The following is a 57230-nucleotide window of genomic DNA, read 5'->3' on the forward strand; positions in this document are numbered from 1 at the left end:
CCGCACATAGGTGCCAATATCATAGAAAGCCGCGGTGGGCCCGGCTTCCCCACCTTCCCTCAGCAGCACAACCACGAAGCCCCGGTCCTCCTTCAGGCAGCGGGTGAGCATATCGATGTAGCGCGGCTCGAACAGCTGCAGGGGAATCCTTCCCCTGGGCAGGACAATGGAATTCAGGGGGAACAGAGGTACATTCATAAGTGCAACAGTCACTGGAAAGCGGACTCCACAGTTTACACAGCCCGGACAATTATCGGATGGACAGCAATTGCTGAACCTCGTCTACCCGGGCCCTGGCCTCCGTCAGAAGCTGTAAACTGCGTGAGGCGTTGAGTTCAAGCTCGCCCAGACGGCGGTAAGCCGGCACCTGGTCGAACGGAGGTAACTCGGCATTCTGGCTGGAACCAATCATCGAATGCAATTGCGCCACGATAACCACATCCACCAGTTGCGGAGCCGATTCACGGCATTCATAACCCCAATCCTCGGCATGCCGAACCGCTTCGATAAACGCTGGCGGGAATGACCAGTTCTCAAGAACCGCCGTGCCAACGTCCGCTCTTAGCTCTTTAATAGCATGATTCAGGTTGGCCTCATCAGCAAAGAGATTCACGTGGTGCTCCGCCTGCACCAATACAGGTACCACTCCGATGTCGTGAAGCAGGCCCGCCAGCAGTGCCTCCTCAGGGTTGAGCCGAGTGGCATGGTCCGCCAGGACCCAGCACAGGGCCGCCACTTCCCGTGAATGGCGCCAGAGCTTTTCCATTTCTTTCTGCAGCGCGGCCTGGCGGGTCTTGAACACTTCCCGCATGGAGAACACCGTCACCAGCTGCCGGGTGGTACGCATTCCCAACCGGACCACGGCCTCTCGAACATTCCGGACGTCGCTGAAACCGCGATACAGTGGGCTGTTACAGGCGCGGACCAGTTTTGCCGCCATGGCCGGATCCGCGGACACCGCCTGCGCTACCTGATCCGCAGTGGATTCTTCGCGATCGACAGCCCTTCGGACTTTCCAGGCCACATCGGGAACACTGGGAAGCTTGACCTGATTCGATCGCAGTTCCGAGTAGAACTCCATCAGCAGATGGTGCTCTTCACTCTCGATACCACCGGTACCCTCTCCGGAGTCCATTTCCACCTGCGCAACAGGCGCTGCCCGCAAGAGCTGATTGAGGATTTCCTGTTCGACCACCAGGAATTCGCACGGCTTGACCGCCGTCACGTCGTACATTCGGGGCTGCAGGCGCGCGATGGGGGTATTGGCTTTCTCGGTCTCGGCTTCAACCAACGATTTCCGACCGTCAAGAGACTCAAGCTCTACCTTGCCGGCAATAAGAAAGAAATCGAGACCGTCCCGCACACCGCGCTCAAGAACCCGTTGTCCCGGACCGTGGGTTCTTCGCTCCGCACGGCTGGCAAGCAGCACCAGCTGGTCATCGGTCAGCCGGTTCAGCGGCTGAAACGCTTTCAGGCGACGTAGCGGCAGGCTTTTCTGACCAGCCATAGGCATACTCCTTGTCGGTTCAAACCGGAAAATATTTGGCAACTGTGTTAACTATTGTAAACAGCGCTCCTGAAAACAACCATGCGCCTGGAGTCTAATCTGGTATTCTCTGTTTTTGTTTCACGCCAACAGGTAAACATCAGGTAACAACAGAGAGACCAGAACACCATGCCTCAGTATCGTTCGCGGACATCCACCGCAGGCCGTAACATGGCTGGCGCCCGCGCCCTCTGGCGCGCCACCGGTATGAAAAACGAAGATTTTGGCAAGCCCATCATCGCGGTTGCCAACTCTTTCACCCAGTTTGTACCCGGCCACGTGCACCTCAAGGATCTCGGGCAACTGGTGTGCCGCGAAATCGAGGCTGCCGGCGGCGTGGCCAAGGAATTCAACACCATTGCCGTGGACGACGGCATCGCCATGGGCCATGACGGCATGCTGTATTCCCTGCCCTCCCGGGAAATCATCGCGGACTCAGTGGAATACATGGTTAACGCTCACTGCGCCGATGCCCTGGTGTGTATCTCCAACTGCGACAAGATTACCCCGGGCATGCTGATGGCGGCCATGCGCCTGAACATTCCCACGGTTTTTGTTTCCGGCGGCCCGATGGAAGCGGGCAAAACCAAACTGTCTGAGCACAAACTGGATCTGGTGGATGCCATGGTCATCGCCGCGGACCCGAATGCCAGCGACGAACAGGTGGAAGAGTATGAGCGTAGCGCCTGCCCGACCTGTGGCTCCTGCTCCGGTATGTTTACTGCCAACTCCATGAACTGCCTTACTGAGGCGATTGGTCTGGCCCTGCCCGGCAACGGCTCAATGCTCGCCACCCACGCAGACCGGGAGCAGCTGTTCCTGAAAGCCGGCAGACAGATTGTGGAGAATGCGCGCCGCTATTACGAAGAAGATGACGCCAGCGTTCTGCCGCTGAGCATTGCCTCCATGGCTGCCTTTGAAAACGCCATGGTCATGGACATCGCCATGGGTGGCTCCACCAACACCATTCTTCACCTGCTGGCAGCGGCCCAGGAAGGTGGCGTTCCATTCACCCTGCACGAGATCGACCAGCTATCGCGGCGGGTTCCCCAGCTGTGCAAGGTGGCACCGAATTCGCCCAAGTACCATATGGAAGACGTACACCGGGCCGGCGGCATCATGGGGATTCTGGGGGAACTGGAACGGGGCGGTCTGATCAACACGGACCTGCCCACCGTTCACAGCAAAACCATGAAGGAAGCCCTTGAGACCTGGGACATCATGCGCTCCCCGACCCCGGAAGTGGTGGAATTCTACAAGGCCGGGCCGGCCGGTATTCCCACCCAGACCGCCTTTTCCCAAAACACCCGCTGGCCAAGCCTGGACGGTGACCGGGAAACAGGCTGTATCCGTTCGGTTGAAAACGCCTACAGTTCAGAGGGCGGACTCGCAGTACTTTTTGGCAACATCGCCCTGGACGGCTGCGTAGTCAAAACCGCGGGCGTGGACGAAAGCATCTATGTTTTCGAGGGCAAGGCCAAGGTATTCGAAAGCCAGGACTCGGCGGTTGCCGGCATTCTGGCGGACGAAGTCAAACCCGGCGAGGTGGTTATCATCCGCTATGAGGGCCCCCGTGGTGGCCCAGGTATGCAGGAAATGCTCTACCCGACCAGTTATCTGAAATCCAAGGGGCTGGGAAAGGAATGCGCGTTGCTGACCGACGGGCGTTTCTCCGGGGGCACCTCTGGCCTTTCCATTGGCCACGCCTCGCCTGAGGCCGCCGCCGGTGGTGCGATAGGGCTGATTGAGAACGGCGACGTCATACGGATCGACATCCCGAACCGGACCATCAATGTCGAGCTGGACCAGCACGAACTGGATCGTCGCCGGGAGGCCCGGGATGCGAAAGGGTGGAAGCCGGAACTGCCCCGGGACCGAAAAGTGTCCGCAGCGCTCAAGGCCTACGCACTGCTGGCAACAAGTGCCGACAAGGGCGCCGTCCGGGATCTCAGCAAGCTCGACTGATAGACTGGATAGCCGGACAACAGAAAGCCCGCCGGATACTCTCCGACGGGCTTTTTCATGGGCGAACCAGAATTACCAGAGAGACCAGCCGCCGTCGTCCTTTTCTTCAATGGCGTCGTCCTGCTCCGGTTCCGCTTCCTCTGCCGACGTGGCGGAAGGTACCGCTTCCTGCGCTGTGGCGGCGGAACCGCCAGCTGACTGGGCCGGAGCCGACGCGACCTGCACTGATATCAGGCCCAGCGCTTTTTTCGTAGGCTCGTTCATAACTCCGCTGGCCTGAAGCCCGTTGTCCTTCTGGAATTTGGTCAGTGCAGCCCGTGTTGTGTCATCCATTTGCGGGCTGACATTGGTGATCTCATACCCTGCGCCGTAAAGTGCGTTCTTGAGTGCAACGGTCTCGTCCGCGAAGGCTGCGGGGGCAAAGCCCAGTGTAATCGCCATACCGGCCGCAGCGGCCAGGCGTCCCAGTCGGATAGTTGCGTTTCTCTTGGTACTCACCTGCTTAACTCCTGATATCTCATCGATACCCGTTTCTTTCTTGTTATGTGGTGCCTATCTCCACAGGCTGGGGCAAACATTTTAGAGACTACCATACTTTTGTCGCATGTCGCCTTACCGGACATCAGACTCGGAATCTGTGCTCCGGCCAGGTTTGACGGCTTCGGCCGCCGACTGCGCCAGATCGGCTTCCTCACTGAACTCGCGGATAAAAATACCCCAAAACGCCATGAACAGTGCGGCCACCAGGGGGCCCATCACGAAACCATTGATACCGAACATCACAATCCCACCCAGGGTCGAAAGCAGCACGATGTAGTCAGGCAGTTTGGTGTCCCGCCCGACCAGAATTGGTCGAAGCAGATTATCCGCCAGGCCAATCACTACCACACCAAATACCGTCAATACCGTCGCTTCGACCAGATCACCCACCGCCGCCAGGTAAATGGCCGCCGGCACCCAGACCAGGGCAGCCCCAACCGCAGGTAAAAGAGACATGATTGCCATCACCACCCCCCAAAGCAAGGCGCCGGTGATGCCCAGTATCCAGAAAATCAGCCCGCCGAGCGCGCCCTGGATGATGGCAATCAACAGGTTGCCCTTCACCGTGGCCCGAGTAACTTCTGCAAATTTGGCAAACAGCAGCCTTTCCCGCTCATCTCCGAGTGGCAAGGCCCGGATCATCAGTTCCACCAGCGCCCTTCCATCACGCAGAAGAAAAAATGCCAGATAAACCATCAAGGCCAGTCCAAGGAAGAACTGGAAGGTGTTCTGGCCAAGTCCGAACGCCTGTTTTGCAAGGAATTGGCTGCCACCAACGAATGCATTGACGAGTCGATCCCGCCATTCACTAAAGTTGATGTCGAATTGGGACAGAAAAGCCTGAATTGCCGGGAAAGACTGATTGACCTGATCTATATACTCCCCCGGCCGCAGCTCACCGCTCTGGATCTGCTGGTAAAGCGCTACCCCCTCAGCAACCAGGGACGTAACGAGAACCAGCACCGGTATGACAACAATAAACATGCAGATAAAGAGAGTGATCAGAGCATTCAGGTTCGGGCGGTCGCCCAGTTTTCGGACCAGAATCTCCTGCACTGGATGAAAAATCAGGGCAATCGCAACGGCCCAGAATATGGGGCCGAAGAAGGGTTTCATAAGAAACACGAAAGCCAGAGAGACCCCCACCAACAAAGCAAGGAAAGTCCGTGTTTCAAGTTTCGCGTACATAGTTCTGTCTGTTCCCCGGAAATGGTTCTGACTTATGGCAAGCAATTCTAGCCTACCACGCTGGCGTGGCCACTGTAGTCATCTTCGGGTTATAGTGGACGGTTATTGATCAACCACTAAACAGGTCGTGTTGTTGGAACTGGAAACCTTTACCACAGAAACCGCCCTGGAAGCTGCTACGCAGTTGCGCAAGGTACTGGCCGCTCGGACTCACCGGCGCAAGGTGATGGGCCAGGACGTGATGGTACCCGGGCAGCTGGGCGAGGCGCTGCAACTGCCCCGGATCATCAATCGCCTGCAGAGCAAGCAGCAGAAACAGCGGGAGCTGGGGCTTGAGGACTTCCAGGAGCTCTGGCCCACACTGTCACCTCAGACACGGGAGAGAGTGCTGAGCGCCATCGGCTGGTACAACCCCAAGGAGCTCGACTGGGAAGACAAGCGCTCCAACCGTAAACCACTGGTCGATCCGGACAAATAAGCCGTACAAATCCGGCGACAGGACTTTGAACTGTCATACTTGGCCCATATGTTGGGCAGTATCAGGAGGATATTTATGACTGAACAACACCATTATACCGCCATTCTCGCTGAGGGCAGCGCGGTCCCTACCCTGCTGTGCGGCCACTGCCGGTCCATTCTTTCCCGTACCCGTATTTTCCGGAACAAAGGCAGCCAGCATCAGGACATGGAGTGCAAGACAATCGGCCTCTGCTCTGCTGATGACTGTGGCGCGGTCAACTGCTGCGACCAGGCCCTGGCTCGCGTTGAAAACCCGGAACGCCTGTTTGGGATTGCCTCCTGATTCAAACCGGCAACGCTCTGTTACGCAACTCAAACACACAAAATTTCCATCTGATTTATCCTGACATTCGACGATTGTATTAGGGAGGTCTGACCGCCAGATGGCTCCCGGCAATCACGCAACCAATCAGTCAGGACAGTCGATGGCATGCGTATTCTGAGAACCGATGAAGCCCGCTTCGCAGGCCTTCCGGACTACCCTTTTGCTCCAAACTATCTGGACGTAGAGCCCGGTCTCCGGATGCACTACGTTGACGATGGCCCACGCAATGGCTCCCCGGTACTGATGCTGCACGGCGAGCCATCCTGGTCTTACCTCTACCGGCATATGATTCCTCTCGTGGCTGACGCCGGCCACCGGGTGCTGGCGCCGGACCTGATTGGCTTCGGCAAGTCAGACAAGCCCGACTCGGTCGAGGATTACAGCTATAGCCGCCACCTGGCCTGGCTGGCCAACTGGCTGGAGCACCTTAACCTTACCGATATTACCCTGGTATGCCAGAACTGGGGCTCACTGTTGGGGTTGCGACTGGCTGCCAAACATCCGCAGCGATTCAGCCGAATCATTGTCGGTAACGGCATGTTGCCGACGGGAGAAGCCCGGGTGCCTGCGGTGTTTTCAGTCTGGAAGACGTTTGCCACCCACAGCCCCTGGTTCCCGATCGGGCGGATTGTCCAACTGGGTACTGAACGAACCCTGAGCAAGGCAGAACTTGCCGCCTACGAGGCGCCGTTCCCGTCCGCGGATTTCAAAGCTGGCGCAAGGGCTTTCCCCAAGCTGGTGCCAACAGAACCGGGGACTCTGGACAGCGAAGCCAACAAAGCCGCCTGGCAGGTTCTGGAGAAATGGAAAAAACCGTTCATCACCTGCTTCAGTAGCGGCGACCCGATCACCCGCGGCGGCGACCGGCACATGCAGCGCCGCATTCCCGGGGCCCACGGCCAGCCCCACATTACCCTACGTGGAGGGCACTTCCTTCAGGAAGACTCGCCAGCAGATTTCGCGCGCATCATCATCGACGCCGTGAAATCAGAAATGGCGGCCTGAGCCGCCACTTCCCACTAACCGAATACCGTTACCGTCTGCCGGCTCAGGGCGACCAGTTCTCCGCGAGCCGTCCAGATTCCGGCCTGGGTATGACCGTATCCGGCGCCGGCCTGATCAATTGACGCCTTGTACAGCAGCCAGTCACCCGGCTCCATTACCGGTCGGGGGTGGACGATATCAAGCGCCCAGCTCAGGGAGCTGGCTCTTACGCGCTGCTTCACGTAAGGCAGGACCGCAGGTGGCCAGGCGTCCACCAGCGCAATGATGTGGGCATCCGAAAAGGTTTCAGGAGTTTTCCTGAACTGCATCCAGCCGCCGAGCTCCCGGCCACCCTTGCCACTGAACGGCAAATTGCCGAAGGCCCAGCGCATCTCGATCTGCCGAATGAATTCCGGTGTCACCCCCTCGATATAATCCAGCCCCTGGCACTGGCTCACCGGCGTCACTTCCGGTGCAGGCAGTGCATCTACCTGCACCTCCGAATCCCGGTCGCCGCCAAAGCTGGCCAGGCACATCAACCGGGGTTCATCGTTCTGGACAATGCGACCCTGCACCTGGCTGACAGCCTTGCCCTCCCGGAGAATGCCGGCTTCAAAGCTGGCGGTCACCTCCGGCTCCACCGGACCTACAAAAGACACCTGCATCGAGCGCATGGCCCTGCCTTCAGCCACCAGGTGCTGCATGCGCTCAAATATCAGCGCCGCGGTCAGACCACCGAAAGTAGCCCTGCCCTGGGACCAGCTATCGGGCATGACCAGATCCTGACTGGTATGAGCCGCGCGGAGTAATTCATCAAAGGTCATTCTACGTTCCTGTTAGCAACCTATCGGGGTAGTTTCGAAGACTGCCCAAGAACGGACGGCAAAGCAATGGGAGCTTGCCGGCAACTACCTACAGACCCGGCAATATTTTGCGTATTAATGCAACAAAAAAACCGCTATAATATGTGCACATTACGCATTGCCCGGCAATGCTCTACCTCCCGAATTCCGAGTGAATCAATGTCTGAATTGTCTTTTGCCGAACTGGGGCTTGATCCAGCCGTACTTGAAGCTGTATCCGCCGTTGGCTATGAAACCCCGACGCCGATCCAGGCCCAGACCATCCCTGCGCTGCTTGCCGGCAAGCATCTGCTGGGCGTAGCCCAGACAGGTACCGGTAAAACCGCGGCCTTTGCACTGCCTCTGCTGAGCCGGATTGACGCCTCTGTAACCGACCCCCAGATTCTGGTCCTGGCGCCTACGCGCGAACTGGCCATCCAGGTGGCCGAAGCGTTTACCACCTACGCCAGCAAGTTCCGTAATTTCCATGTTCTGCCGATTTATGGCGGCCAGGATTTCTTCCCCCAGATCAAGGGCCTTCGCCGTGGCGCCCAGGTTATCGTGGGCACACCGGGCCGTATGCTTGACCACCTGCGCAAGGGCACCCTGAAGCTGGACGGTCTGAAGGCACTGGTTCTGGATGAAGCGGACGAAATGCTGCGCATGGGCTTTATCGATGACGTAGAAGCAATTCTGGCGAAAACGCCGCAGAACTGTCAGCGCGCCCTGTTCTCCGCCACCATGCCGCCACAGATCAAAAAGGTTGCCAATACCTACCTGAGGGATGCCGTCGAGGTTCGCATCGAGAGCGAAACCCGCACGGTTGAGCGTATTTCCCAGTTCGTTCTGCCGGTATACGCCGAACGCAAGCTGGACGCCCTGACCCGGATTCTTGAAGTAGAACCATTCGATGGCGCCATCATCTTCGTGCGTACCAAGGCGGAAACCACGCTGCTGGCAGAGAAACTCTCCGCCCGTGGCCACGCGGTAGCGCCGCTCAATGGCGATCTGAACCAGCGCCAGCGTGAGCAGACCGTTGAAGACCTGAAGAGCGGAAAAAAGGACATTATCGTTGCCACAGACGTTGCCGCTCGCGGTCTGGATGTGCCCAGGATCACCCACGTAATCAACTACGATGTGCCCTACGATACCGAAGCCTACATCCACCGCACCGGCCGTACCGGGCGAGCCGGACGGGAAGGCAAGGCAATCCTGCTGGTCACGCCCCGGGAACGCAGCTGGCTGCGCACCCTGGAGCGCGCCACCAACTCGCCCATGCAAGCCTATCAGCTGCCTTCGCCGGTTGAACTGAAAAAAATGCGCGAGGAGCAGTTCGAAACGCAGCTGTTGGGTTTTGCCGAGGATGGCAAGCTGGCCAAAGCGATGGCACTGCTGGATGAGATTGCCGAGCGCAATGAGATGGACACGGCAATGGTAGCCGGTGCTCTGGCCTGCTGGCTGGAAGCATCCCAGCCGGGCTCGCTGCCGCTGGAGCAACCAGAGGCTTTGCCGGAGATTTCAGCCAACGCCCCGCCGCGTCGAGAGCGCCAGGGTGGTCGTCCGGGCGGAAAGCCGGGATACAAGCCCGGCTTCAAGAAAGGCCCCAAGGGCCGTGGCGGCCCCGGACCGAAGGGCAAGCCACCTGGTAAAGGCGGCAAGCCCGCAGGCAAGCGTCCGCCCCGTCAGGCAGACGCCAAGCGCTGATAGACCACGAAGCTGTAGTCGTAAGGGTTGTTATCGGACGCGGAGAAATCCTCCCGTCCGATTTCTTCCCACTCATCCCAGTTTACTTCCGGAAAGAATGCATCCCCATCCACCTCAGCGTGCACCTGGGTAACGTACATCCGGTCGACCATCGGCAGCGCCTCAGCATAGATCTGCCCGCCACCGATTATCATCACTTCGTCTCCGCCTTCGAGCTCGGCCTGAGCCTCGGCTTTCACCAACGCTTCCTGCAGTGACTTGGCCGCAACGGTGCCCGCTGGCGCTTCCCAGTTTTCGTTCCTGGAAATTACCACGTTCATCCGTCCCGGTAACGGCCGGCCAATGGAGTCCCAGGTTTTCCGTCCCATGATAATGGGCTTACCCATGGTGGCCTGCTTGAAGTAACGGAGATCGCCCGGCAGGTACCACGGCAGATTGTTGTTCCGGCCTATGACCCGGTTTCGGGACATGGCTACTATCAGGGCTTTTCTCATATCCAGTCCTCAGATTTGGACGTTCAGACTCGGGGCCCGATGACTTGGGGGCTGCAAGAGGGCGGGGTTACCTCTCCAAAAAACGCCTCAAGGCATCCTTGCGCGGCTTGGGCTCCGCCATCCCTGGCTCCGCACATTTTTGGAGAGGTAACCCCGCCCTCTTGCGATTCGACAACTCAGCCAGATTGGCCGGTTCATCAGTTTCAAATTTTCCGGGCAACCTTATATCGCGCCGCTGACCACAGAACGCTTAGAACTTTTCGATCCTCGATCTCTTCAGCGAGACCGCAGGTCAGCGGGTGGGGCGTTCCGAAAATGTGCGGAGCCAGGGATGGCGGAGCCAAGCGTACACGGACGTATTCACAGCGTTTTTCGGAACGCCCCACCCGCTGACTTGCCACCTCAAAATCGAGCGGACCGCCAACCCGGACAGAGAGTCAAATCGCGATAGGAGCTTTAATCCCGGGAAAAGGGTCATACCCCTCAAACTCGAAGTCCTCCAGCTCGTACTCGAAGATACTCGCCGGCTTACGCTTGATGACCAGACTCGGCAAAGCCTTTGGCTCCCGCTTCAGTTGCTCGAAGACAATGTCCTCAGTCAGGTGGTTCTGATACAGATGGCAGTCGCCGAATGTGTGGACGAACTCACCCACTTCCAGATCACACTGCTGAGCGATCATGTGAGTCAGCAGGGCATAGGACGCGATATTGAACGGCACCCCCAGGAACAGGTCCGCGCTGCGCTGGTAAAGCTGGCACGAGAGTTTGCCGTCAGCCACGTAGAACTGGAACAGACAGTGGCAGGGCGCCAGAGCCATACGGCCCTCGCGAACGTTATCCTGGGGACCGATGGACTCGTCCGGGAGCTCCGCCGGGTTCCAGGCGGAGACAATCAGGCGGCGCGAATTCGGTTTGTTGCGAATCTGTTCGATCACCTCGCTGATCTGGTCGACTACCTCGCCATTCGGGCACTCCCAGCTACGCCATTGTTTGCCATAGATGGGGCCAAGCTCGCCGTTCTCCAGTGCCCATTCATTCCAGATGGATACCTTGCGTTCTTTCAGCCAGGTGTTGTCGGTGGAGCCCCGGAGGAACCAGAGCAGTTCATAGATAATGCTGCGCAGGTGGACTTTCTTGGTGGTTACCAGGGGAAAGCCGTCCTGAAGATTGAACCGTATCTGGCGGCCGAAGACCGACCGGGTGCCCACACCGGTACGGTCACCTTTGTTAAATCCTTTGTCGACAACGTCTTGCATCAGGTCGAGGTAGACTTTCATTCGGCTTTTCTCCGATAGGCAATAAACATAAGGGCAGCGCCTGCAATAATCATCGGGAAGGAAAGTACCTGCCCCATGGTGAGCCAGTCAAAGGCCAGGTAACCCAGTTGTGGGTCTGGCTGGCGCACAAATTCCACCACGAAGCGGAAAACGCCGTAGCAGATCAGGAACAGGCCCGACACCGCCATTCTGGGCCGTTGCCGAGAGGAGAACCACCACAGGATGACAAACAGAGCAACGCCTTCCAGGGCAAACTGGTAGAGCTGGGAGGGGTGACGGGCCAGGGAATCCGGTGCGGTGCGGAACACCATGCCCCAGGCAACGTCCGTGGGTTTGCCCCACAACTCGCCGTTAATAAAGTTTCCTATCCGGCCGGCGCCAAGCCCCACCGGCACCAGTGGTGCGACAAAATCGGCCAGACGCCAGAAGCCGGAACCAACCTTTCGCCCGTACCACCACATGGCAAACATAACGCCCAACAAACCGCCATGGAAGGACATACCACCTTCCCAGACTCGCAGTAGCCAGAGCGGGTCTGCCAGAAAAGCATCAAAATTGTAAAACAGCACATAACCCAGGCGACCGCCAAGAATGACGCCCAGTGCAAGGTAAAACAGCAGATCTCCCATTTGTTCTTCGTTGATAGGAGACCAGGGCTTGCGAGTGCGGATCCGGCCGAGCCACCAGCCGGCGACAAAGCCCACCAGATAGGTCAGGCCGTACCAGTGGATCTTGAGGGGGCCAATGGCAATGGCCACCGGATCAATCTGGGGGTGTTGCAGCATCGATAACCTCTCAACTCAGGAAAAAACGGAGACCCACCAGCAAAAGCATGATGGAAAAAATACGCTTGAGAACCCGGGGGTTCAGCCGATGGGCCAGGTTGGCCCCTATCCGGGCAAAGAAAATGCTGGTGAGGATAATACCGATCAGCGCGGGCAGATGGACGAAACCGACACTCAGTTCCGGCAGAGCTGGATTCTGCCAGCCGGTCCAGATGTTGCCGAGCGCACCGGCAATGGCAATAGGCAGGCCGCAGGCGGCGGATGTACCCACAGCCTGTTGCATGCGAACGTTGCACCAGCTCAGGTAGGGAACGGTAACTGTGCCACCACCAATCCCGAAGATGGCCGAGGCCCAGCCGATGCCTCCGCCGGCCACACCCAACCCCGCGAGGCCCGGAACATCCCGGCCGGGTTTGGGGCTCACATCAAACAACATCTTGACGGCGACGAGCGTGACAAAAACGCCAATGACCAGCTCAAGGGCCGGGCCACTCATCAACGACGCTGTCCATGCGCCAATCAGGGCTCCGACAATGATGCCCACCATCATCGGCATGAACAGATCCCAGCGCACAGCACCATGCTTGTGGTGGGAACGGATGGAACTGACCGACGTGAACACAATGGTTGCCAGTGAGGTACCCACCGCCAGGTGGGGAGCAATCTCCGGGCTGATGCCCTGGAGGCCGAAACTGAAAATCAGTACCGGGACAATGATCAGCCCACCGCCAATGCCAAACAGACCCGCGACGGTGCCGGCAAGGGCGCCGAGGGCCAGATATGATGCAATTACATAAATCAGGGTCATAGTTTGTCACACACCCGGAAAAACCAAGGCTGGTATGATACACAGCGCAAGAGTCAACTTCATTAACTCCGGGAGCCCACCCTCAACCATGTGCCTGATCGCCTTTAGCCTTGGCCAGAACCCTCATTTCCCACTGGTTGTCGCGGCAAACCGGGATGAATTTTTCCGTCGCCCCACCGCCGCCATGGACTGGTGGACCACTGATACAGGCACCCGGGTGCTGGCCGGCAGAGATCTCCAGTCCTGGGGTACCTGGCTTGCAATCTCAGCGGAAGGTGATGTCAGCGCCGTTACCAACGTGCGGGAAGGCACTTCGGAAACCGGCCGTATCAGCCGGGGTGAACTGCCCTTGCGGGCACTCACAGAGTCGCGGAGCGAGCTTGAAGGCTACCTGCTCGATAATGCCGACCACTACTCCGGCTTCAACCTCGTACACGTGACCGCCCGGGACGGCTGGTACTTCAGTAACCGGGACGCTCACCCCGGCCGGCATATCCACCGCGGCGTTTATGGACTCAGCAACCATCTCCTGCAAACCCCCTGGCCCAAACTGCTGCGCCTGCGACAGGCCGCTGGTGATGCCGTTGTCGCAGCCGGAGTCGATGCGGGTGCCCTGCACGATGAGCTCGTCACCCTGCTCCAGGACACCACTCCGGCCCCTGACCGGTTGTTGCCCGACACCGGAGTGGGGATTGACACCGAACGATTTCTCTCGTCTCCCTTCATTGTCGGCTCAGACTACGGCACCCGGGCGACGACTGTGATCAGCGTTTCCGACACCGGAGAAATTCACGTTACCGAACAGAGCTGGGGACCGGATGCCGAAACCGGTGAACGCCGTCACTTCCACTGGCAGCGGTAGCGAGCAAGCTCTGGTATAATTCGCGAAATTCCGCCACCCGATCGGAGGGCCCCTGATGGCCGGTGAACAAGGCGCCACATCTATAGCTGATTTTGAAAAATCCCTTGATGAACTGGAAAAGCTGGTTCGCGATCTGGAACAGGGGGAGCTGTCTCTCGAGCAGTCTCTGACAGCCTTTGAACGCGGCGTCAAACTGACCCGTGAATGTCAGCAGGCCCTGAAAAGTGCCGAGCAGCGCGTCGAGCAGCTGGTTCAGAACAGCGATGGCACCCTGGAAACCCGTCCGTTTTCTCCGGACGACGCAGACTGATGACCGGACAAAACCAGCTTGCAGTGGACTTTCTCGAAACCTGCCGGGCCCGCGTAGACGCGGAACTGGACCGGTGCATTGAACAGGATTCGGCATCAGGGCGCCTGCAGGAAGCCATGCGTTACAGCGTTCTGGGCGGCGGTAAACGAATCCGACCCGCCCTGTGCCTGGCCGCCGCCAGGGCTCTGGGCCAGTCCGGTGACCAGGCCCTGATTCCCGCCTGTGCGGTGGAACTGGTCCATGCCTATTCATTGATTCACGATGACCTTCCCGCCATGGATGACGACGAACTCCGGCGTGGGCGCCCCACCACCCACATCGCCTTTGATGAAGCGACCGCCATTCTGGCCGGGGATGCCCTCCAGGCGCTGGCGTTTGGCTGGCTGGCAGAGGCTCCGGGGTTGTCTGAGTCGGCGCGCCTGGCCATGGTGCAGGAACTCGCTGGCGCCAGCGGCCACAGGGGCATGGTCGGTGGTCAGGCAATCGATCTTGAATCCGTCGGCAAAACCCTCGCGCTGAGCCAGCTGGAGACCATGCACCGTCACAAAACCGGCGCATTGATCGAAGCCAGCGTCCGGATTGGCGCGATCACCGCGCCCTCGGTCAGCAAACAGGCACTGGCGTCGCTGACCCGCTATGCCAAGGCCCTTGGCCTGGCTTTCCAGGTCCAGGATGACTTGCTGGACATCGAAGGGGACACCGAAGTGATTGGCAAACCCCAGGGCTCGGACGCCGCCCGGTCCAAACCCACCTACCCCGCCCTGCTTGGCGTCGCCGGTGCCAGAGAGCATCTGGCGGATCTGCTTGAGACCGCGCAGCAAAGCCTCCGGGAGTTCGGTCCCGAAGCAGACCCGTTGCGGGCAATGGCCGATTACGTGGTGGCAAGAACCCATTGAATCCCCGTGCCCCGAAGGCGCACACTGGCCTTAAATATTTTCGTAACAACTGGCCTGGCTTGTATGAAACGGGCTCCCCTGTTCCCTTATAATGCCAGTCAGTTATCGAACGTACCGGAAAAGACCCGAGCAGATGCAGGATACTTATATTTTCAAGGAAATCCCGTCACAGCGGCCCAATACTCCGCTGCTGGACCGGGTTGATGCACCGGCCCAGCTGCGCGAGCTGGCTCCGGAACAGCTGACCCAGCTGGCCCGTGAACTCAGAGCGTTCCTGTTGTGGTCTGTGGGCCAGACCGGAGGCCATTTCGGGGCAGGTCTCGGCGTGCTCGAACTTACCGTTGCCCTTCACTATGTCTTCAACACTCCCACTGACCGTCTGGTCTGGGATGTCGGTCACCAGGCTTACCCCCACAAGATTCTGACCGGACGGCGGGAGGCTATGGGCAGCATCCGGCGCAAGGGAGGGCTTGCCGGCTTTCCCAAACGGGCCGAAAGTGAATACGACACCTTCGGCGTAGGCCACTCCAGCACATCCATCAGCGCCGCCTTGGGCATGGCCATTGCCGCCCGCCTGCAACGAACCGGCCGGAAAAGCATTGCGGTGATCGGCGACGGCGCCATGACCGCCGGCATGGCATTCGAGGCTCTGAATCATGCCGGCCACCTGCACGCCGACATGCTGGTGATTCTGAACGACAATGACATGTCGATTTCCCATAACGTCGGGGGGCTGTCCAACTACTTTGCCAAGCTGCTGTCCAGCCGTACCTATAACCAGGTTCGCGACAGCAGCAAGAAAGTCCTTCAGGGCGCACCGCACCTGATGGCCCTTGCGAAAAAGACTGAAGAGCATTTCAAGGGCATGATTGCGCCAGGCACCTTGTTTGAAGAGCTGGGATTCAATTACATCGGGCCCATTGATGGCCATGACCTGCCTCTGCTGGTTGAAACCCTGGAAAACATCCGAGAGCTTGAAGGCCCGCAGTTCCTGCATGTGGTGACTACCAAAGGCAAAGGCTTTGCGCCGGCAGAGGCCGACCCGATTGGGTATCACGCCATCAACAAGATCGACCCTGTGCCGCCAAGCAAACCCGAGCCGATCAAACCAAAGCCCGCGAAGCCCAAGTACGCCAACGTCTTCGGCCAGTGGCTGTATGATTCGGCGGAGCAGGATGAACGGGTGGTCGGCATCACCCCGGCCATGTGTGAAGGCTCCGACCTGCTGGCCTTCTCACAGCGGTTCCCGGATCGCTATTTCGATGTTGCGATTGCCGAACAGCACGCCGTCACCCTCGCGGCCGGCCTGGCCTGTGATGGCGCAAAGCCGGTGGTTGCAATCTACTCCACCTTCCTGCAGCGCGCCTACGACCAGCTGATCCACGATGTTGCCATCCAGAATCTGGATGTGCTGTTTGCCATCGATCGCGCTGGCCTGGTGGGCGAGGACGGCCCCACCCACGCCGGGGCCTTCGATATCAGCTACCTGCGATGCATACCGAATATGGTGGTGATGACCCCGTCCGATGAAAACGAAACCCGTCAGATGCTGCAGACTGGCATGTTGTATGAGGGCCCTGCTTCGGTTCGTTACCCGAGGGGAACCGGGCCGGGCGCCGAGATCCGGCAGGCGCTGACACCAATGGAAATCGGCAAGGGCCGGACTGTGCGTGCTGGCAAAGGGGTGGCCATTCTCAACTTCGGCACCCTGCTGGCACCTGCCCTGGAGGCCGCCGAAGCACTGGGAGCGACTGTGGCAGATATGCGTTTCGTCAAACCCCTCGACGAGGAACTGGTGCTGGAACTTGCCGAACAGCACGAGCTGCTGGTGACCCTGGAAGAAAACGCCGTTGCCGGGGGTGCCGGCAGTGCTGTCACCGAATTCCTGAACCGCCATCAGGTATCCATGCCGATGCTGCAACTGGGGCTGCCAGACACCTTCATGGACCACGGCAAGCATGGCGAATTGCTGGCGGATTGCGGTCTGGACGCTGCAGGAATCGAAGCGTCAATTGCCGCGCGAATAGAAACCCTTCGGCACCAGAATCTGAAAGTCGTCAAATAAACAAACCCTGGTGCCTGAAACGCAAAAAAGCCCGCGACTGTCGCGGGCTTTTTAAATTCTGGTTCACGCCTCGGGGTCGTCGTCCTGGTGCGTTTCCAGCCAGTGCCCAAGCTTGCTCTGCTTGGTATTGAGGTAATGCTCGTTGTGAGGGTTACGACCAACGTGGAGAGGCATCCGCTCGACAATCTCGATGCCGTAAGACGAGAGGGCCTTCACCTTTCTCGGGTTGTTGGTCATCAGTCGCAGGCTCTTGATACCCAGATGCTCCAGCATGTCCTTGCACATGCTGTAATCACGCAGATCGGCGGCAAATCCCAGGCGCTCATTGGCCTCTACCGTGTCGGCACCCTGATCCTGCAGGTGATAGGCGCGAATCTTGTTCAGAAGCCCGATGCCCCGGCCCTCCTGGCGCAGATACATCAGGATGCCGCGACCTTCACGGGCAATACTGCGCAGGGCTTCCTCGAGCTGATAGCCACAGTCGCAACGCATGCTGTAGAGAGCATCACCGGTAAGGCACTCGGAGTGAGTGCGGGCAAGCATGGGTTCGTCACTGTCCAGATCGCCCAGAGTCAGGGCAACGTGCTCCTTTCCGGTGTCCGGTTCTTCGAAGCCATGCATGTCAAACACCCCGAACGGGGTCGGCAACCGGCAGGTCTGGATGTAACGAACAGCCACAGTGGTTCCTCGTGGTTCAGTCATTGGGGCCGCGCATTCTATCACGGGCCCGCCTGCTTGGCGTAGTCTCGACACTGTAGCTCCTCCGGTATGTGCTCAGTACCGAACACTTACGAGCGCGACGACCGGCCAGATCAGGACTTGTCGGCCACCCAGTGACCACTCCGGCCACCTTTCTTCTCCAGCAGGCGGACAGAACCGATTTCCATGCCCCGGTCGACAGCCTTACACATATCGTACAGGGTCAATGCTGCGACGCTCGCAGCGGTTAGCGCTTCCATCTCGACACCGGTCGGGCCGGACAGCTTGCAGCGGGTAAGAATGTGGACCGAAGCACCATCTTCGCCAGGCGTCAGCTCTACCTTGACCGAGGTGAGATTGAGGGCGTGACACAGGGGAATCAGGTCGTGAGTTGTCTTCGCTGCCATGATCCCGGCAATACGGGCCACGGCCAGGACATCGCCCTTGGGGTGCTCACCATCCACAATCATGTTCAGGGTCTCCGGCGCCATTCGAATGGTTGCCTCGGCGCGGGCCTCCCGTTCGGTGGCGGCCTTATCGGTCACATCCACCATACGGGCTTCGCCCTTGTCATCAAGATGGGTCAGTTTGCTCACAGAATCTCCTGGAATTGGTTGTGCCAGATAACAAAAATACAGGCTTATCAGCATAACAGAGATGGGCGCAGAGGCCGCTGATAACCGTCAGTTTTCCGGCCACCAGAAGCTGATACCGGCGATCCCCTGCCCACCCTGTTGCCGGGCCTCGGGAAGATCCGCAAGGGTGAGTCCGCCAAGGCCAAAGACCGGAACCGGCGCGCCGGACACCAGGGTACCAAACGCCTCCCAGCCCATGGTCGGCTCTTCGGGATGGCTTAGGGTTGGTTTGACGGGCCCGAGCGTAACGTAGTCCGCGCCAATGGCGACGGCCTGGTCAATCTCCGTCGCGTCATGGCAGGAAACACCCAGCCACGCACTCACCGGAATCGGCCTCTCCGCCTGTTTGGCCGCTTCCCGCCAGGGCAGGTGCAGACCACAGGCACCAGGCGTGCCGTAAAAAACCTCTGGGGCACCGTGCACGATCAGCCCGGCGCCTGCCGCTTCGCAAACCGGAACGGCCGCTGCCGCAAGCTGACGATAATCCGGCCCGGTCATAGCCGGGGCACGGAGCACCACCAGTGCCTGCGAGGCACCAGCCAACCCGGACCGAAGACGCTCGATGGTCTCTCCAGCACTGGCTGCCGTTCCGGTAATCGCCAGCTGTGCTGGCAACCGCAACGCCCGGATAATAGGCCGGTTGGCAGCCGGGAAATCCTGATCCCGGAGCCGGTCAGGGTCAAGCCATTCCACCGGCTGGCCCTCACAGCCCTCAGGCTCGCCTTCAGCGGCTCTGGTCGCCCACACATCGAGGAAAACCCGCTTATCGCCATAGTCATGGCGGATACCTATTACCGGCTCCAGAGAGGCCTCAGGTACCTTCAGGCCCGTTTCCTCAGCGATCTCACGCACCAGAGCCGCCTGAACACTTTCGCCCGGCTCCACCTTGCCACCGGGGAACTCAAGCAAGCCGCCCTGATGCACATGGTCTGGCCGCCGGGCAATGAGCACCCGCTCATCGCGGATAATAACCGCCACGGCAACGTGGATTTCTTTCACCTGGGCTTCCCGGACTGTCATGCTCAGCTGCGGTACTCGGCGTTGATGGTGACGTAATCGTGTGAGAAGTCGCAAGTCCAAACGGTTTCCCGCACTTCACCCCGCTTGAGATCAATGGCAATGGTGATCTCTTCCCGGTCCATCACCGCCTGGCCCCGGGCTTCCGAATAATCGTCTGCCCGGCCACCATTTCGCACCAGACAGACGTCCCCGAGGTAGATTTCCAGGGCATTGAGATCCAGACCTTCAACGCCAGCGCGCCCCACCGCCGCCAGAATCCGTCCCCAGTTAGGGTCTGAGGCATACAAGGCGGTTTTCACCAGTGGCGAATGGGCAACGGTATAGGCCACATCCAGCGCTTCCTGCTGACTGGCCGCACCACTGACGTCAATGGTGACGAACTTGGTGGCGCCTTCGCCATCACGGACGATGGCATGCGCCAGCTCCAGATACACCTTCTGAAGAGCCTCCCTGAGCTTAGCCAGCGATGGGCTGGATTCGGTAATTTCCGGGCCACCGTACTGGCCACTGGCAATCAGCATGCAGGCGTCGTTGGTGGAAGTGTCGCCATCGATGGTAATGCGATTGAAGGTCTTCTCTCCCAACTCAGAGGCGAGAGTTTGCAGAAGCTCCGGCGCAATTCGGGCGTCGGTGGCAATAAAGCCAAGCATCGTTGCCATATTGGGGCGAATCATACCAGCGCCCTTGCTGATGCCGGAGATGGTCACCGTGTGGCCACCCAGCTCGACCTGACAGGACGCGCCCTTGGGCCTGGTGTCTGTCGTCATAATGCCACTGGCGGCCTCAGCCCAGCGGTCTTCGGCCGCACTTGCAAGAGCTTCGGGAAGCGCGCCGACAATCTTCTGAACCGGCAGCGGCTCGCCAATGACACCCGTGGAAAAAGGCAGGATCTCAGACTCACTGACGCCAGCTTCACCTGCCAGGGCCTGACAACAGGCAATAGCATCCTGCATACCCCGTTCGCCGGTTCCGGCATTGGCATTACCCGTATTGATCAGCAGGTACCGGGGCGACGCCACCGCCAGGTGCCTGCGGCTCAGCGTGACCGGTGCGGCACAGAACTGGTTTTTGGTGAAGATACCGGCAACGCGGCTTTCCGGGGCCAGCTCAAACAAAACCACATCCTTTCGCCCCGGCTTCTTGATACCGGCACTGGCAATGCCAAGCCGGACTCCGGCCACCGGATAAAACTCAGGTAAGGTTCCCGGACCTACCGCCATTCTGTCACTCCTCTGTCTTTAAACCCACAAGAGACCCTACGGCCAACTCAAAACGAAAAAACCCGCAGCCCGCCAGTTCTTGCTGGCCGATTGCGGGTTCCGGACTCCCGGTCAGTTTACTGAATCAGCTGACCTTGCCACAGCATTGCTTGTACTTCTTGCCGGACCCGCAGGGACAGGGCTCATTTCGACCCACCTTGCGCTCCTGGCGTACAAAGGTGTCAGGCGTCGACTGCCGGGCACCTTCCTCGTCGCCCTCACCCTGGCTCTGGGCGGTAGCACTGGTTTCATCATGACGAAGGCGGGCGCGGGCCAACTCCTGCTCCAGCTCCTGCTTGCGACGGCGCTCTACTTCTTCCATCTCTTCCCGGCTCTGAACGCGCACGTGGCAGAGCACACGGGTCACATCCCGTTTCATGGTGTCGAGCATGGTTTCAAACAGGTTGAACGCCTCGCGCTTATACTCCTGCTTGGGGTTCTTCTGAGCATAGCCGCGCAAGTGGATACCCCGGCGCAGGTGATCCATATTGGAAAGATGCTCTTTCCAGAGGGTATCAAGCACCTGCAGGAAGACCTGCTTCTCGAACTTGCGCATGGCCTCGGAGCCGGCAATCTCCTCCTTGGCTTCATACGCAGTGACGATCTCGTCCAGAATTTTCTGACGCAGGTTCTCTTCATACAGTTTGCTGTCTTCTTCCAGCCACTTCTGGATCGGCAAGTCGATCGCCATCTCCGACTGCAGCTGGGATTCCAGCCCTGCAACATCCCATTGTTCCGGCATGCTCTGGTGCGGGATGTACTCGCTGATCAGCGAGTCAACAACATCTTCACGGATGGTCTTGACCATATCCGAGATATCCTCGGAGGACATGACTTCATTGCGCTGCTCGTAGATAACCGTACGCTGGTCGTTTGCGACGTCATCGTATTCCAGCAGCGTTTTACGCATATCAAAGTTGCGCCCTTCCACCTTGCGCTGGGACTTCTCGATGGCGTTGGTGACCATCCGGTGCTCAATGGCCTCCCCCTTTTTCATACCCATGGCCTGCATCAGGCTCTTGACCCGGTCAGGCGCGAAGATACGCATGAGGTTGTCTTCCAGCGACAGGAAGAACCTGGAAGAACCGGGATCGCCCTGGCGTCCGGCACGGCCTCGCAACTGGTTATCAATCCGGCGGGACTCGTGACGCTCGGTACCAACAATGTGCAGGCCACCGGCTTCAAGAACCTGATTATGACGCTCCGTCCACTCCGCCTTGATCCGGGCAACCTCTTCTTCTGAAGGATTGTCCATAGCAGCTACTTCGTGCTCCCAGTTACCACCCAGCACGATGTCCGTACCACGACCGGCCATGTTGGTGGCGATGGTAACAGCGCCCGGGCGGCCCGCCTGGGCAATAATGTGGGCTTCGGATTCGTGTTGCTTGGCGTTCAGGATCTTGTGCTCGATCCGCGACTTCTTGAGCAGCATTGACAGCAGTTCGGACGCCTCGATGGATGCTGTGCCCACCAGAATCGGGCGGCCCTCGGCGGTGACATCCTTAATCTCATCGATAATCGCGTGGAACTTCTCTTCCTGGGTGAGATATACCAGGTCGTTGTAATCAATCCGCTGAATCGGCTTGTTGGGCGGAATGACGACCACATCAAGCCCGTAAATCTGGCGGAATTCGAACGCTTCGGTATCGGCAGTACCGGTCATGCCAGCCAGCTTGTCGTATAGCCGGAAATAGTTCTGGAACGTGGTGGACGCCAGAGTCTGGCTCTCAGCCTGGATCCTGACCCCTTCTTTTGCCTCAACCGCCTGATGCAGGCCCTCACTCCAGCGCCGGCCCGGCATGGTGCGGCCAGTATGCTCATCCACGATGACCACCTGGTCACCCTGGACAATGTAATCCACATCTTTCTGGAACAGGTGGTGGGCACGCAGCGCCGAGTGAACATGATGCAGCAGGCTGAGGTTGGCAGCGGAATAAAGGCTTTCACCTTCCTTCAGCAGACCGCGACTCAGTAACAGCTCTTCGACTTTCTCGTGACCGGCTTCGGTAAGCTCAACCTGGCGGGACTTTTCATCTATTGTGAAATCGCCACTGGGCTCACCTTCCTCGCTAACCTCTCCCTCTTCGAGACTGGGAACCAGCTCGTTTACAGCCAGGTAAAGCTTCGAGCTGTCCTCAGCGGCACCGGAAATGATCAGCGGTGTGCGGGCCTCATCGATCAGGATCGAATCCACTTCATCCACGATGGCGTAATTCAGCCCCCTTTGAACCTTGTCTTCGGTGCTGAAGGCCATGTTGTCGCGCAAATAGTCGAAGCCGAACTCGTTATTCGTGCCGTAGGTTACGTCCGCCTGATAGGCAGCCCGCTTCTCTTCCGGCGGCTGGCCGGAGGCCACTACCCCTACCTGCATTCCCAGGAAGCGATAGATCTTGCCCATCCAGTCCGCATCACGACGGGCCAGGTAATCGTTCACAGTAACGACATGGACACCCTTACCGGACAGCGCATTAAGATAGACCGAAGCAGTCGCAACCAGAGTCTTGCCTTCACCGGTTTTCATTTCCGCGATCCGGCCTTCGTGCAGGGTGATCGCACCAATCAGCTGAACGTCGTAATGACGCATGCCCATAACCCGGCGGCCCGCCTCCCGTACTGTCGCAAACGCTTCTGGCAAGAGGGCATCCAGGGATTCACCCTCGTCGATCCGCCGGCGGAACTCCAAAGTCTTGCCTTGCAACTCGGAGTCAGACAGGTTGCCATATTGCTCTTCAAGCTCATTAATGCGCAAGACTGGTTTGCGCATTCTCTTGATTTCTCTGGCGTTTTTACTGCCGAACATCTTGGTTGCAAGCTTTGTGAACATAGACCACTGCTTCTTTGATTAAACGGAGGAAGCCGGCATTCTAACCTTATTTTGTAACAGGACAAAAGGCAGGGCTCACACAGGCACGATTACGCCTCGACAAAGCACCGGATTCCGGAAAATAACCTGACTTACCGCTGAACGGCGAAACGAAACTGGAAGGTACAGGCGAGCCAGGGCAGGATCAACGACTCGCGCGCTTGATATAGGTTTCCGGGTTTTCGGACTTGCCGTTACGGATAACCTCGAAATGCACGTGCGGGCCGGTCGAGCGCCCCGTGCTGCCCATCAAAGCCACCACCTGGCCCTTCTGGACGACATCACCCACCTGAACCTTCACGGTTTTACAATGAGCATAACGGGACACAAGCCCGTCGCCATGATCAATCTCAACCAGATTGCCATAGCCGTAACGCTCTCCAGCGTATGTCACCACGCCACCGGCAACCGAAATAATGTCGCTGCCATCCTTGCCAGCAAGGTCGACTCCAGCGTGCCACGTGCGCTTACCGGTGAACGGATCGGAGCGATAACCGTAGCGGGAGGACAGCCAGCCCCAGGTAATCGGACGCCCCTCAAGGTAAAGCTCATCCTCTAACCTCTGGCTTGAGGCAAGTTGATCAAGTAACCGCAATTGCTGTTCACGGTCTTCAATCTTCCGCTCCATTTCCTCAATCATGCGGGTAAGTTCCGGGGCAGAGAAGGAATCGCCAGCCAACACGTCTTCAGGCCCACCAACCGCAGCCGGCTGATCGAAATTGAACTCATCACTGGCAACAAGGCCGGACTCGACAAAACGCTGCCCCAGGGCATCCAGCCGTAACAGCCGCCCCTGGATCTCGCCCAGACGCAGGGTCAGCGCGTCCACTTGCTGCTGCACGTTTTCCTCGATACCTGCCAGCTCAGACTTCTGCTTAGCAAGCTTGCGCTGCCACTCGGCGACCAGCTCGGAATTTGTGGGCTCTCGGGTTTCCGCCCGTTCCACAGCGAACTGGTAGCCCGCCCAACCGGCAGCTACCAACATGGAAAACACACAAAAGAACAGCCCGACGACAAGGGAATTATTGATCGCCAACACACGGGACTTACCATGGTGTTTGCCAACAAGAATAATGTTCATATCATCTTCTGGTTTCATTGTTGAGCCGCAACCGCATCCTGTAGCGTTGCGCCCCGGAGGAATTTCCGAGAGGGTCTGCCATCCTTTGGCAACAGCTACATACTGAAAAATTGCAGCGCCCGGTAGACATACTCATTTACCTCAATGTAAAACGAGTGTAATACAGGCACTACGCATAAACCGTGCCGAAGTGTAACCAATCGTAATCAGAGCCGTCGAGCAAAAACGCGCACATGAAACGAAAAAGCGAGCAAAAAATGACCTTCGACAAGCTCGGCAAGACGCCGGTCCTCAAGGACCTTGTGGCACGGGCCGAACTTCACCGTCAGGCCGAGGAGCAGGTTCTTGCCGCGCTTCCGGAAGACCTGGTCAAAGGCACACGCTTTGTGAGCTGTAAGGAAGGTGAACTGGTTCTTTCTGCAGAAACTGCCGGCAAGGCCAGCCAGATTCGCTTCCGGCAGCACGAGATCATGGAAAAGCTTCGGGAGAACGAGCTGTTCCGGTTTGTCTGGAAGCTGAAGGTTAAAGTCGCGCCACCCAGATTCCGACAGAAGCCTGCGTTTAAAAAAGCGCCCTTGAGCAAAGAAAATGCCCGGCTCCTCAAAGAGGAGGCCGGGCACACGAAGGATAAAGCACTACGCGAGGTTCTCGAAAAACTCGCAAGCCACGTCCGGGATTAAAGCGTCCTGCTTTAAGCCTGGGCTGCCAGAGCGGGCTTCATGTAGGAAATCGGCGCCGTGGCTTCGTCGTCAAACGTAACCACTTCCCACGCGTCTTCCTCGGCCCGGAGCTTACGCAGCAGCTTGTTGTTCAGGTCGTGACCGGACTTTACGCCGCGGAACTCACCAATCAGGCTGTTGCCCAGCAGATACAGGTCGCCAATCGCGTCCAGCACCTTGTGCTTGACGAACTCGTCGTCATAACGAAGACCGTCTTCGTTCAGAATCTTGTAGTCATCAACCACGATGGCGTTATCCACGCTGCCGCCGAGCGCCAGGTTCATGGCACGCAGCTTCTCGATGTCGCGCATGAAACCAAAGGTCCGTGCGCGGCTGACTTCCTTCACGAAGGACGTGCTCGAAAAGTCGACCGTGGCAGTCTGGGCGCGCCCCTTGAAGACCGGGTGATCGAAATCAATCCCGAAGCTTACCTTGAAGCCTTCGAACGGCAGGAAGGTCGCCTTCTTGTCGCCCTCTTCAATGGTCACTTCACGCTTGATGCGAATAAAGCGCTTTGCAGCCTCCTGCTCGGCAATGCCGGCAGATTGCAGCAGAAACACGAAGGGACCGGCAGAGCCATCCATGATCGGCACTTCTGCAGCACTGAGCTCCACAAAGCAGTTGTCAATACCGAGACCCGCCATGGCGGAGAGCAGATGCTCCACAGTCGCCACACGGACACCGTCTTTAACCAGCGTCGTGGACAGCATGGTCTCACCCACATTTTCCGCACAGGCACGGATCTCGACCATCGGGTCCAGATCAGAGCGGCGGAAAATGATGCCTGAGTCCACCGGGGCAGGCTTCAGGGTCAGATATACTTTCTCACCCGAGTGCAAGCCAACGCCGGTGGCACGGATAGTGTTTTTGAGTGTCCGTTGTTTGATCATCGGTACATAATTCCGTCACAAAAAGGCGATATTCTAGGCAAAATTCTGCCCGGAGAATACCAGAAAATAAGACTGAATACCATTTAACCACTCAGCCTTTGCCAAACGTTCATCTGGCGCCGGACCAGGGTACTCAGCGCACGTATTTACCGGCTTCGAGGTTCCGTTTTTTCGTACGCAGACCGGAACCGGATCACAATTGCAACAGATTATCAGTCAGCCTGCCGGCGAAGGAATGCGGGAATATCGAGATAATCGACTCCCTGCTCCTCGCTCTCTTTGCTCTGGTCAATCGCCACATTTCCACGGGAAACGGCCCGACGACGCAGAACGGCGGGGCGGTCCAGCTGGTTGTAATCGGTTTTTCCATCCAGGGTGCGGGTATTGTCCACAACCTTGGTCGGCTTCTCGCGGTCGCCGCCAAGCCCGGTCGCAACAACCGTCACTTTCAGTTCGTCGGTCATTTCCGGATCAATAACGGTACCAACAACGACGGTAGCCGAGTCGGAAGCGAACTCACGCACTATGTCGCCAACCTCGGAGAACTCGCCCAGGTTCAGGTCCATACCGGCAGTGATGTTGACCAGGATACCCTTGGCTCCCTGCAGGTTGATGTCTTCCAGCAGCGGGCTTCGGATGGCCGCTTCGGCCGCTTCCCGTGCGCGGTTTTCGCCGGTTGCCCGGGCGGTACCCATCATCGCCATACCCATTTCGGACATGACCGTTTTTACATCGGCAAAGTCGACGTTGATCATGCCGTTGCGGGTAATCAGATCCGCGATACCCTGAACCGCGCCCAGCAGCACATCATTTGCCGCCGCAAACGCATCCAGCAGACTGGTTTTCTTGCCCATCACCGCCAGCAGCTTTTCGTTGGGGATGGTGATCAGGGAGTCGACGCTTTCCTCGAGCTCCCTCAGGCCGGATTCGGCAACGCTCATGCGCTTGCCACCCTCGAACAGGAACGGCTTGGTAACCACGGCAACGGTAAGGATGCCAAGCTCACGGGCCACTTCCGCCACAATCGGCGCCGCTCCGGTACCGGTACCACCACCCATGCCAGCGGTGATGAACACCATATCGGCGCCCTTGATCGCTTCGGCAATTCGGTCACGATCTTCCAGGGCGGATTGGCGACCCACTTCCGGATTGGCGCCGGCACCCAGCCCCTTGGTGATGTTGCCACCGAGCTGAATGATCTGGCGCGCGTCCATATCGGTCAGCGCCTGGGCATCCGTGTTGGCGCAGATGAATTCCACACCTTCGATGTCGCTGTTGAGCATGTGGCGCACGGCGTTGCCGCCACCTCCGCCAACACCGACGACTTTAATGACAGCGTTTTGCTGGACATTATCGACGAGTTCAAACATTTCCCCTACTCCTTCGTGCTGTTTTACAGCCTTTTTGCAGGCTGTTTGTTCGAGATTGTGTTTTCGAGATACCTTCGTTCACTGCACTCCCGGCACCGTCAGAAATGACCGGTAAACCAGGCTTTCATGCGCTCAAACAGCGAGGGTGCATCTTCACCCTTGAGCACCGGTGTCCGCCCCAGATCCATCTGGCGGAAACCATGAATCAACAACCCCACGCCGGTGGCGTAGATCGGATTGTTGACTACCTCCGTCATACCGGAGACTGCCTGCGGACAGGCCAGTCTTACCGGCATATGGAAGATCTCCTCGGCCAGCTCCACCACACCTTCCATGGTGGACGAACCGCCGGTAATCACGATGCCTGCCGGAATCAGGTCCTCGAACCCGGACCGGCGCAATTCTGACTGCACCAGGGTGAACAGCTCCTCGTAACGGGGCTCCACTACCTCGGCCAGCGCCTGTCGCGACAGATCCCGCGGCGCGCGATCCCCGACGCTGGGCACCTTGATGGTTTCATCGGCGCCGGCCAGCTGGGTCAGCGCGCAGGCATACTTGATCTTGATTTCTTCGGCGTTCTGGGTCGGTGTCCGAAGCGCCATGGCGATGTCGTTGGTCACCTGATCACCGGCGATCGGGATCACCGCGGTGTGGCGAATGGCACCACCGGTGAACACGGCGATGTCGGTGGTTCCGCCACCGATGTCCACCACGCAGACTCCCAGTTCCTTTTCGTCTTCAGTGAGAATGGCGTGACTGGACGCCAGCTGCTCGAGGATGATGTCATCCACCTCAAGGCCGCAGCGCTTCACGCATTTCTCAATGTTCTGGGCAGCGTTGACTGCGCAGGTCACCAGGTGAACCTTGGCCTCCAACCGCACACCGGACATGCCCATCGGCTCCTTGATACCCTCCTGGCTGTCGATCACGAATTCCTGGGGCAGGATGTGCAGAATTTTCTGATCTGCCGGAATTGCAACCGCCTGGGCGGCATCAATCACCCGGTCGATATCGGCCTGGGTGACTTCCCGATCACGGATGGCAACAATCCCGTGAGAGTTCAGACTCTTGATATGACTACCGGCAATACCTGCGTATACCGAGTGAATGCGACATCCCGCCATCAGCTCCGCCTCTTCCACAGCGCGCTGAATCGCCTGGACAGTGGTTTCAATGTTTACCACCACCCCGCGCTTGAGGCCCCTTGAAGGGTGCGAGCCAATTCCCACCACTTCAATGGTGCCGTCCATCTTGCGCTTGCCGACAATCGCAACCACTTTCGAAGTTCCGATGTCTAGGCCGACAATCATGTTTTCCGTTTCAACCGATGACATGTATTTCACCAAACCGTAGGTCTGAATTAACCGTTGCTATGATTTCGGACCGGAAGCTGCCACAGCAGCCTTCCACTTGACCGCCACACCATTGGTGTAGCGGGCATCCACCCGACTGACTTCGTCCGACCGTGCCGCCAGCCGGTTTTCATAAACCGTAATAAACCGTTCAAAGCGCTGTTCCACCTGATCCCGACCGAGCACCACTTCGATGCCATTGGCCAGTTGCAGGGTCCAGGCTCCACGATGTTCCAGGGACAGACCCGCAAAACCCAACTCCCGAGCGACCAGCTTCTCGCTCATGGTCCGCGCCATGTCGATCACATCACGCACCCGTTCATCGGGCCCGGCAAGGCGGGGCAACCTGCCAGCAACTTCCGGATTGGATGGCGCAAACAGCTCTCCGGTCCGGCTTACCAGGCGCCCGTCGGTCCAGTAGGCCAACGGCTTCTTTTCCCGGATATCAATCACCAGGCGATCCGGCCAGACCCGCTGCACGGCAGCGGATTCAACCCAGGGCCGGCTCTCCAGGCTGGCCTTGATGTCGGAAAGGTCCGTGGCGAAATAGCTCTTGCCGATCCAGTCACCGGCCGCACGCTCGATTGCCACTCGACTGTCACCTACAAAATCCCCCTTCACATCGACCGCCAGGATCTGCTGATCCATGGCGCCCAGCACCTTCCCGGTTCCCCAGGGCACCAGAGCCGCCAGCAGAACAATCACCGCACCCATACCGACCTGAAGCCAGGGCACTGCAGCCAGAACACCTCTCAACACGCCAAACCGGTCCCGCTCAGGCCCGAGGGTAGTTGCCCCCCGGCGCCGCGGGGGCTCGGACGGTATCGCCCGGCTCCGGATCAGCAGTGTCTCAAGCATCAGCGGCCTCCAGTGTGTCCCTCAGAATCCTCACCACCAGCTCCTCGAAGCTGATTCCGGCGGCTTTGGCCGCCATGGGGACAAGACTGTGATCGGTCATTCCCGGCACCGTATTGACTTCCAGCAGCCAGAAATTGCCATCGTTGTCCTGCATGATGTCGACCCGACCCCAGGTTCGACAGCCGACAACACGAAAGGCATCCAGCGCCAGGTGCTGCAGACGCACTTCATCCTCCGGCGCCAGACCACAGGGGATCCGGTAGCGGGTATCGTCCGCCAGATATTTGGCGTCGTAGTCGTAGAACACGTGATCAGTACTCAGGCCGATCGCCGGGAGCGCCTGGTCCTGGAGCAGGCTGACGGTAAACTCCGGGCCTTCAATCCATTCTTCCACCAGCACCAGATTGTCCAGAGCGGCAGCCGCCTCATAGGCTTCTGCAAGCTCCGCAGCGGTGCGAACCTTGCGAATGCCAATACTGGAACCTTCCCTGGACGGCTTCACACTTAACGGGACCCGCAATTCACCAATGATCTGGTCGGCTTGGCCGACATCGGACATGGTCCGAAATTTCGGAGTCGGCAGACCGCAGCCCTCGAACACGTACTTTGTTCTCAGCTTGTCCATGGCCAGTGCCGAGGCGAGCATTTCGCTACCGGTGTAGGGAATACCCGCCTGAGACAGGATGGCCTGAAGCGTTCCGTCCTCGCCACCACGGCCATGCAAGGCAATGAATACCCGGTCGAACTCCGGGTTATCCACGGTTCTCAACAAACAGCCCTGGACATCGACGGCATACGCATCAACGCCGGCTGACACCAGTGCAGCCAGAACCGCCTTGCCGCTTTTCAGGGACACTTCCCGCTCGGCGGAATTGCCGCCCATAAAGACCGCAACCCGTCCGAGAGCCCGAACGAGCTCCGGGTCTGCCTGGTAGGCCTGTGGTTCCGGATGATGCATCTCACTCACCTGCGATTACTCCCGCGGCCGCCAACCGTGCGGCCACTCCACCAATATCACCGGCGCCCTGGGTTATCAGCAGGTCGCCATCCTGCAGCACATTCGCCAGCAGGGACTCAATCTCCCGGTTATCCTCAACGAACACCGGCTCTATCTGTCCTCTCTGGCGAATGCTGCGGCAAAGGGCGCGACCATCGGCCCCCGGAATCGCAGGCTCGCCGGCAGAATAGACATCCATCAGAAGTAAAGCGTCCACCTCCGACAACACGCGGACGAAGTCTTCGTAAAGATCACGGGTCCGGCTGAACCGGTGCGGCTGGTACACCATCACCAGACGGCGATCCGGCCAGGCATCGTGGGCGGCACGAATAACCGCCTCAACCTCGGTGGGGTGGTGACCATAATCATCCACCAGGGTGACCGTGCCTTTTGGTGTCCTGTAGTCGCCGTATACCTGGAATCGGCGGCCGACACCGGCAAATCCAGCCAGGCCCCGGCAAATGGCCTCATCTGCGACACCCTCATCGGTCGCCACGGCAATCGCAGCGAGCGCGTTGGCGACGTTGTGACGACCGGGCATTTTCAGCTCTACCGTCAGATCGCTCCGGCCGGCCGGGCGCTTCACCACAAAGTGGGTCCGCAAGCCATCAGAGGTGATGTTCTCGGCCCGGTAATCTGCCTCCGGGTTGTCGATACCGTAGGTAATGATCGCTCTCGATATCCGGGGAATGATTTCCTGGACATAAGCATCATCTACACACATCACCGCTACGCCGTAAAACGGCAGGTTATGAAGGAAATCGACGAAGGTCTGCTTCAGCTTTTCAACATCGCCACCATAGGTATCCATGTGGTCCGCTTCGATATTGGTAACCACCGAAATGACCGGGGTCAGATGCAGGAACGACGCATCGCTTTCGTCAGCCTCCGCCACCAGATAGCGGGATCCACCGAGCTGGGCATTGGTGCCGGCACTGTTCAGCTTGCCGCCGATCACAAAGGTCGGGTCCAGCCCGGCTTCACCCAGAATCGATGCAATCAGACTGGTGGTGGTGGTTTTACCATGGGTACCAGCCACGGCGATCCCGTGCCGGTAACGCATGATCTCGGCCAGCATTTCGGCCCTGGGTACAATAGGAACACGCCGTTTGCGGGCAGCGGTGACTTCCGGATTGTCTGACGCCACGGCAGACGAAACCACCACCACATCTGCGCTCGCGCTGTTTTCGTCCCGATGCCCGATCTGAACCTCGACACCCATGGCTTTCAGGCGATCGGTAACCGTGCCTTCTTTCAGATCCGAGCCGGAGACGTCATACCCCTGGTTTTTGAGCACCTCGGCAATGCCACTCATACCGGCACCACCAATTCCCACGAAATGGATGTGGCGGATCCGGCGCATTTCAGGCACCTGATAAACCAGGGGCGGATTGGTTGCATCAGCCATTGGCGGCCTCCAGACAGTAATTCACGACTCTCTCCGTTGCATCAGGGCGGGCCAGTGTTCGAGCGGCCTTCGCCATATCGGTTACCCGGCTGCGGTCCCGGGATAAATCGCCCAGGGTTTCTGCCAGTACGGCCGGGGTCATCTTTGATTGCGGAATCATGATGGCTGCCTTCGCGGCCACCATTTGCTCACCGTTTTTGGTCTGGTGATCGTCTACCGCATGGGGAAACGGCACCAGGACAGCGCCGATGCCCGCGGCACAGAGTTCAGAGACGGTCAGTGCGCCGGCGCGGCACAGAACCAGATCGGCCCATTGGTAGGCATCCGCCATGTCCTTGATAAACGGTTCGACGCTCGCCTCAACCCCGTGCTTTTCATAGGCCTCCCGGGCAGCTTCAACATGGCGCTCACCACACTGGTGGCGAACCATCGGCCGTTGTGCCTCTGGCAGCATGGCCAGCGCCTCGGGCACCTGCTGGTTGAATACCTGGGCGCCGAGACTGCCGCCAATCACCAGCAATCTGAGAGGGCCTTGCCGGCCTGCCAGCCGCTGCTCCGGCGCTGGTAATTTCGCCAGGTCGTCCCGGACCGGATTGCCGGTGCACCGGGTAACGACCTTCTGCCCGAAGCTTCCGGGAAAGGCTTCCAGCACGGTTGCTGCAAACCTCACCAGAATCCGGTTGGTCATTCCCGCGATCGCGTTCTGTTCGTGTATCACCAGAGGTGTCCGGGTCAGCCAGGCCGCCACACCACCGGGCCCGGTGACAAAACCGCCCATGCCGACCACACAATCCGGACGAATCTGGCGCAGAATGGTGAACGCCTCGCCAAGAGCTCGCATCAGGCGAAACGGTGCGAGCACCAGCGCAAGCGCGCCCTTACCCCGCAAACCGGAGATATGAATCAGCGAAAGCGGAATATCGGTCTCTCCGATCAACCGCTGCTCCATGCCACCGCGAGCGCCGAGCCAGTAAACCTGATGGCCAAGGGCTTCAAGTGCACGTGCCGTGGCCAGTGCCGGGAAAACATGCCCACCGGTTCCACCAGCCATCATCAGAAAGCGGCGCTGATCAGTCATAAACCGCACCTCCCCGCTTTTTCGGGCCGGCCTTTTCACGGGCCAGCTTTTCCTGATCAAGGCGTTCCATTTCAACCCGGGCCAGAATGCCGATGCTGATACAGGTGATCATCAGGCTGGAGCCGCCATAGCTGACCAGCGGCAGAGTCAGTCCCTTCGTGGGCAGCAGACCGGTACTCACCGCCATGTTAATACCGGCTTGCAGGCCGATCAGCAAAGTCAGCCCGTAAGCAAAGCAAGCGGCGAAGGGCATATCCGCTTTCTCGGCCCGGCGGGCGATCACGAAGCCGGTTACCACCAGCAGTGTGAACAGACCGAGCACAAGCAACGAACCCAGAAGCCCGAACTCCTCGGCAATAATCGCGAAGATGAAATCGGTATGAGCTTCTGGCAGGTAAAACAGCTTCTGGATGGAGTTGCCCAGACCGACACCGTCCCAGTCTCCACGACCAAAGGCAATCAGCGACTGCGTCAGCTGGTAGCCGCTGTCGAACTGGTCTTTCCAGGGGTCGAGATAGCTGACGACCCGCTTCAGGCGGTATGGCTGGGTGACGATGAGTATTGCACCAAGCACCACCAGTGTGCCGATCAACGGCACAAAACGGCTCAGTCGCACACCGCTCAGGAAGATCATGCCCGCCGCAGCCGTGACCAGCACCACCGTGGCACCAAAGTCTGGCTGGATGACCAGCAGAACCGACGCAAGCCCGAGAACTACCAGGGGTTTCAGGAAGCCGGCCCAGGTATTGAGCAACTCCTCACGGCGACGAACAACGTAGCTGGCCAGGTACGCTATCAGGCATAGCTTGGCCACTTCCGATACCTGGACATTAAACAGGCCGAACGGAATCCATCGGGTCGAGCCGTTCACGGTTCGTCCCAGCGGCGTGAGAACCAGAATAAGCACCAGCAGACCGACACCCAGCAGCAACCAGCCACTGCGCTCCCACCACGCCACAGGCACATTGACGGCCACCAGTGCCGCAAGACAACCAAGCCCGGCAAACATCAGCTGGCGAATCACATAGTGGTAGCTGTTACCCATGGTTTCAGCGGCCATGTCCATGGAAGCTGACGAGATCATCACAATACCTACAACCATCAGGGCCACAGCGCTGATCACCAGCATCGCCAGCGGCTGGATTTCTCCAAGCCACTGGTTCCGGTTTGGCAACGAGAGATCTGCGTACATCACAGGCCCTCCACCAGTGAACGGAACTGATCACCGCGGTCCAGGTAATCGCGGAACATATCAAAGCTGGCACAGGCCGGGGACAGCACCACCCGGTCCCCGGGGCGGGCGAGTTCCGCAGACCTGGAAACCGCATCCGCGAGGCTCGCGGACCGATAAACCGGAATACCGCTGCCAAGAACCTCGGCAATGGCCGGAGCATCGCGACCGATCAGCACCACCGCCCGGCAATGCAGGGCAATGGGTGCTTCCAGAGCGGTGAAATCGGCGCCCTTGCCATCACCGCCGGCAATCAGCACAACCTTGCCGGTCTCCGGAACGAGGCTCTCAATAGCTGCCACAGTTGCACCGACATTGGTGCCTTTGGAGTCGTTGATGAAATCCACGTCGTTAAACCGGCGAATAAACTCGCACCGGTGTGGCAGCCCAGGAAACTCCCGGGCCACCTTCAGCATCACGTCCATCGGCAGTCCCGCAGCGTGCCCCAATGCCAGGGCCGCCATGACATTGCTGATGTTATGGCGCCCCAGTAGCTTGAGGTCACTGGCGAGGATCAGGTTTTCGAAACCGAAAGTAATCCATGTGCCCTCGTCGTCATCCCGGGTGCTGAAGGTTTCCGGATTGACCCTGTAAAAGCCAAAACAGAGGAACCTCAGGGTATCCCGCGCCATCGGGGTGCTCAGGGCATCATCCAGATTGACGACAGCATTCCTGCAGCCCCGGAAGATCCGCTGTTTGGCCTGGAAGTAGGCCATCTTGTTCGGGTAACGATCCATGTGGTCGTCGCTGACGTTCAGCACGGTAGCCGCGAGAGCATTAAGCTCTTCTGTGGTCTCCAACTGGAAACTGGACAACTCAAGCACGTAAAGGTCTGCGCCCTGGCCCAACAGGTCCAGGGCCGGAGTACCGATGTTGCCACCAATTGCCACCTTGCGGCCCGCAGCCCTGGCCATTTCACCCAACAGGGTGGTGACCGTGGTTTTACCGTTGGAGCCGGTAATCGCAATGATGGGGGCATCCGCCGCTTCCGCAAACAGATCAATGTCGCCCCTTAAACGTGCGCCCTGCTTGCCGGCACCAGTGATCGCGGGCTCCGCAGTACTGATGCCCGGACTCACCACCAATTCGTTGAAACCTGCAAACAGGTCGTGATCAAAAGGCCCGAGGTGCACCGGGATATCTGGCCAGCCTGCTCGGAGCTCCTCCAGTCCGGGAGGCGCTGTACGAGTGTCTGCAACCACTATGTCCCGCCCTTGTTCAGACAGATAGCGCACGCAGGAGAGCCCGGTTTTACCGAGCCCTACAACCAATGTGCGACGATCCGAAACAATGACACTCATAGCAGCAGCGTTTTCCTATCTCAGCTTCAGACTGGCAATGCCAATCAGGACCAGAACAACGGTAATGACCCAGAACCGGACAATAACCCGGGGCTCTGGCCAGCCTTTCAATTCAAAGTGATGGTGCAGAGGCGCCATGCGGAAGATTCTGCGCCCGGTCAAACGGAACGAGGCGACCTGCAGGATCACCGAGATCGTCTCCATCACAAAGACCCCCCCCATAATGAAAAGCACGATTTCCTGCCGGACAATAACCGCAACCACCCCAAGAGCCGCACCGAGTGCGAGTGCACCAACATCACCCATGAAGACCTGGGCCGGGTAGGTGTTGAACCACAGAAAACCAAGACCAGCGCCAACCAGAGCACCACAGAACACAATGAGCTCACCGGTTCCGGGCAGATGCGGAATCAGAAGATAATTGGCGAACTGGGCATGGCCAGACAGATAGGCAAAAAGGCCAAGGGCACCGGCCACCATGACAGTTGGCATGATGGCAAGCCCATCCAGCCCGTCCGTGAGGTTAACTGCGTTACTGCTTCCGACAATCACGAAGTAACTGAGCAGAATGAAAAATACTGGCCCGAGGGTCAGGGACACCTGTTTGACGAATGGTACATACAGGGAGGTTTCCTGGGGCAAGGCGGAACTGAAGTAGAGTGCAATTGCCGCCGAAGCACCGATCACCGACTGCCAGAAATACTTCCAGCGGGCCGGCAGGCCGCGCGGATTTCGCTCAACCACTTTGCGATAGTCGTCGACCCAGCCGATGGCGCCAAACAGCAGCGTCACGAGAATGGTGACCCAGACATAGCGATTCCCAAGATCTGCCCAGAGAAGCGTGCTGATACCGATGGCGACGAGAATCAGTGCACCACCCATGGTGGGCGTACCGGCCTTGCTGAGGTGGGTTTGCGGGCCGTCGTCCCGCACCGCCTGACCAATCTGGTACTGACTCAGTTTACGGATCATAACCGGGCCGATGATCAGTGAAATGAGCAGGGCCGTGAGTGTTCCCAGAATTCCGCGCAGGGTCAGGTACTGAAACACCGTCAGTGCCGAAAAATATTGTGATAGAACCTCTGTCAGCCAGAGCAACATGAGTTATTCACCTTTTCTTTAATTCCCTCCACCACGCGATCCATGGCGGAACTGCGAGAACCCTTGACCAACACTGTCAACGGTGTGTTTTTTGCCCTGACAACAGATTCAACTGCCTGATCATGGGTCAGGCACGACTCTGCACCCTCACCAAACCCATCGACGTAGCCGTCACAGCCAGGCCCTACAGTGATCATTCGGTCAATGCCATGCTCCCTGGCGTACTGTCCCACGTCCTGGTGTAGCGCCCGTGCGTTCGGGCCAAGCTCTGCCATCGCGCCCAGGACTGCAATTTTCAGCCCCGCCCGCTGACCCAGAACACCCAAAGCAGCTTTCATCGAAGCCGGGTTGGCGTTGTAGCTGTCATCAATCAGCGTTAGTTCCGGTGACAGATTCAACACCTGCAGCCGTCCCTTGACCGGCTCAACCTGCCCCAGCCCGTTCACAACGGCCTGGTCGTCGGCGCCCAGTTCCCGGGTTGCAGCAATGGCCAGCAACATATTGGTGATGTTGTGATCACCCTCAAGCGCCAGCGAAACACGGCAGCGCCAGTTATCCGGCCCGCGTACCTGAAGCGTTCTGGTGCCGCCGTCATGGCTGACCATCACGGCATGGTAGTCCGCTGCCGAATCCAGCCGGCTGACACCAGCAACCCGGCGACTACCGGCCCGTTGCTGCCACTGGCTGAACGCCGGATCATCCCGGTTCAGGACCACCAGACCGTCGGCAGCAACACCATCGATGATTTCGCCTTTGGCCAGCACAATATTGTCGTAGCTGCCAAAGCCCTCTAAATGGGCCTGTCCCGCGTTGGTCAGAATGGCAACCTCGGGTTTTGCCAGTGCAACCGCATGGGCGATTTCGCCCAGCCCACTGGCTCCCAGTTCAATCACGCCATAACGGTGCTCCGGCGAGAGACCGAAAAGCGTAAGCGGCACACCGATGTGGTTGTTAAGGTTGCCCCGGGTAGACAGTGTTGGCCCCTTCTGCGACAGAATCGCGGCACACATTTCCTTGACGGTCGTTTTGCCACTGCTGCCGGTGATGGCGAGAATCCTGGCTTCACTCTCTCCGCGATTCCCGGCCGCCAGCTGAGCCAGGGCCATGAGCGTGTCACCCACGACGAGCTGGGGTAAAGGCACATTGTTATCGGGCACATCGACTACCAGACCAACGGCACCTTGCTCGCGGGCCTGCTGCAAAAAACGGTGGCCGTCAAAATTCTCGCCCCGAAGAGCAACGAACAGCTGCCCCTGTTCAAGGGTGCGAGTATCGGTTGAGACCCCACCAAACATCACTGACGCCAGATCGTCAGACGCGCACTCGGCACCCAGCCAGCTTTGGGCCTCGGCCAGTGAAAAGGCGCGCATCATGCCACACCCCCGTTCACTTTCAAGATATGGCGAACGTGCTCGGCATCGCTGAAGGGGTACTTCTGGCCGGCGATTTCCTGATAGGTCTCATGGCCTTTTCCGGCGATAAGCACCAGGTCATCCGGCTTTGCCGTGCGAATAGCCGTCTGGATTGCCTCAGCCCGGTCATGAATAACCGCAACCTTCTCCGGATCAGTAAAACCGGCAACAATGTCACGGGCAATGACAGCGGGGTCTTCGCTGCGCGGATTGTCATCGGTGACGACAATACGGTCCGCCAGCTTTTCAGCCTCCGACGCCATTTCCGGACGCTTGCCGGGGTCACGGTCGCCACCGCATCCGAACACGCAGATCAGGTCTCCGGTAACATGGGGACGCAGCGCCGCAAGGGCATTGGCAAGGGCATCCGGTGTGTGGGCGTAGTCCACCACCACCCTGACACCACTGGCACCACCAAACCTTTCAAGTCTTCCCGGCGGTGGAGTCAAGCGGGCGGCAGCCCGCTGCGCCCGCTCAACCGGAACACCGAGGGTCAAAACCGTGGCCATGGCCGCCAGCACATTACTGGCATTGAAACTGCCCAGAAGGGGAACGGCAATAACAAACCGGCCCCACTCACCATCGACTTCCGCCTCAAAGCCCTCATCGGTTGGCCGGAATTCCCGCAACCAGAGTTCTGTCTGGGCTTCGTGCAGGCTGTAGCGGACGCGATCACATTTGCCGGCCAGCTGATCAAACAGCTGCCTGCCGAAAGGGTCGTCAAAGTTGATAACGGAGAAGTGCAACTCCTCGCGCTCGAACAGACGGGCCTTCGCCTCGCCGTAGGCTTCCATAGACCCGTGGTAATCCAGATGATCCCGGGTCAGGTTGGTAAACACGGCGCCAGTCATGGTGAGGTTGTCGATTCGCCCCTGATCCAGGGCATGGGAGGAGACTTCCATGACAGCCGCACGACCGTCCTGTTTCAGGATCCGTGACAGAACCCGGTTCACCTGAACCGCGTCTGGCGTGGTATGAGTCGCCGGATACAGTGCACCGGGCATGCCATATCCCAGGGTGCCCAGGATACCGCAGGGTGTTCCCGTCTCTTTAAGGAGCTGGGCAACGTACTGGCAAACGGACGTCTTGCCGTTGGTTCCGGTAACACCAATCAGGCGAAGGCGTTGCGACGGATGCTCGAAAAACCGGTCTGCAATTCTCCCGACCAAACCACGAAGACCGACCACGGGGACCACCAGGGCCCCATGTCGTTCCGAGCATTCGGCGGCCTGACCGGATTCCAGAAGAATGACTGTAGCGCCCGCTTTAATCGCCCCATCGACATGAAAATCAGCCGGCGTGCTGTTCCCCGACAGGGCAATAAACGCGTCGCCGGAGGCCACCTCGCGGCTGTCGGTCTTCAGGCCATGGATAGTCACGTCGAATACCGACGGAACCGCCACGATTCCTTGTAACAAAGTGCTGAGAGATGTGATGCACATAGGCTTATCCTCGCTCCCCGGGCACTGGAGAAACAGTTTTTGCCTTCCCAACTTCCAGTTCAGGCTTCACATTCAGCAGTCGCAGGGCGTCACTCATCACCCTGGCGAACACCGGCGCTGCCACTTCCCCGCCGTAATATTCACCGGACTGCGGCGCATCGACGGCCACAACCGTAACCAACCTGGGATTATCAATCGGAGCCATCCCGGCAAAAATGGCCTTGTACTGGCTATCCTCGTAGCCCTGGGCGCCAACCAGATGAACCGTTCCGGTCTTGCCCCCCGCAGAATAGAACCCGGGCTGGGCCCGCTTTCCCGTACCACGGGAAACCACTTGCCGGAGCATATTTCGGACCTCATAGGTGACCTGCTCGGACAACACCCGATGGCCTTCGGGCTCTTCATCGCGCTTCACAAGGCTCAGTGGGTAACGCACTCCACCATTGGCAATCACCATATAGGCCTGTGCCAGCTGAAGAGCATTGACACTCATACCGTAACCGTAGGACAGGGTCGCCTCTTCCACCGGCCGCCACTTCGGTGGCGCTGGCAGCACTCCGACGGCTTCCCCGGGAAAGCCGATCCCGGTTGGCTGACCAAGCCCCATTCGCGCATACAGATCGCGGATAACATCACCGCCGAGATCGGTGGCGATCTTGCTGATTCCCACGTTACTGGATTTGACAATAATGTCTGTCACATCCAGCAGGCCATAGTTGCGATGATCGCGGATGGTAAAACGACCAAAACGCCGGTAGCCCGGGTTGGTATCGATGGTGCTCTTGACTGAATATTCGCCAGATTCCAGCGCTGCCGCCATGCTTATCGGCTTCATGGTTGAACCGGGCTCAAACAGATCAGTGATGGCCTTGTTTCTGAGGTTTTCCGCCGCCAGCTGGCTGCGGTCATTGGGGTTGTAGGACCCCTGGTTCACCATTGCCAGAACCTCACCGGAATCGACATCCAGCATGACCAGCGTGCCACCGCGAGCATTGTGGGCGGTTACCACTGCTTTCAGCTCACGGTAAGCCAGGTACTGAAGGCGCAGATCAATACTGAGCGCGAGATTACGACCGGGGCTGGCGTCCCTGATCAGCGTCAGATCCTTGATAATCCGCCCCCGGTTATCCTTGAGAACGCGCTTGCGGCCGGATTCGCCGGACAACCATTGGTTGTAGGCCAGCTCGATACCTTCCTGGCCACGCTCGTCGATATTCGTAAAACCGACCACGTGGGCCGTCACTTCGCCCGCGGGGTAGTAACGACGGTATTCCTGGCGCGCATAAACCCCCTGAATTTCCAGAGCCAGGGCCTGCCTGGCAAGATCAGGCTGAACCTTGCGGCGCAGGTAGATGAACTCGCGACCTGAATACTCCTTCAGTCGCTCACGCAGGGAAGCTTCACTGATATCGAGCAGCCGGGCAAGATTGGTCAGACGCGGCTCAGAGGGATCGGTCTCGGAGGGGTTCGCCCAGATGGTCTGCACCGGCGTACTGACCGCCAGAGGTTCTCCATATCGATCAGTAACGACACCTCGATGGGCATCGATGGACTCAACTCGAATGGTCCGGACGTCCCCCTGCTTGCGCAGAAATTCGTTGTCGACCACGTGCAGGTCGACCAGACGCCAGCCCAGCACCCCGACAACCAGGAGAAAGACGCCCAGCACGGAGCCAAAGCGCCAGGCTGCCAGCCCGGACGCCAAACGCTGCCCCCATGTTGTCTTCTTTCCCTGATCGGACACGTCGATCACCCTGAACGTTGTTGTTATCGTTGGTTACTGACTGGCAACCGGAGACATCAAAGGTACCAGCACAATGTCCTGACGCCCCGGCACCACCATGTTGAAGCGCTCTGCCGCCAGGTTCTCCACCCGGCCATGAGCGCTCAGGGCGCTTTGCTCCAGCAGAAGCTGACTCCACTCACTCTGGTATCGATCCCGCTCTGCCTGAAGTTGCGACAGGGTATTGAAAAGTTCACGGTTCTCGTGAGCGCTTACGACAACACCAACGGAGGATGCGACCAGCAGCGCCACCAGAGCGAGAGACACCAGGACCTTGCCCTGCCTCGTGGCATCAAAAACCTGCCGTGAAATCCGAACAGCGGTTGCCACACCCTCCCGGACTTTCTGTTTGTTCAACTTTGCCGTCTTGACCGGCTCTTCAATAGCTACCGCGCCCATGACTACGCGCTCCCCTGCGAGTTTTTTCTGATATCAGTGCGTTCCAGCACCCGCATGACTGCACTGCGAGCGCGTACGTTGTCGCTTACTTCGTCGGCACCGGCCTTACTGGCCTTGCCAACTAGCCGGAAGTCCGATGCTTCCTGCTCGGCGGTCACCGGCACACCTTTGGGCATCTGGGGCCCGCGGGCCAGATCCCGCATAAACCGTTTAACCAGCCGGTCTTCCAGCGAATGAAAGCTGATAACCACCAGCCGGCCTCCTGTTGCCAGTCGGTCGACGGCTGCCCGGAGGCCAATTTCAAGGTCTTCCAGCTCCCGGTTGATAAAGATCCGGATCGCCTGAAAGGTCCGCGTGGCCGGGTGCTTGTGTTTCTCTTTTTTGGGCACCGCCTCGCTGACCAGTTCGGCCAGCTGGCGAGTGGTCTCAACAGGCGCTTCCTGTCGGCGCTGAACCAGCAGCCGGGCAATACGGCGGGAGAAACGCTCCTCGCCATACCGCCAGATCACATCGGCTATTTCGGCTTCTTCTGCCGTCGCCAGCCACTGAGCAGCACTTGGCGATTGCTCGGTGTTCATCCGCATGTCCAGTGGACCATCGCGCATGAAGCTGAAACCACGGGAGGCGTCATCCAATTGTGGTGACGAGACACCAAGATCCAGCAATACTCCGTTTACCGACTCCCAGCCCTGCCCGGTGACCGCCGATTCCAGCTCGGCAAAAGACCCGTGGAAACAGTGGAAGCGAGTGTCTTGCGCTTCGAGCTCCCGGGCTGCTCTGATGGCCTCGGGATCCTTATCAATACCCAGCAAATGGCCCGCCTCGCCGAGACGCCCAAGAATCAGGCGACTGTGGCCACCCCGTCCAAAGGTTCCATCCACGTAGTATCCGTCGGGGTCGTTGACCAGATAGTCGACCGCCGAGTCCAGGAGCACCGAGCGATGTGAATACGCCGCTCCGGCCTCCTGCCTGCGATCGGAGGTCATAGGGACAGCGCCTCCATCTCTGGCGGCATTTCGTCGTCATCGGAGGACTCATCCAGCCAGGCAAACCAGCGCTCTTCGCTCCATAATTCGAACTTTTTGCCCTGCCCGATCAACATCAGCTTTTTCTCCAGATGGGCGTAGCTTCTCAGTGTCGGGGGAATCAGGATGCGCCCGGCTGAGTCCAGCTCCATGGGCGCAGCATTACCCAGAATCAGACGCTGCAAGCGGCGGGCTGCCTTGTTCATATTGGGAAGGGCCTCAATCTTGGGCCTCAGAACCTCCCACTCGGGTTCGGGATAGACCAATAAACAACGCTCTTCGTCGGCATTCGCCGTCAACACAATGCGCCCACCACAGGCCTGCGCGAGTTGCTCGCGCACCTTGGCGGGGATCGCCAGGCGACCCTTCACATCCATATTGATGGCATGACTGCCGAGAAAATTACTCATTCACACTGTCTCTGGGTGCCTGAAATCCACAAAAAACCACTAGAAACCACTTTTTCCCACTTCCGCACACTATAGAAACACGCAATACACAATGCAAGCGCCGCAAACAGCGCCACACGCGGGAAAGTTCCTTTTATGACAATAGGTTACAGAGACGGATTCAATGAAATGGTGATATTACGAAAAAGAAAAGAAGCAAAATCAAACACCTGCAAAAAAGTCTGCAGAAGACAAGTGAGGTTTAAGATTTTTTGGCTATAAAAGACATCTGTTGAGAAGGACAGACTTCACATGAAGGGAATAAAAAGAGCGAGCTCGCCGATAAGCCGGGTTCTGTCTTGGACAGTCATTCATCTAGGGCCTGCGTCACCACAGGCCTCAAGCAACCTACCCGAATCCAGCGCGGGCCACGCCATTGGATTCCTATTTGGTCTTGCTCCAGGTGGGGTTTACCATCGCCGTGGACTGTTGCCAGCCACGCGGTGCGCTCTTACCGCACCGTTTCACCCTTACCGGCGCCCGAAGGCGCTTAGGCGGTCTGCTTTCTGTTGCACTTTCCGTCGGCTCACGCCGCCCAGGCGTTACCTGGCACCTTGCCCTATGGAGCCCGGACTTTCCTCCCCCGGTGAAACCGGCGGCGACTGTCTGGCGAGCTCGGGCGTGACGATACTCCTGACCCTAGGGCCTTGCAAGAGAAACCGCCACCGGCACTCAGTCATCTTTCAGCGCCAGGGCGCGCTGATAAAGTTCGTTCTTTGAAAGGCCGGTCAATTCAGCAGCCATCTTTGCCACCTTCTTCACCGGCAGTTCCGCCAACAGCACCTTGAGCACCCGATCAACATCCAGAATCGCCTCATCGCTATCGCCGGCGCAGGGCTCGGCACCACGGATCATCACCACAAACTCACCACGGGTGCCATGGGGATCCTGCTCCAACTCGGCCAGAACCTCGTGCACCGAACCTGAATAGAAGGTCTCAAAGGTCTTGGTGATTTCCCGGCCAAGCACTGTCTCCCGGTCAGGCCCCAGAACCTCAGCGATATCCCGTACCGATTCGAGGATCCGATGGGGCGACTCGTAAAAGACCAGGGTCGCGACCTCACTGGAGAGAGACTCAAGACTTGCGCGGCGGCCGGAACGCTTTGCAGGCAGAAACCCTATAAACAGGAACCGATCTGTGGGCAACCCGGCGGCACTCAACGCAGCTACCAGCGCACAGGGCCCCGGAATGGGACAGACTACGAAGCCAGCGGCTCTGGCTTCGCGAACCAGAACATAGCCTGGGTCGGAGATCAGCGGAGTGCCAGCATCGGAAATCAGAGCCACATCCCGCCCCGCTTCAAGTTCCGCCAGCAAGCTGCCAGCGCGGTCTTTTTCGTTATGATCGTGCAGCGCAACCAGCCGTTTCTGAATGCCCAGATGACTCAGCAGTCGGCCACTGTGCCTTGTATCCTCAGCAGCAACCACATCAACACCGGCCAGGACCCTGGTTGCTCGCGGAGACATATCGTCCAGATTGCCAATGGGCGTCGCAACAATAAAAAGCGTTCCGCCTGAAGCGCCTTCCAGACTCACCTCAGCGGAGAAATCACTGACCACATTTTTCAAAGTTTCTGCCTCATTGACGCCAACCTCCGGACCGTGACAGTTACGTCATGTGAATTAACCCCGGAGCTGTTAAACTTGCCACCGTTAGTCTGGCGCTACAAGCCCAATAATCCGGAGTATATCGAGCTTGCCATGATAAAGATCCGCATCCATAAACGAGCCCTGGCCAGCGTTCTTGCCGCCGCCCTTTTTTCCGCCGGTTGTGCCAGCGTCAATCTTGATTCGCACATTGCGCAAACTGCCGATCAGGCCCTTGAAATGGCCAGCAGGGAAGATAACCTCGAGACGGCCCAGGCCTACCTGCTCAGAATTGCCAGCCGATTCCAGGACCAGGGCGATCACGCGGCAGCCCGAACGCTACTTCAAAGTGAGCGGCTGGCGCAACCTGCACCGACACTTGATAACCAGAAAAAGCTCCTGTCCATGGCAAGTGCAACGGCGCTTGACGATCAATCCTGGGCACGAGAACTTGCCAGCGAGATGGCGCCTTCAGATTTCATTGACTACCCGGCAGACCTGATGGCAAGAGCCGCGAACCTGCAAGCAGACACCTTGGTACTTGCAGAGAATCCGTTGTCTGCGGCCATGACCCTCATATTGCTGGCCCAGACCGACAATACGGCGGATGCACAGCAAATTCATGATCGGGTCTGGTCATTGCTGGAGCAAGTGCCTGATGACCGGCTGGATTCCGCCTCAGCAGATGCAATTGGCTATGAAGCCCAGGGTTGGCTGGAGTTGGCAAGGATTGTACGAGCGCCCGATATCGGCATCGACGAACAGGGTCGAATCATACGTGGCTGGCAGAACAACTGGCCGGGGCATCCAGCCGCGCAGGTGCTGCCCTCCGGCCTGCGACTGATCGCGACCCTTGCCGACAGCCGACCCGAGAAAATCGCTTTGGCGCTGCCCCTTAAAGGTCCGCTGGCAACGGCAGGAAAAGCGATCAGGGACGGTTTTCTTGCCGCCTACTACCTCGACGACTCCACCAATAGCAGTAAAACCGACATCCGGATCTTTGATACCTCCGACACGCCGTTCAGCGAACTTTATCGCGAGCTTTCGGAACAGGATATTGATCTGGTAGTCGGCCCTCTTGAGAAGGAGGCCCTCGCCGGACTTGGCTCCATGACTACTCTGCCGATACCGGCCTTGGGACTAAACTATCTGCCATCCGATAGCCAGGCACCAGATGGCCTCTATCAGTTCGGCCTTTCAGCCGAAGACGAAGCACGCCAGATAGCCGACAGACTACTGGCCGAAGGGCTACGCCAGGTATTGGTACTCATTCCCCAGGGCGAGTGGGGCGACCGCGTGGAACAAGCTCTGCTGAAGCAGCTGGCCGCGTCTGATGGCGTCGCCCTGGATACAGAGCGCTTCTTCAGGGAAGACAATCTCAGGGCTGTGACAGCCGACTTGCTCGGCATAACCGTCTCCCGTGACCGGGCCATCCAGGTCGAACGAACCATTGGTATAGACGTTGAATTTGAGCCTCGCCGTCGTCAGGACGCGGACGCCATCGTCATGGTGGCGGAGGCCACGGTCGCGCGCCAGTTCAAGCCGCTGTTTGCCTTCTATTTCGGGGGCGACCTGCCCGTTTATTCGCCCTCTATCATCTACGAAGGCACCCCGTCGCCCTCCCGGGACCGTGATCTGAACGGGGTTACTTTCACCGATATCCCCTGGGTTCTCGGAGATGACAACGAGCTTCGAACCAGGGCTACGGAGATCATGTCAGGCACCCGAGGCCAACCAGGCCGGCTGTTTGCCATGGGCGCAGACGCCTGGCACCTCAGCAAACGGCTACCACTGCTCAGACAAGTCGAAAGCGCGTCGATCGCAGGGCAGACAGGCGTCCTGACCATGACGCCTCAAGGCAGCATCCACCGGGAACAGCTATGGGCGCAATTCCGGAACGGAACGCCGGAACTTCTGCCGAAGCTCTCGCCCGAGGTCTCCGATACCGTCTCCCGGGATGAGGCAATGCCGGTCACCGGGCATAATTAAGGAACAATTCAATCGCCATGGATGGCACAAAAACCCTGGGAAATCACTTCGAAGGCGTGGCAGCTCGCTACCTTGCCAGTCGCGGCGTCCGGATTGTGGAGCGTAACGTTTATAATCGCGGCGGTGAGATAGATCTGATCGGCCGGGATGGCGACACACTGGTGTTCTTTGAAGTCCGGTATCGCGGGCCCGGCAGCCTCGTCGACCCCGCAAGCTCCATCAATTACCCAAAACAGAAGCGACTGTTAAAGGCGGTTTCGTTTTATCTGCACAGGCATGGGCTCTGGAATAGCATCTCACGAATTGATGTGGTTGCGATCAGCCCGGGTACCGTCAAAAAATACCGGGTACAATGGATCAGGAATGCAATTCTGGCAGGATAGTGATACTGACGATGACCGACACCGAACACCAGATTAACCAGTGGTTCGCAAGCCATATGGAGCATACCGCCCAGGCGGCAAGCACCGCAGGCCCTGCCATTGAGGATGTTGCAGACGCCTTCGTAGCGACCCTGCTCCAGGACGGAAAAATCATCACCTGCGCCAATGGCAACGCCAATATACTGGCCCAGTATTTCTGCACCTCACTTCTTAACAGGTTTGAACAGGACCGGCCCGCTCTACCAGCCATTAACCTCGGGGCAGACGCCACCACCTACTCCGCCATCTGTCGGGATAACCGGTTCAACGACACCTTCTCCCGCCAGGTCAGAGCCATCGGCAAGCCCGGAGACCTTCTTCTTGTGGTCGTTGACGACGGCCACAAAGCCAACCTCATTCAGGCTATACAGGCTGCCCATGACCGGGAAATGAGCGTCGTTGTCCTCAGTGCCAGGGAGAAATCCGATATTACCTCACTGATGCATCCCGAGGACCACGAGATCGCGCTCAACAACCTGAGCCCGACTGAGGCGACACCGCTGCTACTGTTAATCATTAATGCGCTATGCGGACTGATCGACGGCAAGCTTTTCGGGGGATAAAAAAAGCCAGCTTACGCTGGCTTTCTGGAACGGGAAAAGCAGTTATTTAACCACCTTGAGCGTCGGCCTTCCTGAGGGCCGCTCCTCCTGTCCAGAGGCAGACTGCTCTCCGTCGCGCTCACGAGTGGTGCCATCAGGGTCCGGCGAGCCAGGCTCACTGCCGAACACCATACCTTCACCGTTTTCCTTCGCGTAGATCGCCATAACAGCCTGCAGAGGTATGAACACCTGCATGGGCACACCTCCGAAGCGGGCACTGAACTCCAGCGCACCATTTCCAATAACCAAACCACGAACGGCGCCCGAACTGATGTTCAGAACAATCTGCCCGTTCGCCACATGCTCAGTCGGCACCTGCACACCCTGAATGCCTGCGTCCACCACAATGTAGGGTGTACAGTCATTGTCCAGAATCCACTCATTGAAAGCACGTACCAGGTACGGACGGCTGGACGTCATGGTGTTTTTGCTCTCGGCCACTGCCACTCTCCTGCTCCGGCCAGCGGAACTTTTCCAAATCAGCTGCGAATGTCTTCTTCCAGATCAGACAGGCTTGCCTTGAAACCTTCCCGGCTGAAGATACTGTCCATATATTTCTGCAGTGGCTTGGCCTGCTTATCATTGAGATCAATGCCCAGTGCCGGAAGACGCCACAGAATCGGCGCAATGCAGCAATCCACAATGGTAAATTCTTCGGACAGGAAGTAAGGCATTTCAGCGAACAGCGGCGCTGTCGCCAACAGGCTTTCCCGCAGCTCCTTGCGAGCCGTCTCGGAGGCCTTGGCGTTTGGCTGGGCCAGAATCTGGTCAACCAGGCCACACCAGTCTTTCTGGATGCGATGGATCATCAGCCGGCTGTTGGCTCGGGCGACCGGATAAACCGGCAATAACGGTGGGTGAGGAAAACGCTCGTCAAGGTACTCCATCATGATATTAGGCTCATAAAGCACCAAATCACGATCCACCAGTGTCGGCAGGGCGTTGTATGGGTTCAGGTCGGCCAGTTCGGCCGGCGGGTTATCCGGGTCCACATCAACAATATCAACGGTAACACCCTTCTCTGCCAGAACGATACGCACCCTGTGGCTGTAATGGCTGGCCGGATCCGAGAAAAACGTCATTGATGACCGCTTGGTCACAACGCCCATAGAACTACCTCACGAGTAAACAAACCGAAATGATCCTGAAAAAACGCAAAAATCCAGCGGGCCGGTTATTGCCCGCTGGAACTCAGGGGGTGAGATTATACCCTATTTCTCAGTGTACGTCCTTCCAGTACTCACGATTGAGCAGGTAAGCGAACACAAAGAAGATGGCAACAAAGATCAGAACAAAAATCCCCAAGCGCTCACGCTCCAGTTTGACCGGATCGGCCATGTAGGACATGAAGTTGGTCAGGTCGTACATGGCCTGATCAAACTCGGCCCCTGTCATGCTGCCCTCAATCGCGTATTCAGGACAGACATCGGCATTATTGATGTTGCCACTGAGCGGCTCAACACTGGCCTCAACACCGATGTTCGGCGCCACAGCACAGAGGCCCTGAAGCTCAACCATCACGTGTGGCATACCTACCGCCGGGAACACAACGTTGTTGACACCAAGTGGGCGCGTCTCATCCTTGTAGAAACCACGAAGGTAAGAATACACCCAGGCTTCACCACGCAGACGGGTCTCCAGGGTCAGATCGGGCGGCGGCGCACCAAACCAGCCGGCGGCCATATCCTTATCCATGGAGTTCTTCATCAGCTCGCCGATTTTGGCGCCTGTAAAGATCAGATTCTCCTCGTACAACGGGACCGGAATCTCCAGGTCATCGGCAACCCGCTTGTAGCGGGCATACTCCATGGAGTGACACCCCATGCAGTAGTTGGTGAACGTAGCCGCACCACGCTGGAGAGACGCTTTATCAGAGTGATCTGCCTCGAACGGGTCCAGATGAACCGCTGCACCGGCCGCCAGCCCGAGAGCTGGCAGGAATGCGATGAAAAGACCAAAAATCAGCTTTCTCATTATCCTGTCACCCTCTCTGGTACTGGCTTGGTTTTCTCCATGCGCGTGTAAAACGGCATCAGAATGAAGTAGAGGAAATATACCGCCGTCAGGATCTGGGCCACGGTAGTACGCCCCGCGGTCGCCGGTACAAGGCCAAGGTAGCCAAGCACAACAAAGCTCACCGCAAAAACCGCAAGAGCGATCTTGCTCAGCCAGCCCTTGTAGCGAATGGAGCGAACCGGACTTCTGTCCAGCCAGGGAAGGACGAAGAGAATGGCAATGGCGCCACCCATCACGACCACACCCCAGAACTTCGCAGGCAAGCCGAAAAGATCCACCGTTACCGCACGCAACATGGCGTAGAAAGGCGTGAAATACCACACCGGCGCAATGTGCGCTGGCGTTTGCAAGGGGTTAGCTGGCTGGAAGTTAGGCTTTTCAAGGAACAGCCCCCCCATTTCCGGGAAGAAGAACACGACAATAAAGAAGATGAAGAAGAATACCGCGACACCCACCAAATCGTGCACGCTGTAGTAGGGATGGAACGGAATGCCATCTTTCGGAATGCCGTTTTCATCTTTATTCTTCTTGATGTCGATACCGTCAGGGTTATTTGACCCCACCTCGTGGAGCGCCAGGATATGAAGCACTACCAGGCCCAACAGCACGATCGGCAGTGCCACCACATGCAAAGCGAAGAACCGGTTCAGGGTGATGCCTGAAATGAGGTAATCGCCACGAATCCACAGAGACAGGTCTTCACCGATCACCGGGATAGCACCAAACAGGTTAACGATTACCTGGGCACCCCAGTAGGACATCTGCCCCCAAGGCAGTAGGTAGCCCATGAAGGCTTCGGCCATCAGCACCAGGTAGATCAGCATGCCGAAGATCCAGATCAGCTCTCGGGGTTTCTGATAGGAGCCATACATCAGACCCCGGAACATGTGGAGGTAGACCACAATGAAGAAAGCCGATGCACCGGTAGAGTGCAGATAGCGCAGCAGCCAGCCCCACTGGACATCACGCATGATGTACTCAACGGAGGCAAACGCACCCTCCGCGGAGGGGTTATAACTCATGGTCAGCCAGATACCTGTAACCAGCTGGTTAACCAACACCAGCATGGCCAGGGAACCAAAGAAGTACCACACGTTGAAGTTCTTCGGCGCGTAATACTTGGCCAGGTGCTTGTTCCAGGCCTCAACGATCGGCAGACGTTCGTCTACCCAGTTAATTAGCTTCTGCATTACGCTGCCTCCGGATCAAGACCAATCGTTAAGGTCACGTCATCGTCGTAACGATAAGGCGGCACCTCAAGGTTCAGGGGAGCAGGCTGCGCATCATAAACCCGGCCGGCGAGATCGTACTTGGAACCGTGACACGGACAAAACAGACCGCCCAGCCAATCTTCACCCAAATCTTCCGGGGCCAGTTCCGGGCGATAGGACGGAACACATCCCAAATGGGTACAAAGACCGACAAGAACTGCAACTTCCGGCTTCAGGGCCCGGTAGATGCCGTCGATATACGGTGGCTGCTGAGGGGCTTCCGAGTTCGGATCTTTCACTTCCTCGTTCAGCTTCTCGATGTTTGCCAGCATCTGTTCGGTACGGCGGATGATCCAGACCGGTTTACCCCGCCACTCGACCGTAATCTGCTGACCCGGCTCAATCTTGCTGATATTGACGGTTACCGGTGCACCGGCTGCTTCCGCTTTGGCACTGGGATTCCAGGATGCCACGAAAGGGACGGCCGCACCGACGACGCCGACTCCACCCACCACAGACGTAGCACCGATCAGAAACCGGCGCCGGCCTTGGCTCACGTCGCCATTACTCATTATGGTTTTCTCCCATCAGGCGATGTCACAGCCCGCAACACAGCCGGCAATGTGCATCTAAAAGGACTTCACAACCCAAAAATATAAGCGCCCAAATGGTAATGAAATTACCAGGGGCTTACAAGTCGGAAAGCCGCGACTGGCGCCTCATCCCTGTTCCAGATCAATTTGCTGGCAAATCATCCGAACATAAAAAAACCCGACCGAAGGGGCCGGGTTTCCAGGATCTGCTCCAACAATATTAACGCTTGGAGTACTGAGGACGCTTACGCGCCTTGCGCAGACCCACTTTCTTACGCTCAACCTCACGAGCATCACGGGTAACATAACCCGCTTTGCGCAGAGCTGGGCGCAGAGTTTCGTCATAATCCATCAGCGCACGGGTCAGGCCGTGGCGAATAGCGCCAGCCTGGCCACTGATACCACCACCCTTGACGGTGATATTGAGATCGAAACGATCGGTAGAGTCAGCAACCACAAGCGGCTGACGAACGATCATTCGAAGAGTCTCACGACCGAAGAAATCTTCGATAGAGCGACCGTTGATGGAAATGTTACCGCTTCCCGGCTTGATAAAGACTCGAGCCGTGGATGTCTTGCGGCGACCAGTACCGTAATTTTGTGCTACAGACATATCCGCCTTCCGTTAAATGTCGAGTTCTTTGGGCTGCTGGGCTGCGTGAGGATGCTCAGCGCTGGCATAGACTTTCAGCTTCTTGAACATGGCGCGGCCGAGCGGACCCTTCGGAAGCATGCCTTTGACAGACTTCTGAATAATTTGCTCGGGCGCCTTGTCGACCAGCTTCTCGAAGTTGATGGATTTGATTCCACCCGGAAAGCCGGTGTGACTATAGTACATCTTGTCAGATGCCTTGTTGCCAGTCACCCGCACCTGGCTCGCATTGATCACAACAATGTAATCGCCAGTGTCTACATGGGGGGTGTACTCAGGCTTATGCTTGCCCCGCAGACGACGGGCGATTTCGGTTGACAGACGACCCAGCGTCTTGCCGGCTGCGTCTACAACGTACCAGTCACGCTTTACTGTTTCTGGTTTCGCACTCAGAGTCTTCATTGATTCCGCCTTGAACGCTATATAAGAAACGTTAAAAACCACACCGGTAAATGCTTCGCATCCGGAGGGGTTTCTATACCTGTTAGTTAGTCGGCAGTGACACTATTCGGGGCTGAGATAGTGACATCGCCTTGAAAAGCCAGGGCGCGAAGTATACTCGAAGCTCCCGGGAAATCCAACCCTGTGTCGTACTGTTTCGTTATTCCCCTATACCGGCCGCAGGCCACCCATATAATCTCGACACATTGCGTTTTAGCACCCGCGCCAGCGCTTCCGGCTCCACCCCCCGGATTTCCGCTAGAGTATCCAGAATTTGCGGAAGATAGACCGGAGAATTCTGCCCCGGCCGGACGCCTTCAGGAGCCATATCCGGTGCATCTGTCTCGAGCACCAGGGATTCAGGTGGCAGCCTTGCAATGGCATCGCGGGTCTTGCGTGCCAGGGGATGGGTAATCACTCCTCCAACCCCGATAAAACAGCCCAGACCGACCAGTTTTTCGGCCTGCTGAAAGCTTCCGGAAAAACCGTGAATCAGGGCCCGACCGCCCCACTGCTTGCGATTGAGCAGGCCATGCACCTCATCATGGGTTTTAACCGAGTGAATAACCAGCGGCATATTCAATTCGGAGGCCAGAGTTACCTGAGCCTCAAACCAGGGCCATTGAGCCTCGAGACTACCCCGTAGCCGGTCCAGCCCACACTCTCCGATCGCCACACAACGTTCAGGCCTACTCGTTAGCAACTGTTCAAGCGCAACGAGGTCTTCCTCTGAATGTTCATCCACAAACCAGGGGTGAATCCCCAGGCAGTAAAACAGACCGTCATGGGCCAATGCTGTTTGCCGAACCCTGCCCCAGTCCGGTCGGCGTACGCCCGGTATGACCAAACCGCTTACACCGTGCGAACGAGCCTGCTCAAGCTCCGTCTCGCGGCGGCCGTCAAACTGCGGAAAATCGAAATGGCAGTGGGCGTCGATCAGCTGCAAAGTCACCTCCGCCCCGGCGCGCTCAGTGCTCCCGGGTCTTGTGGAACTGGATGTCGGGGTACCGCTCCTGGGCCAGATTCAGGTTTACCATGGTCGGGGCAATATAGGCCAGCCGGTCGCCGCCATCGAGCGCCAGATTGTCGTTATTCTTGCGCTGGAACTCATCGAGCTTGCGCTCATCGCTGCAGGTCACCCAGCGGGCGGTGGACACATTGATCGGCTCGTAGACAGCCTCGACCTTGTACTCACTCTTCAGACGACTGACCACCACATCAAACTGCAACACACCTACCGCACCGACAATAAGATCGTTATTGCGAAGCGGTCTGAAGACCTGGACGGCACCCTCTTCGGATAGCTGAATCAACCCCTTCTGGAGCTGTTTGGCCTTGAGGGGGTCCTTGAGGCGGATACGACGGAACAGTTCCGGGGCGAAATTCGGAATCCCGGTAAATTTCATGTCTTCGCCGGCAGTGAAGGTATCGCCCAACTGAATGGTACCGTGATTGTGCAGGCCGATAATGTCGCCAGCAAAAGCCGCTTCAGCGTGTTCTCGATCACCGGCCATAAAAGTCAGTGCGTCGGAGAAACGCACTTCCTTACCGATCCGTACATGCCTAGCCTTCATGCCCTGACTGTAGTTGCCGGACACGATACGGAGGAACGCCACACGGTCACGATGCTGGGGGTCCATGTTTGCCTGGATCTTGAACACGAACCCCGAAAAACCGGCTTCGTCCGGCTGCACAAGTCTCTTGTCTGTTTCCCGGGGCTGGGGCTCCGGTGCCCATTCCACCAGGCCATCAAGCATGTGATCTACGCCGAAGTTGCCCAATGCGGTACCAAAGAAAACCGGTGTCAGCTGACCAGCGAGAAAGGCTTCCTGGTCAAATTGATGGGAAGCGCCCTTGACCAATTCGATTTCATCCCGCAAGTCTTTCGCGTAAGCCCCAATCGCCTGCTCCAGCTCCGGATTATCCAGCCCTGCGATAACCCGTCTTTCCTGAATGGTGTGGCCCTGACCGGATTGATAAAGAACCACCTCATCCCGAAGCAGGTGGTAGACACCCTTGAAGCTCTTGCCCATTCCGATCGGCCAGGTAATTGGCGCGCAGGCAATTTTCAGAACGTCCTCAACTTCGTCCATCAACTCCACCGGATCCCGGGTATCCCGGTCCAGCTTGTTCATGAAGGTGATGATGGGGGTGTCACGCAAACGCGTTACCTCCATCAGCTTGATGGTCCGTTCCTCGACACCCTTGGCACTGTCGATCACCATCAGGCAGGAATCGACCGCAGTCAGGGTACGATACGTGTCTTCAGAAAAGTCCTCGTGACCAGGCGTATCCAGCAGGTTAACCAGCTTGCCACCATAGGGAAACTGCATGACCGATGTGGTCACGGAAATACCGCGCTCTTTCTCCATCTCCATCCAGTCCGACTTGGCATGCTGGCCGGACTTCTTTCCCTTGACGGTCCCGGCCTTCTGTATCGCCTGGCCGAACAACAGGACCTTCTCGGTAATGGTGGTTTTACCGGCGTCCGGGTGCGAGATGATCGCGAAGGTGCGGCGCTTGGCCACTTCCTGGGAAAGGTTAGACATAGTCAAAGAGCAACCTGAATCTGATGTACTGGAAAAGGCGGCTATTATAGGGCTTAACCAGCTGTTACGCGAACACAAGCAATGTCGCTCACTGGCTGAACCGGAGAACCATCACTCGCGCATCCTCGCGGCCATTGGCTGAAGGGTAGTACCCGGGGCGACGCCCTATTTCCCTGAAACCTTCATCTTCATAAAGAGCTATGGCGGATTCGTTGCTGGCTCTAACTTCCAGCAAAAGCTGTGACATGCCTTCACGGGACGCGGCCGCCAACACATGCCTTAGAAGCTGTCGGCCAATACCCTTGCCACGGACTCGGGGGTGCATGCAGATATTCAGGAGGTGCGCCTCGTCGACCATGTAGGCGACAACAGCGTATCCCACAAGCGATTCGGCACGGCAGGCGGCCCAAAGATGATAACTGTCCTTGAAGCAGTCGAGGAATACCGCCTCGCTCCACGGATGAGAGTAGCCCTGAAGCTCAATGTCCAATACTGAGGGAAGGTCCTGTGGCACCAACGGCCGAAACAGAAGATCTGCCTCCATCACGCTCTGGTATGCCTCTGGACAGGACATCAGCGGCCAGCCATAGCCTTGAGTTGATGCCATAGCGAACGCTTCATGGCGGGATCACTGGCTAGTTCAGCGAGAGAGTACTGGAAACTAACCGCCACCTCGCGCCCGAGGGCCTTTGTCAGCCAATCTTTTCCGGTCTCGGCCTCGCCTCCCAGTACAACCACTTTCTGGTGATCCAGCCTGGACAGAACATTGCGCATCACCTCAACTAGGTCCCCGGTAGAATTTCCGGGAACCAGGAGATTATTGAACACGGGCCAGCGCACCTGGCCCATAACCCGGGGCCCCTGTTCACCCATACTCTTGAGAATGTTCACCGCCAGGGTTTCCTGAAGCCGGATACTGGCTTCAGCCGATACAGCGGCAATCAGGGCCACATGATCGCCGGCCCAGAGCATCAGGTTTACATTGACGACAGGGCTCGTTGGAACCCGTGCGGCGACTTCATCCTCCAGTTCTGGTTGCAGCGAAACCTGGCCCGCGTCCACCGGAGATTTCTGCTCCGGAGGCTCAGAGGCAGGCTTCTCCAAAGCCTCGGTACCGCGCTCCATCAATGCCTGTAGATCGGCAATTCGTGAAGCGCCCTGATTGCGATCCCTGCCCGACGGTATTGGCCGGACAGTCTTTCCGGAAACCTCGCCCGGACGAAAGACAGGATCAGAAATCCCTTGCGGAGCCTCTGCAGAAGCTGTCTCCTCCGGGAATTCGAATTCCGGACTCGGCGCCGCACCAGGCAGCGGGTGCCGGGCATACCACACACGGATGCCCGCCGCTCCCAGGTAGAACTGTCGCTCTGCTTCTGACCTAATCATTGAGCTCGCCTGTGGTTTCCAAGCAGTTGTAAAACTTCAGACATCCGCCACCTGTGGATGTTGCCGAATGCCACCTTTGCTGATCAGATTAAGGGCTTCAATGTAGGCCTTGGCAGACGCGATAATGATGTCGGTGTCAGCACCCACGCCATTAACGATCCGGCCCCCGCGCTCAAGACGCACCGTTACCTCACCCTGGGCGTCAGTACCACTGGTAATATTATTGACGGAATATAGCTGGAGGTTACATCCCGAGTCCACCAGGGACTCAATGGCCTGGAACGTGGCATCTACCGGGCC

General features: G+C 58.1%; 57 protein-coding genes and 1 other RNA gene (2 of these 58 cut by a window edge). 13 read left to right on the plus strand and 45 right to left on the minus strand.

The window, feature by feature from the left end:
- Both CLH62_RS17305 and CLH62_RS17310 read right to left on the minus strand, forming a co-directional pair.
- Positions 1-198: the 5' end (the start) of an LON peptidase substrate-binding domain-containing protein gene (locus tag CLH62_RS17305; protein ID WP_099619422.1), read on the minus strand. The gene continues 381 nt to the left of window position 1, outside the view; 198 of the gene's 579 nt are visible here — the first part of the coding sequence; its start codon is at positions 196-198; its stop codon lies beyond the left edge, outside the window.
- A gap of 52 nt (positions 199-250) precedes the next feature.
- On the minus strand, positions 251-1507 hold the full coding sequence (locus CLH62_RS17310) for an HDOD domain-containing protein (protein WP_099619423.1): 1257 nt from the start codon (positions 1505-1507) through the stop codon (positions 251-253).
- 168 nt (positions 1508-1675) lie between these two features.
- Between CLH62_RS17310 and ilvD the strand changes: the two genes are divergently transcribed.
- Positions 1676-3511 (plus strand): dihydroxy-acid dehydratase, encoded by a 1836-nt coding sequence (ilvD, locus tag CLH62_RS17315; protein WP_099619424.1) that lies wholly within the window; start codon positions 1676-1678, stop codon positions 3509-3511.
- A gap of 72 nt (positions 3512-3583) precedes the next feature.
- On the opposite strand, the gene CLH62_RS17320 is transcribed toward ilvD, so the two are convergent.
- Positions 3584-4009: a peptidoglycan-binding domain-containing protein gene (locus CLH62_RS17320; protein WP_228152888.1), complete on the minus strand. Its 426-nt coding sequence runs from the start codon at positions 4007-4009 to the stop codon at positions 3584-3586.
- A 114-nt stretch (positions 4010-4123) separates the two neighbouring features.
- Positions 4124-5239: an AI-2E family transporter gene (locus CLH62_RS17325; RefSeq protein WP_099619425.1), complete on the minus strand. Its 1116-nt coding sequence runs from the start codon at positions 5237-5239 to the stop codon at positions 4124-4126.
- A 127-nt stretch (positions 5240-5366) separates the two neighbouring features.
- Between CLH62_RS17325 and CLH62_RS17330 the strand changes: the two genes are divergently transcribed.
- The 3 genes from CLH62_RS17330 (at position 5367) to CLH62_RS17340 (ending at position 7088) form a co-directional block, all read left to right on the plus strand.
- The gene (locus CLH62_RS17330) at positions 5367-5717 is read left to right on the plus strand and encodes a hypothetical protein (protein ID WP_099619426.1); all 351 of its coding nucleotides are present in this window, start codon (positions 5367-5369) and stop codon (positions 5715-5717) included.
- Between the two features lie 75 nt (positions 5718-5792).
- Entirely contained in the window at positions 5793-6041 is a 249-nt protein-coding gene (locus tag CLH62_RS17335) for a hypothetical protein (RefSeq protein ID WP_099619427.1), read from the plus strand.
- Positions 6042-6188: 147 nt separating this feature from the next.
- On the plus strand, positions 6189-7088 hold the full coding sequence (locus CLH62_RS17340) for a haloalkane dehalogenase (RefSeq protein WP_099619428.1): 900 nt from the start codon (positions 6189-6191) through the stop codon (positions 7086-7088).
- A gap of 14 nt (positions 7089-7102) precedes the next feature.
- Here CLH62_RS17340 and CLH62_RS17345 read toward each other — a convergent pair whose 3' ends face one another.
- Positions 7103-7891, minus strand: coding sequence for an acyl-CoA thioesterase (locus CLH62_RS17345; protein WP_099619429.1), 789 nt, complete (start codon positions 7889-7891; stop codon positions 7103-7105).
- Positions 7892-8089: 198 nt separating this feature from the next.
- Between CLH62_RS17345 and CLH62_RS17350 the strand changes: the two genes are divergently transcribed.
- Positions 8090-9613: a DEAD/DEAH box helicase gene (locus CLH62_RS17350; RefSeq protein ID WP_099619430.1), complete on the plus strand. Its 1524-nt coding sequence runs from the start codon at positions 8090-8092 to the stop codon at positions 9611-9613.
- Here CLH62_RS17350 and CLH62_RS17355 read toward each other — a convergent pair.
- The 4 genes from CLH62_RS17355 to CLH62_RS17370 form a co-directional block, all read right to left on the minus strand.
- A complete protein-coding gene (locus tag CLH62_RS17355; RefSeq protein ID WP_099619431.1) occupies positions 9592-10107 on the minus strand; it encodes a dihydrofolate reductase in 516 nt (171 codons plus the stop codon). The two genes, CLH62_RS17350 and CLH62_RS17355, sit on opposite strands and share 22 nt — an antisense overlap.
- 437 nt (positions 10108-10544) lie before the next feature.
- Entirely contained in the window at positions 10545-11384 is an 840-nt protein-coding gene (locus CLH62_RS17360) for a thymidylate synthase (protein ID WP_099619432.1), read from the minus strand.
- The gene (lgt, locus tag CLH62_RS17365; protein WP_099619433.1) at positions 11381-12169 is read right to left on the minus strand and encodes a prolipoprotein diacylglyceryl transferase; all 789 of its coding nucleotides are present in this window, start codon (positions 12167-12169) and stop codon (positions 11381-11383) included. Before lgt ends, CLH62_RS17360 begins: the two co-directional genes overlap by 4 nt.
- A gap of 10 nt (positions 12170-12179) precedes the next feature.
- The gene (locus CLH62_RS17370) at positions 12180-12977 is read right to left on the minus strand and encodes a sulfite exporter TauE/SafE family protein (protein ID WP_099619434.1); all 798 of its coding nucleotides are present in this window, start codon (positions 12975-12977) and stop codon (positions 12180-12182) included.
- Between the two features lie 88 nt (positions 12978-13065).
- Here CLH62_RS17370 and CLH62_RS17375 point away from each other — a divergent pair, with 88 nt between their 5' ends.
- The 4 genes from CLH62_RS17375 to dxs all read left to right on the plus strand — a co-directional run bounded on the left by CLH62_RS17375 (position 13066) and on the right by dxs (position 17110).
- Positions 13066-13839 (plus strand): NRDE family protein, encoded by a 774-nt coding sequence (locus CLH62_RS17375; RefSeq protein WP_099619435.1) that lies wholly within the window; start codon positions 13066-13068, stop codon positions 13837-13839.
- Positions 13840-13894: 55 nt separating this feature from the next.
- Positions 13895-14149, plus strand: coding sequence for an exodeoxyribonuclease VII small subunit (locus tag CLH62_RS17380; RefSeq protein WP_008176478.1), 255 nt, complete (start codon positions 13895-13897; stop codon positions 14147-14149).
- A complete protein-coding gene (ispA, locus tag CLH62_RS17385; protein ID WP_099619436.1) occupies positions 14149-15045 on the plus strand; it encodes a (2E,6E)-farnesyl diphosphate synthase in 897 nt (298 codons plus the stop codon). The genes CLH62_RS17380 and ispA overlap by 1 nt, the downstream gene beginning before the upstream one ends.
- Before the next feature lie 133 nt (positions 15046-15178).
- Positions 15179-17110, plus strand: coding sequence for a 1-deoxy-D-xylulose-5-phosphate synthase (dxs, locus tag CLH62_RS17390; RefSeq protein ID WP_099619437.1), 1932 nt, complete (start codon positions 15179-15181; stop codon positions 17108-17110).
- Between the two features lie 63 nt (positions 17111-17173).
- Here the strand turns inward: dxs and ribA are convergent, their stop codons facing one another.
- The 6 genes from ribA to CLH62_RS17420 all read right to left on the minus strand — a co-directional run bounded on the left by ribA (position 17174) and on the right by CLH62_RS17420 (position 24685).
- Positions 17174-17812 carry a GTP cyclohydrolase II gene (gene ribA / locus CLH62_RS17395; protein ID WP_407657787.1) on the minus strand — a complete coding sequence of 213 codons (639 nt, stop codon included), beginning with the start codon at positions 17810-17812 and terminating at the stop codon, positions 17174-17176.
- A gap of 110 nt (positions 17813-17922) precedes the next feature.
- Positions 17923-18405 (minus strand): cyclic pyranopterin monophosphate synthase MoaC, encoded by a 483-nt coding sequence (moaC, locus tag CLH62_RS17400; RefSeq protein WP_099619439.1) that lies wholly within the window; start codon positions 18403-18405, stop codon positions 17923-17925.
- An 87-nt stretch (positions 18406-18492) separates the two neighbouring features.
- Entirely contained in the window at positions 18493-19464 is a 972-nt protein-coding gene (locus CLH62_RS17405) for a Nudix family hydrolase (RefSeq protein ID WP_099619440.1), read from the minus strand.
- Positions 19465-19466: 2 nt separating this feature from the next.
- Complete coding sequence (argJ, locus tag CLH62_RS17410; RefSeq protein ID WP_099619441.1) at positions 19467-20684, minus strand: bifunctional glutamate N-acetyltransferase/amino-acid acetyltransferase ArgJ; 1218 nt, start codon at positions 20682-20684, stop codon at positions 19467-19469.
- A 124-nt stretch (positions 20685-20808) separates the two neighbouring features.
- Positions 20809-23547: a preprotein translocase subunit SecA gene (secA, locus tag CLH62_RS17415; RefSeq protein ID WP_099619442.1), complete on the minus strand. Its 2739-nt coding sequence runs from the start codon at positions 23545-23547 to the stop codon at positions 20809-20811.
- A gap of 184 nt (positions 23548-23731) precedes the next feature.
- Positions 23732-24685: a M23 family metallopeptidase gene (locus CLH62_RS17420; protein ID WP_099619443.1), complete on the minus strand. Its 954-nt coding sequence runs from the start codon at positions 24683-24685 to the stop codon at positions 23732-23734.
- Between the two features lie 215 nt (positions 24686-24900).
- On the opposite strand from CLH62_RS17420, the gene CLH62_RS17425 reads away from it, so the two are divergent.
- The gene (locus tag CLH62_RS17425; RefSeq protein ID WP_099619444.1) at positions 24901-25347 is read left to right on the plus strand and encodes a DciA family protein; all 447 of its coding nucleotides are present in this window, start codon (positions 24901-24903) and stop codon (positions 25345-25347) included.
- 11 nt (positions 25348-25358) lie between these two features.
- Here CLH62_RS17425 and lpxC read toward each other — a convergent pair whose 3' ends face one another.
- The 18 genes from lpxC to rsmI all read right to left on the minus strand — a co-directional run bounded on the left by lpxC (position 25359) and on the right by rsmI (position 45051).
- Positions 25359-26276 carry a UDP-3-O-acyl-N-acetylglucosamine deacetylase gene (gene lpxC, locus CLH62_RS17430; protein ID WP_099619445.1) on the minus strand — a complete coding sequence of 306 codons (918 nt, stop codon included), beginning with the start codon at positions 26274-26276 and terminating at the stop codon, positions 25359-25361.
- A gap of 212 nt (positions 26277-26488) precedes the next feature.
- The gene (ftsZ, locus tag CLH62_RS17435) at positions 26489-27646 is read right to left on the minus strand and encodes a cell division protein FtsZ (protein ID WP_099619446.1); all 1158 of its coding nucleotides are present in this window, start codon (positions 27644-27646) and stop codon (positions 26489-26491) included.
- 98 nt (positions 27647-27744) lie between these two features.
- Positions 27745-28980: a cell division protein FtsA gene (ftsA, locus tag CLH62_RS17445; protein WP_099619447.1), complete on the minus strand. Its 1236-nt coding sequence runs from the start codon at positions 28978-28980 to the stop codon at positions 27745-27747.
- Between the two features lie 36 nt (positions 28981-29016).
- Complete coding sequence (locus CLH62_RS17450; RefSeq protein WP_099619448.1) at positions 29017-29856, minus strand: cell division protein FtsQ/DivIB; 840 nt, start codon at positions 29854-29856, stop codon at positions 29017-29019.
- Positions 29849-30814: a D-alanine--D-alanine ligase gene (locus CLH62_RS17455; protein ID WP_211285832.1), complete on the minus strand. Its 966-nt coding sequence runs from the start codon at positions 30812-30814 to the stop codon at positions 29849-29851. Before CLH62_RS17455 ends, CLH62_RS17450 begins: the two co-directional genes overlap by 8 nt.
- Before the next feature lies 1 nt (position 30815).
- A complete protein-coding gene (murC, locus tag CLH62_RS17460; protein WP_099619450.1) occupies positions 30816-32261 on the minus strand; it encodes a UDP-N-acetylmuramate--L-alanine ligase in 1446 nt (481 codons plus the stop codon).
- Complete coding sequence (murG, locus tag CLH62_RS17465) at positions 32254-33339, minus strand: undecaprenyldiphospho-muramoylpentapeptide beta-N-acetylglucosaminyltransferase (protein ID WP_099619451.1); 1086 nt, start codon at positions 33337-33339, stop codon at positions 32254-32256. The genes murC and murG overlap by 8 nt, the downstream gene beginning before the upstream one ends.
- Positions 33332-34531 (minus strand): putative lipid II flippase FtsW, encoded by a 1200-nt coding sequence (ftsW, locus tag CLH62_RS17470; protein WP_099619452.1) that lies wholly within the window; start codon positions 34529-34531, stop codon positions 33332-33334. Before ftsW ends, murG begins: the two co-directional genes overlap by 8 nt.
- Positions 34531-35871: a UDP-N-acetylmuramoyl-L-alanine--D-glutamate ligase gene (gene murD / locus CLH62_RS17475; RefSeq protein WP_099619453.1), complete on the minus strand. Its 1341-nt coding sequence runs from the start codon at positions 35869-35871 to the stop codon at positions 34531-34533. The genes ftsW and murD overlap by 1 nt, the downstream gene beginning before the upstream one ends.
- A 15-nt stretch (positions 35872-35886) precedes the next feature.
- A complete protein-coding gene (mraY, locus tag CLH62_RS17480; RefSeq protein WP_099619454.1) occupies positions 35887-36972 on the minus strand; it encodes a phospho-N-acetylmuramoyl-pentapeptide-transferase in 1086 nt (361 codons plus the stop codon).
- The gene (locus CLH62_RS17485; RefSeq protein WP_099619455.1) at positions 36957-38345 is read right to left on the minus strand and encodes a UDP-N-acetylmuramoyl-tripeptide--D-alanyl-D-alanine ligase; all 1389 of its coding nucleotides are present in this window, start codon (positions 38343-38345) and stop codon (positions 36957-36959) included. The genes mraY and CLH62_RS17485 overlap by 16 nt, the downstream gene beginning before the upstream one ends.
- Entirely contained in the window at positions 38342-39826 is a 1485-nt protein-coding gene (locus CLH62_RS17490; RefSeq protein WP_099619456.1) for a UDP-N-acetylmuramoyl-L-alanyl-D-glutamate--2,6-diaminopimelate ligase, read from the minus strand. Before CLH62_RS17490 ends, CLH62_RS17485 begins: the two co-directional genes overlap by 4 nt.
- Before the next feature lie 4 nt (positions 39827-39830).
- Positions 39831-41570 carry a peptidoglycan D,D-transpeptidase FtsI family protein gene (locus CLH62_RS17495; protein WP_099619457.1) on the minus strand — a complete coding sequence of 580 codons (1740 nt, stop codon included), beginning with the start codon at positions 41568-41570 and terminating at the stop codon, positions 39831-39833.
- A 33-nt stretch (positions 41571-41603) separates the two neighbouring features.
- Entirely contained in the window at positions 41604-42008 is a 405-nt protein-coding gene (gene ftsL / locus CLH62_RS17500) for a cell division protein FtsL (RefSeq protein WP_099619458.1), read from the minus strand.
- 2 nt (positions 42009-42010) lie between these two features.
- Entirely contained in the window at positions 42011-42994 is a 984-nt protein-coding gene (rsmH, locus tag CLH62_RS17505) for a 16S rRNA (cytosine(1402)-N(4))-methyltransferase RsmH (protein ID WP_099619459.1), read from the minus strand.
- Positions 42991-43443: a division/cell wall cluster transcriptional repressor MraZ gene (gene mraZ, locus CLH62_RS17510; protein WP_099619460.1), complete on the minus strand. Its 453-nt coding sequence runs from the start codon at positions 43441-43443 to the stop codon at positions 42991-42993. The genes rsmH and mraZ overlap by 4 nt, the downstream gene beginning before the upstream one ends.
- Before the next feature lie 306 nt (positions 43444-43749).
- An RNA gene (rnpB, locus tag CLH62_RS17515) (RNase P RNA component class A) lies at positions 43750-44100 on the minus strand.
- A gap of 54 nt (positions 44101-44154) precedes the next feature.
- Positions 44155-45051, minus strand: a complete 897-nt coding sequence (gene rsmI / locus CLH62_RS17520; protein WP_099619461.1) for a 16S rRNA (cytidine(1402)-2'-O)-methyltransferase — start codon at positions 45049-45051, stop codon at positions 44155-44157.
- A gap of 75 nt (positions 45052-45126) precedes the next feature.
- Here rsmI and CLH62_RS17525 point away from each other — a divergent pair, with 75 nt between their 5' ends.
- The 3 genes from CLH62_RS17525 to CLH62_RS17535 are packed head-to-tail and all read left to right on the plus strand — an operon-like array spanning position 45127 to position 48043.
- Positions 45127-47058 (plus strand): penicillin-binding protein activator, encoded by a 1932-nt coding sequence (locus tag CLH62_RS17525; protein ID WP_228152889.1) that lies wholly within the window; start codon positions 45127-45129, stop codon positions 47056-47058.
- A 17-nt stretch (positions 47059-47075) separates the two neighbouring features.
- Positions 47076-47441, plus strand: coding sequence for a YraN family protein (locus CLH62_RS17530; RefSeq protein WP_099619462.1), 366 nt, complete (start codon positions 47076-47078; stop codon positions 47439-47441).
- A gap of 11 nt (positions 47442-47452) precedes the next feature.
- A complete protein-coding gene (locus CLH62_RS17535) occupies positions 47453-48043 on the plus strand; it encodes an SIS domain-containing protein (protein ID WP_099619463.1) in 591 nt (196 codons plus the stop codon).
- A 42-nt stretch (positions 48044-48085) separates the two neighbouring features.
- Here the strand turns inward: CLH62_RS17535 and CLH62_RS17540 are convergent, their stop codons facing one another.
- The 12 genes from CLH62_RS17540 to CLH62_RS17595 all read right to left on the minus strand — a co-directional run.
- On the minus strand, positions 48086-48502 hold the full coding sequence (locus CLH62_RS17540; RefSeq protein ID WP_228152896.1) for a ClpXP protease specificity-enhancing factor: 417 nt from the start codon (positions 48500-48502) through the stop codon (positions 48086-48088).
- A 59-nt stretch (positions 48503-48561) separates the two neighbouring features.
- Positions 48562-49191 carry a glutathione S-transferase N-terminal domain-containing protein gene (locus tag CLH62_RS17545; RefSeq protein WP_099619465.1) on the minus strand — a complete coding sequence of 210 codons (630 nt, stop codon included), beginning with the start codon at positions 49189-49191 and terminating at the stop codon, positions 48562-48564.
- A 109-nt stretch (positions 49192-49300) separates the two neighbouring features.
- The gene (locus tag CLH62_RS17550; RefSeq protein WP_099619466.1) at positions 49301-50056 is read right to left on the minus strand and encodes a cytochrome c1; all 756 of its coding nucleotides are present in this window, start codon (positions 50054-50056) and stop codon (positions 49301-49303) included.
- Positions 50056-51288, minus strand: coding sequence for a cytochrome b (locus tag CLH62_RS17555; RefSeq protein WP_099619467.1), 1233 nt, complete (start codon positions 51286-51288; stop codon positions 50056-50058). The genes CLH62_RS17550 and CLH62_RS17555 overlap by 1 nt, the downstream gene beginning before the upstream one ends.
- A complete protein-coding gene (gene petA, locus CLH62_RS17560; protein ID WP_099619468.1) occupies positions 51288-51881 on the minus strand; it encodes a ubiquinol-cytochrome c reductase iron-sulfur subunit in 594 nt (197 codons plus the stop codon). Before petA ends, CLH62_RS17555 begins: the two co-directional genes overlap by 1 nt.
- 241 nt (positions 51882-52122) lie before the next feature.
- On the minus strand, positions 52123-52515 hold the full coding sequence (gene rpsI / locus CLH62_RS17565; RefSeq protein WP_099619469.1) for a 30S ribosomal protein S9: 393 nt from the start codon (positions 52513-52515) through the stop codon (positions 52123-52125).
- A 12-nt stretch (positions 52516-52527) separates the two neighbouring features.
- Positions 52528-52956 (minus strand): 50S ribosomal protein L13, encoded by a 429-nt coding sequence (rplM, locus tag CLH62_RS17570; protein ID WP_099619470.1) that lies wholly within the window; start codon positions 52954-52956, stop codon positions 52528-52530.
- A 199-nt stretch (positions 52957-53155) separates the two neighbouring features.
- Positions 53156-53941 (minus strand): TatD family hydrolase, encoded by a 786-nt coding sequence (locus CLH62_RS17575; RefSeq protein WP_099619471.1) that lies wholly within the window; start codon positions 53939-53941, stop codon positions 53156-53158.
- A gap of 22 nt (positions 53942-53963) precedes the next feature.
- Positions 53964-55544: a peptide chain release factor 3 gene (prfC, locus tag CLH62_RS17580; protein ID WP_099619472.1), complete on the minus strand. Its 1581-nt coding sequence runs from the start codon at positions 55542-55544 to the stop codon at positions 53964-53966.
- An 88-nt stretch (positions 55545-55632) separates the two neighbouring features.
- Positions 55633-56118: a ribosomal protein S18-alanine N-acetyltransferase gene (gene rimI / locus CLH62_RS17585; protein ID WP_099619473.1), complete on the minus strand. Its 486-nt coding sequence runs from the start codon at positions 56116-56118 to the stop codon at positions 55633-55635.
- Entirely contained in the window at positions 56118-56930 is an 813-nt protein-coding gene (locus CLH62_RS17590; RefSeq protein ID WP_099619474.1) for a 2-isopropylmalate synthase, read from the minus strand. The genes rimI and CLH62_RS17590 overlap by 1 nt, the downstream gene beginning before the upstream one ends.
- A gap of 36 nt (positions 56931-56966) precedes the next feature.
- Positions 56967-57230, minus strand: partial view of a 2-isopropylmalate synthase gene (locus CLH62_RS17595; RefSeq protein WP_099619475.1) — the end only. The gene runs 1287 nt beyond the window's last position; 264 of the gene's 1551 nt are visible here — the last part of the coding sequence; its start codon lies beyond the right edge, outside the window — the gene reads right to left on this strand; it ends in the stop codon at positions 56967-56969.

The organism is Marinobacter guineae, from assembly GCF_002744735.1.
In the GTDB taxonomy this organism is placed as follows: domain Bacteria; phylum Pseudomonadota; class Gammaproteobacteria; order Pseudomonadales; family Oleiphilaceae; genus Marinobacter; species Marinobacter guineae.

Bases quoted from the DNA above. Each gene is read 5' to 3' on its own strand.
- ribA (WP_407657787.1), bottom strand. From the start codon at position 17,812: ATGACTGAACCACGAGGAACCACTGTGGCTGTTCGTTACATCCAGACC.
- CLH62_RS17550 (WP_099619466.1), bottom strand. From the start codon at position 50,056: ATGAGAAAGCTGATTTTTGGTCTTTTCATCGCATTCCTGCCAGCTCTC.
- CLH62_RS17555 (WP_099619467.1), bottom strand. From the start codon at position 51,288: ATGCAGAAGCTAATTAACTGGGTAGACGAACGTCTGCCGATCGTTGAG.
- CLH62_RS17490 (WP_099619456.1), bottom strand. From the start codon at position 39,826: ATGTGCATCACATCTCTCAGCACTTTGTTACAAGGAATCGTGGCGGTT.
- CLH62_RS17380 (WP_008176478.1), top strand. From the start codon at position 13,895: ATGGCCGGTGAACAAGGCGCCACATCTATAGCTGATTTTGAAAAATCC.
- CLH62_RS17530 (WP_099619462.1), top strand. From the start codon at position 47,076: ATGGATGGCACAAAAACCCTGGGAAATCACTTCGAAGGCGTGGCAGCT.
- rplM (WP_099619470.1), bottom strand. From the start codon at position 52,956: ATGAAGACTCTGAGTGCGAAACCAGAAACAGTAAAGCGTGACTGGTAC.
- petA (WP_099619468.1), bottom strand. From the start codon at position 51,881: ATGAGTAATGGCGACGTGAGCCAAGGCCGGCGCCGGTTTCTGATCGGT.
- argJ (WP_099619441.1), bottom strand. From the start codon at position 20,684: ATGGCGGTAGGTCCGGGAACCTTACCTGAGTTTTATCCGGTGGCCGGA.
- mraZ (WP_099619460.1), bottom strand. From the start codon at position 43,443: ATGAGTAATTTTCTCGGCAGTCATGCCATCAATATGGATGTGAAGGGT.
- CLH62_RS17360 (WP_099619432.1), bottom strand. From the start codon at position 11,384: ATGAAAGTCTACCTCGACCTGATGCAAGACGTTGTCGACAAAGGATTT.
- ilvD (WP_099619424.1), top strand. From the start codon at position 1,676: ATGCCTCAGTATCGTTCGCGGACATCCACCGCAGGCCGTAACATGGCT.
- CLH62_RS17370 (WP_099619434.1), bottom strand. From the start codon at position 12,977: ATGACCCTGATTTATGTAATTGCATCATATCTGGCCCTCGGCGCCCTT.
- CLH62_RS17535 (WP_099619463.1), top strand. From the start codon at position 47,453: ATGACCGACACCGAACACCAGATTAACCAGTGGTTCGCAAGCCATATG.
- CLH62_RS17325 (WP_099619425.1), bottom strand. From the start codon at position 5,239: ATGTACGCGAAACTTGAAACACGGACTTTCCTTGCTTTGTTGGTGGGG.
- CLH62_RS17405 (WP_099619440.1), bottom strand. From the start codon at position 19,464: ATGACAGTCCGGGAAGCCCAGGTGAAAGAAATCCACGTTGCCGTGGCG.
- dxs (WP_099619437.1), top strand. From the start codon at position 15,179: ATGCAGGATACTTATATTTTCAAGGAAATCCCGTCACAGCGGCCCAAT.
- CLH62_RS17335 (WP_099619427.1), top strand. From the start codon at position 5,793: ATGACTGAACAACACCATTATACCGCCATTCTCGCTGAGGGCAGCGCG.
- CLH62_RS17455 (WP_211285832.1), bottom strand. From the start codon at position 30,814: ATGCATCATCCGGAACCACAGGCCTACCAGGCAGACCCGGAGCTCGTT.
- CLH62_RS17545 (WP_099619465.1), bottom strand. From the start codon at position 49,191: ATGGGCGTTGTGACCAAGCGGTCATCAATGACGTTTTTCTCGGATCCG.
- rsmH (WP_099619459.1), bottom strand. From the start codon at position 42,994: ATGACCTCCGATCGCAGGCAGGAGGCCGGAGCGGCGTATTCACATCGC.
- rpsI (WP_099619469.1), bottom strand. From the start codon at position 52,515: ATGTCTGTAGCACAAAATTACGGTACTGGTCGCCGCAAGACATCCACG.
- CLH62_RS17350 (WP_099619430.1), top strand. From the start codon at position 8,090: ATGTCTGAATTGTCTTTTGCCGAACTGGGGCTTGATCCAGCCGTACTT.
- mraY (WP_099619454.1), bottom strand. From the start codon at position 36,972: ATGTTGCTCTGGCTGACAGAGGTTCTATCACAATATTTTTCGGCACTG.
- lgt (WP_099619433.1), bottom strand. From the start codon at position 12,169: ATGCTGCAACACCCCCAGATTGATCCGGTGGCCATTGCCATTGGCCCC.
- prfC (WP_099619472.1), bottom strand. From the start codon at position 55,544: ATGTCTAACCTTTCCCAGGAAGTGGCCAAGCGCCGCACCTTCGCGATC.
- lpxC (WP_099619445.1), bottom strand. From the start codon at position 26,276: ATGATCAAACAACGGACACTCAAAAACACTATCCGTGCCACCGGCGTT.
- ispA (WP_099619436.1), top strand. From the start codon at position 14,149: ATGACCGGACAAAACCAGCTTGCAGTGGACTTTCTCGAAACCTGCCGG.
- murG (WP_099619451.1), bottom strand. From the start codon at position 33,339: ATGACTGATCAGCGCCGCTTTCTGATGATGGCTGGTGGAACCGGTGGG.
- CLH62_RS17590 (WP_099619474.1), bottom strand. From the start codon at position 56,930: ATGATTAGGTCAGAAGCAGAGCGACAGTTCTACCTGGGAGCGGCGGGC.
- rimI (WP_099619473.1), bottom strand. From the start codon at position 56,118: ATGTCCTGTCCAGAGGCATACCAGAGCGTGATGGAGGCAGATCTTCTG.
- CLH62_RS17420 (WP_099619443.1), bottom strand. From the start codon at position 24,685: ATGAAACCAGAAGATGATATGAACATTATTCTTGTTGGCAAACACCAT.
- murC (WP_099619450.1), bottom strand. From the start codon at position 32,261: ATGGCTGATGCAACCAATCCGCCCCTGGTTTATCAGGTGCCTGAAATG.
- ftsL (WP_099619458.1), bottom strand. From the start codon at position 42,008: ATGGGCGCGGTAGCTATTGAAGAGCCGGTCAAGACGGCAAAGTTGAAC.
- murD (WP_099619453.1), bottom strand. From the start codon at position 35,871: ATGAGTGTCATTGTTTCGGATCGTCGCACATTGGTTGTAGGGCTCGGT.
- CLH62_RS17345 (WP_099619429.1), bottom strand. From the start codon at position 7,891: ATGACCTTTGATGAATTACTCCGCGCGGCTCATACCAGTCAGGATCTG.
- CLH62_RS17450 (WP_099619448.1), bottom strand. From the start codon at position 29,856: ATGCTTGAGACACTGCTGATCCGGAGCCGGGCGATACCGTCCGAGCCC.
- CLH62_RS17485 (WP_099619455.1), bottom strand. From the start codon at position 38,345: ATGATGCGCGCCTTTTCACTGGCCGAGGCCCAAAGCTGGCTGGGTGCC.
- CLH62_RS17355 (WP_099619431.1), bottom strand. From the start codon at position 10,107: ATGAGAAAAGCCCTGATAGTAGCCATGTCCCGAAACCGGGTCATAGGC.
- CLH62_RS17425 (WP_099619444.1), top strand. From the start codon at position 24,901: ATGAAACGAAAAAGCGAGCAAAAAATGACCTTCGACAAGCTCGGCAAG.
- CLH62_RS17340 (WP_099619428.1), top strand. From the start codon at position 6,189: ATGCGTATTCTGAGAACCGATGAAGCCCGCTTCGCAGGCCTTCCGGAC.
- ftsZ (WP_099619446.1), bottom strand. From the start codon at position 27,646: ATGTTTGAACTCGTCGATAATGTCCAGCAAAACGCTGTCATTAAAGTC.
- ftsA (WP_099619447.1), bottom strand. From the start codon at position 28,980: ATGTCATCGGTTGAAACGGAAAACATGATTGTCGGCCTAGACATCGGA.
- ftsW (WP_099619452.1), bottom strand. From the start codon at position 34,531: ATGTACGCAGATCTCTCGTTGCCAAACCGGAACCAGTGGCTTGGAGAA.
- CLH62_RS17375 (WP_099619435.1), top strand. From the start codon at position 13,066: ATGTGCCTGATCGCCTTTAGCCTTGGCCAGAACCCTCATTTCCCACTG.
- secA (WP_099619442.1), bottom strand. From the start codon at position 23,547: ATGTTCACAAAGCTTGCAACCAAGATGTTCGGCAGTAAAAACGCCAGA.
- CLH62_RS17540 (WP_228152896.1), bottom strand. From the start codon at position 48,502: ATGACGTCCAGCCGTCCGTACCTGGTACGTGCTTTCAATGAGTGGATT.
- CLH62_RS17310 (WP_099619423.1), bottom strand. From the start codon at position 1,507: ATGGCTGGTCAGAAAAGCCTGCCGCTACGTCGCCTGAAAGCGTTTCAG.